Origin of the sequence: Pantoea sp. BJ2 (assembly GCF_040255075.1) — a bacterium.
In the GTDB taxonomy this organism is placed as follows: Bacteria; Pseudomonadota; Gammaproteobacteria; order Enterobacterales; family Enterobacteriaceae; genus Pantoea; species Pantoea leporis.
The window spans coordinates 1670786-1727178 of sequence record NZ_CP158292.1 but is presented as its reverse complement, the minus strand read 5'-3'; the positions used below and the strand labels follow the sequence as shown (position 1 = coordinate 1727178).

Genomic DNA, 56393 nt, shown 5'->3' with positions numbered 1-56393 from the left:
TGGGCAGACCTGGTCACACCGATGGTGCTGCTGATTGCGGCGTTCCTGCTGAGTACCGGCGCGGCCATGAGTTCTCCGCCCTTCCAGGCCATCGTGCCGGATTTGGTCAGTAAGGAGGAGCTCGGCCCGGCGATTGCGCTTAACTCGCTCGGCATTAACATCAGTCGCGCTATCGGCCCGGCGCTCGGCGGCCTGATTCTGTCGTTTGCCGGTCCGTGGATGGTGTTTCTGCTGAATGCGCTTTCGGTACTCGGCGTGTTTCTGGTGCTGTATGTGTGGCAAGCACAGCCCAGCGTGCAGCGTTTGCCGCCGGAGCACTTCTTCCCGGCGGTGCGTGCCGGCGTGCGCTATGTGCATGCTGCGCCGGTACTGCGCAATGTGCTGGTGCGCACCATCGCTTTCTTTGTGTTTGGCAGTGCCGGTTGGGCGCTGTTACCGCTGGTGGCTCGACGCGAACTGGGCCTTGGGCCCGGCGGCTACGGCATTATGCTGGGTTGCATCGGCATCGGCGCGATTTGCGGCGCGCTGCTGTTGCCGCGTATGCGCAAACGCTTTAATCCCGATCAGCTGATGGTGCTGGCGAGCCTGATGTTTGCCATCACTCTGCTGGCGCTGGCGTTTATTCGTCACCTCTGGTTGCTGAATGCGTTCGAGTTCTTTACCGGCTTTGCGTGGATTGCCGTGCTTTCCACCCTCAATCTTGGCGCGCAGCGCAGTGCCGCCAAATGGGTGAAAGCCCGGGCGCTGGCGGTCTATCTGACGGTGTTTTTTGGCTCCATGACGTTAGGCAGCGCCATTTGGGGACAGCTGGCATCGATATTCAGCATTCCATTGTCACTGACTGTCGCCACTGTCGGCATGCTGCTGGCGAGCCTGACGGTGCTGCGCTGGCGGCTGGATCAGGATCCGGATCTGAACCTCGACCTCAGCACGGTCAGCGATCCCTTGCCCGTGCTGGAGATTCGTCACGATCGCGGGCCGGTGATGGTCAGCTATCATTATCAGATCAACCGCAGTGATGCGCATGCCTTTGCGGTGTGCATGCAGGATATGCGTCGCGTCAGACGGCGTGGCGGCGCGCTAAACTGGTCTCTGTATGAGGACATGCTGCAACCCGACATGTTTGTCGAGACCTTTGTGGTTGGCTCATGGATGGAGCATCTGCGTCAGCGCGAGCGCTACACCATGAACGATCAAAAGATTCAGAACCGCGTGCTGGCATTCCATCAAGGCACGGAACTTCCGGAAATTCGTTATCTCGTGGCGCCTGAATAAGGCGTTCTCATTCATCGACATTAATAAGGCCGAAACATGAGCACATTTAAGACGCAGGATGGTACGCAGATTTATTTCAAAGATTGGGGTGCCGGCAAGCCGGTGCTATTCAGTCACGGCTGGCCGCTCGACGGGGATATGTGGGACAGCCAGCTGAATTTCCTGGCGGAGAAAGGCTACCGCGTTATCGCTTTTGACCGCCGCGGCTTTGGCCGTTCCGATCAACCGTGGGAAGGCTACAACTACGATACTTTTGCATCGGATATTAACGACCTGATTAGCCATCTGGATCTGCAAAACGTGACGCTGGTGGGCTTCTCAATGGGTGGCGGCGATGTGGCGCGCTACATCAACAATTACGGCACAGCGCGCGTGGATAGCTTAGTGCTGTTGGGCGCGGTAACACCGATCTTCGGCAAGGCCGATGATTATCCGGCAGGCGTCGATTTGTCGGTGTTTGAAGGCATTCGTCAGGGCTTACGTAAAGATCGCGCGCAGTTCATCAGTGATTTTGCCACACCGTTCTACGGCACCAACGCCGGTCAAACGGTTTCAGAAGGCGCGCTGACGCAGACGTTGAATATTGCGCTGCTGGCGTCACTAAAAGGGACGATTGATTGTGTTACCGCGTTTTCGGAAACCGACTTCCGTCCTGATATGGCAAAAATCGACGTGCCGACGCTGGTGATTCACGGCAGCAACGACCAGGTCGTGCCGTTCGAAACCACCGGGAAAGTCGCCGCCGAAATGATCGCTGGCGCGCAGCTGAAAGTGTATGACAACGCACCGCACGGCTTTGCGGTGACGCATACCGATCAGCTCAACGCCGATCTGCTGACGTTCCTGCAATCGCTTTAACGGGAATAACATTAATCGGCCGGTTTGGCCTAATACTTGTCAGTTATGAAAGAGTTTGGCTTAAGGGCTGCGTTAATCGTGCGGGCTCTGACACATCTGCTGCGTCACGCACTGAAGCGTCGAAGCGGGCCGGGGGCAATTTTGGGCCGGCAATTCGCAGCGCTGAACGAAGCGAGGAAGCCAGGAGAGCCCGCAGGACGCGGGCGAAAGGCGAAGCCGGGACAGGGAAGTCCCGTCTTCGCCGGTCCGTTAGGCTGACGAGCGAAGTGAAGGAACCGCGTTAGCGGCGCGAGGACAGCCGGCCCAAAAGTGCCACCGGCCTGCACACTCGTCGTTGGCCTGGCTGACATGAGCATTAGGCCATTTTGGCGGGCCTTTTGTGGCAGAGAACTATTGCGGCGTGGCGGCAGCAAATTTCTCTAATGCCGCCCCGTCGAGCCGATAACGCACCCACTCATTTAACGGCAGCGCATCAATACTGAGATAGAACTCTCTGGCCGACTGATCCCAATCTAACGCACTCCACTCAATGCGGTTGCACTGATGATTGACCGCGTGCTGCGCGACATACTGCAGCAGCGCTTTGCCTGCACCGAGGCCGCGAAAATTGGGCGAGAAGTACAAGTCTTCCATATAGAGTCCGCGCCGCCCCAGCCACGCCGAGTAGCTGCGGGTAATCACTGCGTACCCGGCGGTTATGCCATCAATCTCGCACATCAACGCTTCGCTATGGCTTTCGGGATTGAATAGCGTCGATCTGATCTCTTCCACGGTAGTTGGTGACTGCTGTAATCCATGTTCATAAACCGACAACTCAGCAATCATGTCGTAAATGGCGTCCGCGTCTTCAGGATTGGCTGGCCGAATAGTCATCTTCATGCATTATTTTCTTATTTAATCAGATTGATGCTGCCCAGCATAATGGGTATTGTTCGATGAAATAAGTGCAATAAAATCAATGATAGGTGAATTTCATGCATCATGTGCTGCGTCGACTGGACTTGAATCTCCTCCCCGTTTTCGACGCAGTTTTCAGACATCGTTCGGTCAGGCTGGCGGCGATTGAGCTCAGTTTGAGTACTTCCGCGTTAAGTCACGCGCTGTCCCGATTACGTGAGTTTTTTAAAGATCCGCTGTTCTACCGCGAAGGCCACAAAATGTGTCCCAGCGTTTATGCCTGCCAGCTGGCGCCCTATATTGCCGAAACGCTAACCGGATTAAATCGGCATCTCAGCCCGCTGCAGCCTTTTGATCCGCTGACCAGTGATGACTGTTTTAGAATTGCGGTAACGGATTACACCGCTTTTTGTGTCTTTCCGCGGCTGATGCATGCGCTGACTGATACGGCACCCAACCTGAGTTTTGAACTCTGCCATTTGCCGCATAATCCGGCGCTGATTGAATTACTGGCGGGTGAAATCGATATGGCGCTGAGTTTTAGCGAGCCGGATAGCATGCATCATCCCGATCTCGACGAGACCGATTTATTCAGTGATGAATTTATGGTGATTGCCAATGCGCGACGCAGCAGTCTGAATCTTGACGACTATCTTGCCGCCGGGCATCTGGTGGTTACGCCGTGGAATGAAAAGCAGGGATTACTGGATTCCCATCTTGCGCGCATGGGCCTTAAACGCCGCATCGCCATCAGAACGCCGTCAATGCTGAGTGCGCCCTTTATTATCGCGGAAAGTGAATTGCTGATGGCGATCCCGTCTTTCGTTGCCAGTAAAATCAAACAGGCCGCCGATGTGACCTCATTCAGGCTGCCGTTTCCCGCGCCAAGGTTCACCGTGAAAATCTATTCACACAAACGCAGCGGTAAACGGGAACCTACGGAATGGATTAAATCGATGATGGCTAAAACCATTTCGCAGCAAGCGTTCCGTTTCGAGGATTAACGGACGATTTTTACTGGTCTAAAAATCGTCCGTGATAATCGGATTTAATGGGGTAATGCTCGTTGTAGCGACCAAAAAGCCGATAGCGATTTAGCGCAATGCGGTCGTAACAATAATTGCTGATAACGTCAGGCATAAACCTCACGACAGACAAAACGCGCCACGGCCACGGCATATAGTGCATGATGCGGAAAATTGCCTGCGCACGGAGCCAATGATTTTGCCCATCAATCAAAACGATGGTGCGAATATCTTCATCTGGCAGACCGACAAAACGTAATAGCGCTTTCCCCTGCTCACTCTGAACCGCCGCAAAACGTACATGGCGTGGAATGCGGTGACGCAGGAGAAACATCACCCACGCGTTGCACAGTTTGCATACGCCGTCGTATAAAACGACCTGTTCTCCGGGATTTATCCCGGCTGGGTTTGTCATCATCGTCTCCTCAACCCTAGAGATGGTCGCAGCAGAAAAGCTGCGTTACGCCGCCTGCCACTCCGCCACCAGCGTGTTAATTAATTCTGCCGCCGGCATTTCCCGCGCCAGCGCGGCGCCCTGCCCGGCCCACTGCGCGCCAAAGCCGTGCGCGCCTTTAGCGGCGGCGGCGGCAGCGAGCGCTTTGCCCAGCGCGTAGGTGAGTGGATAAGGGGGAATGGCATCCTGCGCGAACTCGCGCGCCAGCTGGCAAAAATCGTTGGTGAGACATCTTGCCGATCGGCCAGAAATGGCGGCAATCATCTCGGTGCTGTTGGCCTGCGCGCTTTTCAGCGCCTGACGGTATGCCGCATTGGCGGCGGATTCCGGGCACAGAATAAACGCGGTACCCAGCTGTACACCCGCCGCGCCCAGCTTGAGCATGGCAGCCATGCCCACGCCATCCATCACGCCGCCGGCGGCAATCACCGGCAGCCGCGACGCCCGGCGAATCGCCTGCACCAGCGTAAAGGTGCTGAGCTGCTGATCGTCATTTTCTGGATGGAATATCCCGCGATGCCCGCCCGCCTCAATACCCTGCGCCACAATCAAATCGATGTCGGCGGCTTCGATGGCACCTGCTTCAGCAACGCTGGTAGCGCTCGCCAGCGTGATAATGCCGCGACTTTTCAAGCGCTGCACAACAGCGGCGGACGGCAAGCCAAAGTGGAAACTCACTGCGGCGGGCGCGGTGTCCAGCAGCACATCCAGCATCGCGTGATTATCCACAAACGTTTGATAAATTTCTGACAGCGCATCGGGCGGTGTCGCTTCATAGCGAGCAAACACCGGCTTGAAACGTGCGATCCACGCCTGTTCTAACTGAGGATTGCGCTGCACCGGCGCGTGGCAGAAGACGTTGACGTTGATGGGCGCGGCTGTCAGGGCGAGCGTTTTGCGGATCATGCTATCCGCCTGCTGCGGCGTTGAGGCGCCCACGCTGATCGAACCCAGCGCGCCGCTGGTGCTCACCGCCGCCGCCAGTTCCGGCGTCGAGACGCCCGCCATCGGCGCCTGAACGATCGGATAGCGAAGGTTAAGGGTCTGACACAGGATGTTGTTCATATTATTGGCCTGTTGGTAAGAGGTAGCCGATAAGATGCCGCGATTTTTCGGCTCGGTAAAGGCTGGCATCTACACTTAATGTGTCTGTACCTACAATAGGAGAATCCCGATGCATAAAATCGACTTTCCGGTAAGCAAAGCGCGGAAGTATCTGGAGCCGGGTCCGGTGGTGCTGCTGAGTTCCCAGTTTGAGGATCATCGCGACATCATGACGCTCGGCTGGCACACCATTCTGGAGTTCTCGCCGTCGCTGGTTGGCTGCATGATTGCCGGCGGCAATTACAGCCATGAACTGATTCGCCAGAGCGGCCAGTGCGTGATTAACGTGCCGTCGGCCAATCTGGTGGACAGCGTGGTGGCGATCGGTAACAGCCACGGCGATCGTCTCGATAAGTTTGATGCCTTCAATCTGACGCCCGAACCGGCAAGCGTGGTCAATGCGCCGTTAATCGGCGATTGCTTTGCCAGCTTTGAGTGCCAGCTGTATGACGATTCAATGGTAGATAACTACAACTTTTTTATCTTTGAGATTGTTAAAGCGCATGTAGCTGAAACGCCGGAGTTTCCGCCGACGCTGCACTACACCGGCGAAGGACGCTTCAGCGTGATGAGCAATTTGCGGCTCGACAAGCGCGGCGACTTTAAGCCTGAAATGTTAATTTAACTGCTTGAATTGATATGGGCTTGCCCCCACTTTGATTCTTTCGCCCTGACAGGAGTAGATATAATGGCAACCGAATATGCGGTGATCGCAGGTGGCTGTTTCTGGTGTACTGAAGCAGTGTTTAAAGATGTGATTGGCGTGGAGTCAGTCGAGAGTGGATATACCGGCGGCGCACGCCCGAATCCAACCTACGAGCAGGTGTGCAGCGGTGCGACCGGCCACGCAGAAGCGATTCGCATTGGTTTCGATCCAGAGCAGGTGAAGTACGGCGATCTGCTGGATATCAGCTTTGCCACCCACGATCCCACTACGCTGAACCGCCAGGGCAATGATGTTGGCACCCAATATCGCTCTGCGATTTTCCCGGCGAATGCTGAGCAGGAAGCCGAAGCGATTGCCGCGATTGCGCGCGCGCAGGAGAATCTGAGCGATCCGGTAGTGACCACCATCGAGCCGCTGAAAGAGTGGTATGCGGCAGAAGGTTATCATCAGGATTATTGGCAAGGCGCGGGTCAGCGCAACGGCTACTGCATGGCGGTAATCCCACCGAAACTGCAAAAGCTGCGTAAGAGCTTTGCGAATCGCGTTAAATCGAGTTAATTCAGTACCGCCAATGTCGAGGCCGCCACGAATGGCGGCCTTACATGGTGCGCGACCTTCTTCTGTTTATCCGTCATAATATGTGCCCTCTTCTCCTCCGAGAGCGATCATGTCTTCTTCACAGCAAGGAACCGCGGCGCGCAAGCAGCCGATGAAGCTCAATACGCTGGTCACCCTGATGCTCAGCGCAGTGATTGTGCTGGTGCTGCTCAGCGTGCATATGTTCTATTTCTTCCAGATTGGCGCAGCGACCCGCGCGCAGCTGGAAGATAAAGCCATGGCGGTGGCGCGCACGCTGGCCGACTCACCGGAAATCCAGCGTGCATTGGCGTTCCCGCCGGATGGCACGCGCATCCAGCCGATCGCCAAAGCGGTGGAAGAGACCAATAATTTGCTGTTCATTACTGTCACCAACATGGACGGCATCCGCTATTCGCATCGCAATCCTGAACTGATTGGCAAACACTTTATCGGTGACGATCTGGAGCCCGCGCTGCGCGGCCATGAAAACGTCTCGGTGAATAAAGGTTCGCTGGCGAAAGCGCTGCGCGTGTTTACGCCGGTGTACAACAATCAGCATCAGCAGATTGGCGTGGTGGCGATTGGCATCTCGCTGGATGCCGTTTCGGTGCAGATCAACGAGAGCCGCTGGAGCATCCTGTGGACCATCTTTATTGGCACGCTGGCCGGCGCCATCGGTACTTTTGTACTGGTTCGTGTGTTGAAGCGCATCCTGTTTGGCCTCGAACCCTACGAAATTTCTACCCTGTTTGAACAGCGTCAGGCGATTCTCAACTCGCTAAAAGAAGGCGTGGTGGCGATGGATGATCAGGCGCAGGTGACGCTGGTGAATCAGGCGGCGCGATCGCTGCTGAACGATTCGATGGGCACCATCAGCGGCGACCGCATCTACGATGCCTCAGTGATTGACGATCATCTGCGGGATGTGCTGCACAGCGGGCGGGCGCGGCGTGATGAAGAGTTGAATGTGAATGGCCGCGTGTTGCTAAGCAACACCGTACCGGTGCGCACGCAGGGACGGATTATCGGCGCGGTCTGCACCTTCAGGGACAAGACGGAAATCAGTCAACTGATGCAGCGTCTGACGGGCATGGTAAACTACGTCGATGCGCTGCGTGAGCGCTCGCACGAGTTTATGAACAAGCTGCATGTAATCCTCGGCCTGCTGCACATGAAAAACTACACGCAGGTGGAAAGCTACATTCTCAAAACCGCCAATAATTACCAGACGGAGATCGGTTTCCTGCTCGATAAGATTAAGTCGCCGGTGATTGCTGGTTTCTTGCTGAGCAAAATCAACCGCGCGTCGGATTGCGGCCATCGCCTGACCATCAGCGATGCCAGCTTCCTGCCCGACAGCGGCAATGAGCAGCAGATGGCGGCGCTGATTACGGTGATCGGCAATCTGATTGAGAATGCGCTGGATGCGATGAGCGAGCAGGTAGAAGGCGAGATTCACGTGATGCTGCACTACCAAAACGGTTGGCTGACCTGTGAAGTGAGTGATGATGGTCCGGGCATTGAAGCCGATCATCTCAGCACCATTTTCGAAAAAGGCTTCTCCACCAAAGGTGAAAACCGCGGTGTCGGGCTGTTTCTGCTGCAGCAGCAAACCGAAAATATCGGTGGCAGCGTGAGTGTGGAGTCAGAACCCGGCGTGTTTACCCAATTTTTAGTCCAACTTCCCTGGGATGGAGGAAACCAATCCGCATGATCAATGTGTTAGTGGTCGATGATGACGCCATGGTCGCCGAGCTTAATCGCGCGTATATCGGCCAAATTCAGGGCTTTCACTGTTGTGGCACCGCCTCAACCTTGAAGCAGGCGAAAGAGATCCTGTTCAATAGCGATACTGCGGTCGATCTGGTGCTGCTGGATATCTATATGCAGCAGGAGAATGGCCTCGATCTGTTGCCGGAGCTGCGCACGGCGCAGAGCGCGGTGGAAGTGATCATCATTTCGTCGGCGGCCGATGCGGAGAATATCAAAACCTCGCTGCACTACGGCGTGGTGGATTACCTGATCAAACCGTTCCAGTTCCCACGTTTTGAAGAGGCGCTGACCGGCTGGCGGCAGAAGAAATCGCTGATGGACAATCAGCATTATTATCAGCAAGCGGATGTGGATCTGCTGATTCACGGCAGCCCGGCGACGCAGCACGACAATAAGCGCCTGCCAAAAGGCTTAACGCCGCAAACGCTGCGCACGCTGTGTCAGTGGATTGATGCGCATCCGGGGCATGAATTTTCGACTGACGAACTGGCAGCTGAAGTGAACATCTCGCGCGTGTCGTGTCGTAAATACCTGATTTGGCTGGCGCAGATTAATATTCTGTTCACCAGCATTCACTATGGCGCGACCGGCCGTCCGGTGTACCGCTATCGCCTGCAGCCGGAATACCATTCGCTGCTGCAGCAATATTGTCAGTAACGTAGCTGCCAGTCGACATCGAGCTGCTGGAAGTGAAAGTGCTGCGGCGAGGAGCAGATGATCTGCCGATCGCGCGTGACAAACACCGCGTCGATGTCGGGCTGGTCCGCGAGATAAGCCAGCCCTTGCTCCACGCCCATGCCAAAGAGCAGCGTGGTGTAGATATCGCCATCAATCGAGCGATCGGAAATCACCGTCACGCTCAGCAGTTCGTTATCAAGCGGATAGCCGGTTTGCGGATCAAAAATATGATGCCAGCAGCGGCCGTCCAGTTCGAAGTAGCGCTCATAAATCCCCGACGTCACCACCGATTTGCCCTGCACCTGCAGTACGCCTAACAGCTCATCATCTCGACCAAACGGCTTTTTCAGGCCAATGCCCCAACCCTGCGGCTCGTGCGGCGGCGAACCCAGCGTTTGCACATTGCCGCCCAAGTTGATCAGCGCCTGCTGCACGCCCTGCTGGCGTAAAAACGCCTGCACGCGATCGGCGATGTAGCCTTTGGCGATGGCGCCAAGATCGATCTCCATGCCTGGCTGTTGCAAAAACACTGAGCGATCGGCGGGATTGAGCACCACCTGATGCGGATCGGTCAGCTTCAGCAGGGACGCGATTTCTGGCGCAGGCGGTACCGCACGCCCCTGAAAACCGATTTTCCAGCGCTTCACAATCGGCCCAATGGTGAAATTGAAGGCGCTGTCCGGCAGTAAACTCACGGCGTGTGCCACGCTAATTAACGCAAACACTGGCTCGCTGACGATCACCGGATGGTGGCCTGCGGCGTGGTTGATCGACATTACTTCGGATTCAGCGCGGTTGACGGTGAACAGGTTTTCCTGCTGTTTAATCAGTTGAAATACGTGGCGGGCAAGCGTGGGATTGTCATCAAACAATTTGAGCAGAATGGGCGAACCCATCAGAACGGCAGAGTAAGAAAAGACGCCAGCGGTCATTGCATGCCTCTAAAGAAAACGATGCCCGCACAAGGCGGGCATCTTTACAGCTTAGTGTCCTAACGCCAGTTTAGCCGCGTTGTGACCGGCTTTGATACCGAAGATGATGATATCGGCCACCGCATTGCCGCCGATGCGGTTGGCGCCGTGGATGCCGCCGACCACTTCACCGGCCGCCCATGCGCCTGGAATCACCTCTTTCTGCGCATCCAGCACCGCGGTATCGGTGTTAATGGTCACGCCGCCCATGGTGTGATGCACGCCCGGTGCGATACGAATCGCGAAGTACGGACCTTTATTCAGCGGGTGACGCAGCGCGGTTTTACGACCAAAGTCCTCATCATCCTGCTTCGCCACGAACTCGTTGTAACGACCGAGCGTGGTTTGCAGCGCTTCCTGATCCATGTTGAGTTTCACCGCCAGCTCGTGTGGCGTTGGCGCGCTGATGACAAAGCCTTTAGCGATGTATTCGTCAGCCGCTTTGTTGTTGGCGCGTACCTGCTCGTCAAACACAATCCACGCACTCTTCTCAGGCAGCGCGATGATCTCAGCGGACACTTTGTCACGGGTTTCCATTTCATTGTAGAAACGCTTGCCTGCCTGGCTCACCAGAATCGCCCCGCCGCCGCGCATTGCTTCGGAAATCAGGTACGACGTAGTTTGCTCAACCGTTGGGTGAATCTGGATTTCACCCATATCGACGGTATCCGCACCGATGTGTTGCAGCATGGCGATGCCGCTGCCGGTGGCGCCTTTATGGTTGGTGGTGACGAAACCGTCCAGCTCAGGGCGATATTTCACCACCATTTCGCGGTTGGCACTGAAGCCGCCGGTCGCCACAATCACGCTTTTGGCGTTAATAATGCGGCTGTCGTTATACTCATCCACCACTTTCACGCCGGTGACCGCACCGTTTTCCACTAAAATTTCGGCCACTGAGGTTTCCAGCAACACTTCGATATTGCGCAGATTAACGTTTTTTACCAGCCCGCTGATCAGGAAGCCGCCGACTGCCGAACGATCTTCCGGACGGTGAGTACGATCGATGCTCATGCCGCCGGTGATGGTGATGTCGCACAGCTCGATGTCTTTGGCGGCCAGCCACTCAATCGCTTCGGGCGCCTGCTCAACAAATTCGCGCAGCAGCACCGGATTGTTTTTGAATTTGCCGCCTTTCAGCGTCTCTTCATAGAACAGCTCTTTGCTGTCTTCGATGCCTTTCAACTTCTGATAACGGGTTTCCGCCGCGTTCATCCCGACCGAGGCTTTGATGGTGTTACCGCCGATGGTGGGCATCTTCTCGATGATCACCACGCGTGCGCCATCGTCATGCGCCTGAATCGCCGCCGCCAGACCGGCACCGCCGGTGCCCACTACCACCACATCGTAATTCACCGGTGCGTTCGGGTTACCGCCCTCTTCAATCACATACTCTTTGCTTGAGGTGGTCATGGCACGCGATACCGCTTTTTTCAGCGCTTCACTCTGCGTGGTGGCGCCAGTGATGGCGTCAACGTGCGGGCTGTTCGCCACCAGAATGCGTTCACGCAGACTTTCGAAGGTGCTGGTGAAGTCGACGTCGAGGCTCGGATCCGGCACCAGCGAGATGTCGGTAATACGGTCGGTGTCGAGGGTAACGTTGATTTTCAGCTTCAGCGCTTCGGCTTCGACTTTCGCCTGATAAACGCCCGCTTTGTATTTACGGCCGGTATCGCTGACGTCGCGGATCATCGCATCCACCAGTGAGAAGCGCCACAGCGGTTCCGGGATAGTCAACTCTTCGCGCTTGGTGCTGTCGATATACAGCTCCATGTGCTGATTCTTGATGACGCGATCGGTCCAGTCCGGATAGGCGATACAGGCTTTGCCCACCGCCACCAAGTCGAAACCGTGCTCCAGCGCATTCTCGGCATCTTCTTTATTGACGACGCCGCCGACGCCGATTACCGGCACTTTCGCCAGGTTAGGCGAGCGCTGTGCCAGATATTTGGTGATCAGTGGCGTTGGGTCCTGAGTATCAACAATCGATGGACGCAGCAGCTGACCAACCGAGAAGTGCACGTAATCGAGACCGCGTTCTGCCAGTTTCTCCAGCAGATAGAGCGTGTCATCCCAGCGGATGCCCGGCACTTCCAGTTCTTCCGGTGAGAAGCGATAGCCGATGATGAAGTCTGCCGCAGCGAAGCGGTCAGCCATTTTGTGGGTGATTTCCAGCACTTCCAGTGGGAAACGCGCGCGATTGTCGCGACTGCCGCCCCATTTGTCGTCGCGCTGGTTGGAGTTTGGCGAGTAGAACTGCTGGATAAGATAGGTGTTGGCGCCGTGAATCTCCACGCCGTCGAAGCCGGCTTTGATCGCGCGGTTCACCGCATCACCAAACTTGGTGATCATCACATCCACTTCTTCTGCAGTCAGCGCCTGAGGTTGAGTGGCACCGTCGCGCGGTGCGGCGATGGCGCTCGGTGCGACCGGGGTTTTACCGCCGATCAGCGCCGGTTCAACCATACGGCCGCCGTGATAAATCTGCAAAATCGCTTTGGAGCCTTGCGACTTGATGGCGTGGGCGATTTTCGCCAGGCCTGGGATTTTGTTGTCGCTGTCGATACCGAGCGCGCCTGGAAACGCAGGGCCACGGTTATCAATAAAGCAGCACTCGACAATCACAGTACCGATGCTGCCGGCGCGCACGCGATAATATTCGACAAGGTCACTGGTAACACCGCCATCGTAATAACCGGTACATGTGGTCATCGGTGCCATAACCAGTCGGTTTTTAAGCACCGCACCTTTCGGTAACGTAAGCGGATTAAGAATCGGGGTGAGCGTATTCATGATGAGCAACTCCAGAATTAAGAAACTTGGTATTCAATTCTTTGGCGGTTCGGAGAATTTTATAATTATTTGAGTGGTCCGATTTCATGGCGTAAATATAGCATTTTATTTACTTACATAACCTTATTCGTTAGTTATATAAGTTTTACGCATGAAAATAATATTTGAGGCTTATTGCTAAAAGCTGCGCTCCGCTAAGTTTTAACCAAGACTTGACAAAAATCAACTTTTTCCTTACATTTAAAACAAATCTAGTCTTATCATAAAGATAAATCGCCTCCTTTCTCTGTTTTTTGCTTGATTTGTGCCGTTTTATTCATCTCACACAGTTAATTTTCACCTAATGGTTCGTTAATTAAGGCGCACAGGTTTAAAGCAAAAAAATCACCAATAAATTTTATTGATCTAGATCAAAATAGATATTTTAATTAATCGCATCATAAGCGCATCCATTAGATAATTCGCGCATCGAATTTTGTAAATGGCGATTTATTAAGACTCAGTTTTAAATGTCACGACTAATCTGTTAAAAGGGTTTTGTAACTAAAAAAACCAGCTTGGTTCGGGGCGTATATCCGCATTCTCCATAACTTGCAGACAAAACTATGAACACACAAACAACCCAGAGTGAATCCCTCACCGCGCCTCCCGCGGCACCAGGGAAAAAAAAGAACCGCCTGATAATGTTGTGCCTGCCAATTATTGTGGCTGTGCTGTTGCTGCTGGTACCGACTCCTGCGGGATTGGAACCTTACGCCTGGCACTTCTTCGCCATTTTTGTCGGGGTTATTGTGGGACTGATTTTCGAGCCGCTGCCGGGTGCCGTTATCGGGTTAACCGGCGTGGTGGTGATTGCGCTGTTCAGCCAGTGGGTGCTGTTTAGCCCGGCAGAACTGGCGGATCCCAAGTTCAAAACCGCGGCGCAGTCGTTCAAATGGGCGGTGAGTGGCTTCGGCAACTCCACGGTCTGGCTGATCTTCGGTGCCTTCATGTTCGCCGCAGGCTACGATAAAACCCAGTTCGGTCGCCGCCTGGCGCTGATTCTGGTGAAATATCTGGGCCGTCGTAGCCTGACGCTGGGTTACGCCATTACCTTCGCTGACCTGTTGCTGGCGCCGTTTACGCCATCCAACACCGCGCGTAGCGGCGGTACCATCTATCCCATCATTGCTAACCTGCCACCGCTCTATGGTTCAAAGCCGAACGATCCTAGCGCACGTAAGATTGGTTCCTACCTGATGTGGGTGGCGATCACCGCCGCTTGTATCACCAGTTCAATGTTCCTTTCTGCGCTGGCACCAAACCTGCTGGCGCTGGCGCTGGTAAAAAGCGTGGTGGGCTTTGATATCTCATGGGGCATGTGGTTCCTCGCCTTCCTACCGCTGGGCGTGCTGCTGATTCTCACCATGCCGCTGCTGGCTTACTGGCTCTATCCGCCAGAAGTGAAAGTGAACGATGAAGTACCGCGCTGGGCCACCGCTGAGCTGGCTAAACTCGGTAAACTGAAACGTAACGAAATCCTGCTGCTGGGCTTCGTGGTTGCGGCGCTGATGATGTGGATCTTCGCCACCGCCTGGATTGAGCCCGCAATGGCCGCACTGTTAGTCATCGTGCTGATGCTGTGGACCGGCGTACTCAACTGGAATGACATCACCAGCAATAAAGCCGCCTGGAACACCTTCGCCTGGTTTGCCACGCTGGTCGCGCTGGCGGATGGTTTAGCGCGCGTTGGCTTCATCGCGTGGCTGGGTAAAGAAGGCGCAATGCTGTTGCAAGGCTATGACCCGCAGGTTTCTGCCGTCGTCCTTCTGGTCGCCTTCTACCTGCTGCATTACCTGTTCGCCAGTACCACCGCGCACACCACCGCGCTGCTGCCCGCGATGCTGACCATCGCCGCATCCATTCCGGGCATCAACATGCCGGTGTTCTGCCTGATGATGTGTGTTTCTCTGGGTGTGATGGGCATTATCACCCCGTACGGCACCGGCCCAAGCCCGATTTATTACGGTAGCGGCTATCTGCCAACTAAAGATTACTGGCGCCTGGGCACCATCTTCGGCGCGCTGTTCCTGGTTCTTCTGATGGTTGTCGCCTATCCATGGATGGTGATGATGTTCTGATGATGTTGCTTCGATGTTAAAAACGGAGCCGCGCATTACCGTGAAAATGTTATGATACTCGCCAGTCAGCCCCTGCGGAGGGCTGGCGAGAGAAAATCGAATAACAAACTGCCTAATTTGTCGCCCGTCATGCTGGCGGGCCACACGAAGCTAAGTGAGCCAACATGTCGAACAAACCCTTCTATTATCAGGATCCCTTTCCTCTCGCCAAAGATGATACCGAATACTATCTGCTGAGCCGCGATTACGTCTCGGTGGCCAACTTCGATGGCGAAGAAGTCCTGAAAGTCGATCCCAAAGCGCTGACGCTGCTGGCGAAGCAGGCATTCCACGATGCTTCCTTCATGCTGCGCGCCTCGCATCAGGCGCAGGTCGCGTCCATTCTTGCCGACGATGAAGCCAGCAAGAACGACAAATACGTCGCCCTGCAGTTCCTGCGCAACTCCGAAATTGCCGCCAAAGGCGTGCTGCCAACCTGTCAGGATACTGGCACCGCCATCATCATGGGCAAAAAAGGCCAGCGTGTCTGGACCGGTGGCGGCGATGAAGCCGCGCTGTCGCAAGGCGTTTACAACACCTTTATTGAAGATAACCTGCGCTATTCACAGAATGCCGCGCTGGATATGTATAAAGAGGTGAATACCGGCACCAACCTGCCGGCGCAGATCGACCTCTACAGCGTTGATGGCGACGAATACAAATTCCTGTGCATTGCCAAAGGTGGCGGTTCCGCCAACAAAACCTATCTGTATCAGGAAACCAAAGCGCTGATTACGCCCGCTAAATTGAAGAACTACCTGATCGATAAAATGATGTCGCTGGGTACCGCGGCCTGTCCGCCGTACCATATCGCGTTTGTGATTGGCGGGACTTCAGCCGAAGCCACGCTGAAAACCGTCAAGCTGGCCTCAACCCACTATTACGATTCGCTGCCGACTGAAGGCAACGAGCATGGTCAGGCGTTCCGCGACATTCAGCTGGAAGAAGAACTGCTGAAAGCCTCGCAGGAGCTGGGCCTCGGGGCGCAGTTCGGCGGTAAATATTTTGCGCATGATATCCGCGTGGTGCGTCTGCCGCGTCACGGCGCATCCTGCCCGGTGGGTATGGGCGTGTCATGTTCCGCAGACCGAAATATCAAGGCCAAGATCAACCGTGAAGGCATCTGGATTGAGAAGTTGGAAGACAATCCAGGCCGCTATATTCCGGAAGCGCTGCGTCAGCAGGGTGAAGGCGAAGTGGTGCATGTCGATCTCAACCAGCCGATGAGCGAAATTCTGGCGCTGCTGTCGGCTTATCCGGTCTCAACCCGCTTGTCGCTTAACGGCACCATTATCGTGGCGCGCGACATTGCGCACGCCAAGCTGAAAGAGCGCATCGATAACGGCGAAGGCCTGCCGCAGTATATCAAGGACCATCCGGTCTATTACGCGGGTCCAGCGAAGACGCCAGAAGGTTATGCCTCCGGTTCACTCGGCCCAACCACTGCAGGTCGTATGGATTCCTACGTTGATCTGCTGCAGGCCAATGGCGGCAGCATGGTGATGCTGGCGAAGGGCAACCGTAGCAAACAGGTTACCGATGCGTGTCAAAAACACGGCGGCTTCTACCTGGGCAGCATCGGCGGCCCGGCTGCGGTGCTGGCACAGCAGAGCATTAAGAGTCTGGAATGCGTGGAGTATGCCGAACTCGGCATGGAAGCGATCTGGAAGATTGAAGTGGAAAACTTCCCGGCATTCATTTTGGTGGATGACAAAGGAAACGACTTCTTCCAGCAGATTCACAATAACTGTGCCGCCTGCGTGAAGTAATCTGCGCATCGCACCACAAAAAAGCCGTTATCTTGTGATAGCGGCTTTTTTATTGCGATATTTCTGACGAATTGATCATCGAATGAGGCAAAACAGAAAGGTTAAAAACGGAATTGGCTCTCCAGTTGACGCAATGTTTCCATGCGTTGTGCCGTGGCGATTTCGCGCGCTTTTACTTCCAGCAGCAGGTCAGCATCGTTCTGACCAATCACATACACCGCCTGACGCCCAGGCAGGTTAACGGTAATAATATTTTGCTCCACACCGTCCAGCATCTCATCATGCTGTTCCAGGTAGTTATACAACGTGTTCATGAAATCTCCTTGAAAATAGGTGGGCTATTCTGCCCAATCGCCTCCTTTAAACACACAAGACCTGGCTTAAAGATGCCACCTTGATCAGAAAATTCTGGCGAAGTGGATATCCTGCAGCGGCAAGATGACGAAGAGATGAAAAGGCAGCGAGATTGCCCCGCCGCCGTATTCAATCAGAAGAAACCCAGCGGTTGCGTGCTGTAACTCACCAGTAGGTTTTTCGTTTGCTGATAATGATCGAGCATCATTTTGTGGGTTTCGCGACCAATACCCGATTTCTTATAGCCGCCAAACGCCGCGTGCGCCGGATAGAGGTGATAACAGTTAGTCCACACGCGACCGGCTTTGATGGCGCGTCCCATGCGATAGGCGCGATTGATGTCGCGCGTCCAGACGCCCGCGCCAAGTCCGTAAATCGAATCATTGGCGATTGCCAGCGCTTCCGCTTCATCTTTGAAGGTCAGCACACCAACCACCGGGCCAAATATCTCCTCCTGGAACACGCGCATGCTGTTATCGCCTTTCAACAGCGTCGGCTGAATGTAGTAGCCGCTGGCAAACTCTTCGCCCACTTTCTCTACGCCCCCGCCGTGCAGCACCTGCGCGCCCTCTTGCTGCGCAATTTCCAGATAAGAGAGAATTTTGTCGAACTGCTGCTGCGACGCCTGCGCGCCAATCATGGTTTCGGTATCCAGCGGATCGCCACGTTTAATGGTTTTGATGCGCTTCATCACCGCCGCCATAAACGGCTCAAAGATCGATTCCTGCACCAGCGCGCGCGACGGACAGGTACAAACTTCACCCTGATTAAGGAAGCCCAGCACCACGCCTTCTGCCGCTTTCTCAATGAAACTCTCTTCAGCATCCATGATGTCTTCGAAGAAGATGTTCGGCGACTTGCCGCCCAGTTCAACGGTGGACGGGATCAGGCTTTTCGCCGCTAGCTCCAGAATATGGCCGCCGGTGGCAGTGGATCCGGTGAAGGCAATTTTGGCGATGCCCGGATGGGATGCCAGCGCTTCGCCTGCCTCTTTACCGTAGCCGTGTACCACGTTGATAACACCCGGCGGCAGCAGATCTTTGATCACGTCCATAAACAGCGTAATCGACAGCGGTGTTTGCTCGGCCGGTTTCAACACCACGCAGTTACCTGCGCCGAGCGCAGGCGCCAGTTTCCATGCCGCCATCAGCAGCGGGAAGTTCCACGGAATGATTTGCCCGACCACGCCCAGCGGTTCGTGGAAGTGATAGGCGGCGGTGAACTCATCGATTTCAGCGGCGGTGCCTTCCTGCGCACGCACGCAGCCAGCGAAATAGCGGAAGTGATCGACCGCCAGCGGCAGATCCGCCGCCAGCGTTTCGCGTACCGGCTTACCGTTATCCCAGGTTTCGTTGACCGCGATATATTCCAGATTCTCTTCCAGCCGATCGGCAATTTTCAGCAGCACCAGCGAGCGTGCCTGCGGCGAGGTTTTGCCCCACGCATCGGCAGCGGCCTGGGCGGCAGCCACGGCGTTATCGATATCGGCGCGGTCTGAACGGGGAAATTCGCCAATGGTAGAAGCATTGATCGGTGAAGTGTTGACGAAGTAGTTACCGTTCACCGGCGCAACAAATTCGCCGTTGATAAAGTTGCCATAACGCGATTGCAGAGTAATGAGAGAACCTTGTTCTCCCGGAGCAGCGTAACGCATGGTGTTTCTCCTTGCGGGACAGAGTGGCGATTAACAACTATGAAACCTGTTATTAACATTGGGCGATCCACGCCAGCCTGTCAGATCGTAAAAGGGGAAACTGTGACCGCACCGAAGGAAATGTGGCGAGCGTAGGCCGCTACAGATAATTCCGAGTTTTCCCGCTTATGCCGCAAAAAGCGGAACATGGGCGAAATATGTGGTCAATATGAAGCAGGATACTAACTAGGAGAAACAGATGTTGGCTTCAGCCCTGACGTTAATGCGTGCCAAAGCGAACTTTGTTCAGCAATTTATCCGCAACCCGCGCAAAATGGGCAGCATCACGCCCTCTTCAGCCGCGCTCTGCCGCACCATGTGCGATGCGGTGAACTGGGATAACAGCCTGCGTATCGCCGAACTGGGCGCCGGTGATGGCGTGCTCACGCGCCACGTGCTGGCGCGCATGTCACCGCAAGCACAGCTTGATGTGTTCGAAATCTGCCCGGAACTGGTGAAAAGCCTGCGTGGATTGCCTGATGCGCGCATGCAGGTACGCGCCTGTTCGGCGGAATATCTCGCCGGGGAATATGATGTGATTTTTTCTGGCCTGCCGCTGCTGTCATTACCGCCCGCCACGCGCGATAACATCCTCAGTGCGGTGCATGATGCGCTGGGTCCACGCGGCGTATTCGTGCAGTTTCAATACACCTCGTTCACCCAGCCAAATTTGTCACGTTACTTCACCTGGGAACGCCAGCGGGTGCTGAAAAATATGCCACCCGCGTGGGTTTATCGCTGCACGCGCAACTACGCGCCCTGAGCCTGCGCGCGCGGCTGCGGCCGCGTTTGTAGCCAGAAACTGCGCAACAGTTCGCGCGACCAATCTTCGCCTGAAAGAACCGTGCCATCGTCACTGACGCCCGCCGGTAAACAGGCGCGCATAATCTCGCGGGTAAATTCCGGATGGAACTGCACCGACAGCGCCTGCGGCGAATAACGCAAAATCTGACAACCATCCTGCGCCGAGCTCGCCAGCACCTGCGCATGCTGCGGCGGCGTTAACACCGATTGCCGATGTGACAACCACGCCTGAAACTCGCCCGGTAGATCGGCCAGCCAGGGATCGTTGTGCGCCTGCGCATTGCGCGTCAGCGGTTTCAGTCCAAGCTCCCAGCCCTGCGGGTTATCGCCCACTTTGCCACCCAGCGCATACGCCATCAGTTGATGCCCGTAACAGACGCCCAGCAGCGGCAGCTCCGCCTCCAGCGCGCCACGAATCCAGGCGGCGGTGCGTTCGCTCCAGTCAGCGTGATCGGTGACCATCGCCCAGGAACCGCTGAGGATCGCGCCACTGACGCAGTCAAAGGCCGGTAAATCATCGCCCAGATGCGGACGCACAATCACATAGTCATCGGGCTGCAGTTGCAGCGCGTCGATAAACCAGCGGGGTTGTTCACCAATTTGCGCCACAACCTGCGGCGGCGGGACTTCGAGTTGAATCAGAGCAAGAGGTAAAGCGCGGGTGTGTGTCATGCCGAATACGGTCCTCGTTATGGTCGCCTTTCGGACATCCACTTTGACAGTAAATCAGCGACATGTCTTATTTTTTTCCTGCATAAGCTAATGCTTAAGCGAAAAAAATTTCGCCCGACATGCCCGAAGTGCGCGCCTTCATGCCATCATTAGCCGGTGATCATCTTTGTACAGCGTGAAGGAAGACCTCGTGGCAGTGCGGCATTTTTTTATGGTTCTGATGGTGGTTTCCATCTGGGCTTTCAACAACGTGGCGGTGAAGTGGGGATTACTGGAACTTCCGCCGCTGTTTCTCACCTGGATGCGCTTTGTGGTGGTAGCGATTGTGCTGGTGCCATTCTGCCGCATTACGCGCGCGCAACTGCCGTGGCTGCTGACGCTGGCGTTCACCTTCGGTTTTATGCACTTCTCGCTGCTGTTTGTCGGCATGCGCTACACCGATGCCGGCACCGGCGCCATCGTGGTTCAGCTCGGTACGCCGATTGCCATGCTGCTGGCGATGGTGATTCTCAAGGAGAAATTGCGGCTGGTGCAGCTGTTTGGTATCGCCATTTCGCTGAGCGGCGTGGCGGTGCTGTCGGGCAGTCCGACCATTCCGGCCTGGTGGGTGCTGTGTATTCTGTTGTGCAGCGCGTTTGGCTGGGCGATCAGCAATATGATTGTGAAAAAATCGCCGCCGATACAACCGCTGACGCTCACCGGCTGGATCTCCTTCCTTGCGGTGCCGATTGTCGGTGCTGCTTCGTGGCTGACCGAATCCCATCAGTTTTACGCGCTGAGCCACGCCGGCTGGCGCGGCTGGTTTGGCATTCTGTATAGCGCGCTCGCCTCGTCGATTGTCGCCTATACGCTGTGGTACGCGCTGCTGAAGAAATACAACGTCAACCTGATCATGCCCTATTCGCTGCTGACGCCGGTGCTGGCGGTGTTGATGGGCGTTTTCGTCTTGGGTGACAGCATGAACAGCTTCAAGATCCTCGGTGCGTCACTGGTGGTGCTGGGCACCGCGATTGCGGTGATCAACCTGCGTAACCTGCGGATGCATGCGCGTTTTCCGCGCTTACGCCGCCGTTAATCCGCTCTGCTATGCTTGAGTCTCGCGCGTTTTCCGGAGACTCAACATGGATTCTCAACGTGCTGCCGCACTGTGGCAGCAAATGTGGCAGGGATTGCGAGGCGCAGACCCGCTTCCCTCGCCGACTTTTCTCCAGCCCGACACTTTTTCCTCTGCCTTTGCCGTCAGCGAATTAGCGGCCACCAGCATCGGCCTCGCCAGCCAGGCGCTAAGCGATCTGCTCGGCCAATCCGCGCCGGTCAGCGTTAATGTCCGTCTCGCCTCGCGCTGGTTTCAGCACAGCCTGATCCCGCTCAATCGACCGCCTGCTGCGCTGTGGGATGAATTCGCCGGTGATTACGCCAGCGCCGACGGCTGGATCCGCCTGCACACCAACGCGGCACATCATCGTGCGGCGATGGAGCGCGTGCTCGGCCAGCATGCCGATCGTGCCGCGCTGGCCGATGCGGTGGCCCGCTGGCCCGCCGCCACGCTGGAACAGGCGGTGATTGATGCCGGCGGCTGCGCCGCGCAGATGCGCAGCGAAGCGCAATGGCTGCAGCATCCGCAAGGCAGCGCCGTGCAGCAGGAAGCGCTGATTGCCCAACAGGCCACCGACGCCGCCCCGCCGCCCGCCTGGTCACAGTCGCCCGCGCGGCCGCTGCTCGGCGTGCGCGTACTGGATCTCACACGCATCATTGCCGGACCGGTGGCGACACGTTTTCTCGCCAGCCTCGGCGCGCAGGTGCTGCGCATCGATCCGCCCGACTGGCACGAACCCACGCTGGAAGAGGAGATCACCTGCGGCAAACGTTGTGCGCGGCTTGATATCAAATCCCGCGCCGGGCGCGAGCAGCTGCGCCAGCTGTTGCAGCACAGCGATGTGCTGGTACACGGTTATCGTGCTGATGCGCTGGAAAAACTCGGGCTGGATGCCGATACGCGCCGCCGACTCGCGCCGGGCCTGGTGGATGTCAGCCTCAATGCGTGGGGCTGGAGCGGGCCGTGGCGCAACCGGCGCGGCTTTGACAGTCTGGTACAGATGGGCTGCGGCATCGCCGAACAAGGCATGCGCTGGAGCGGCAATAATCAACCGACGCCGCTGCCGGTGCAGGCGCTCGATCACGCCACCGGTTATCTGATGGCCGCGGCGGTGCTGGAAGGTTTGCGTCAGCGCTTGACCAACGGCGTTGGCTGGCAGGCGCGCTTATCGCTGGCACGCACCGCGCGGCTGTTGCAGCAGTTCGGTAACGCGCCGCAGAATGCGCAAAACGGTATACACGCGCAGCATGATGACGCGCTGAGCGCGATAGAGATCAATCAGTGGGGAATTGCAGAGAGATTGCGCGCCGCAGCGTATTTGCCCGGCACGCCAATGATCTGCGCAACGCCAGGCGTGAAGCTCGGCAGCAGCGCAGCAAGCTGGTAACGATTACGCCTCGTCGCCCTGCTCTTCGTTCAGTTCGTCGTACATCGCCTGCATAGCCTCACGGCTCAGCACCGCCAGCGTGCGGTAAAATGCCGTGGTGGCATGCGCTTCCACTTTGCCGAGGAACGCGCCGCACCACGGCAGCAGATACTCATCAAACAGCGCCAGCTGCGCGGCAGATTCATCCTCTGCCGACTGATCTTCCAGCCAGGATGCCGCCAGCAGCAGCACGCCAAAGTGATCGGCAGGCGCTTCGCTCAGCGGCATGCCGCGCGCGCTGAGAAACGCACGCACGTCTGCTTCAGCAACACCGTTTGGCCACTGTGATGCGTACGGCGGCACGCTGCACTCGCTGCCGACAAACAGCGCATTGTAGTCAGCGGCCAGCGCCTGCGGATCGCTATTCTGCTGCAGGCGCGTCAACAGTTCGTCCTGCTCCAGCGGCCACTGCTGTTGCAGTTTACCTTCACGCAGCAGAGTGAACAGCGGCACCAGCAGCGGATCCTGCGGCTGGCGATTAAACAGCGAGCCGATGACGCGGCAGAGTATGGAAAACTCATTCATGCAACAGAATTCCTTGAGGTAAAAAAGTTAAAAATCAGCAAATTCGGGAATCGTTTTGCCGGTGCGCAACGCGAGAAAGTCGAGCAGGCGACGCGGCGTGACATTTAACACGCGATCTTCGGGAAAATCCACTTCGCTGGTGATGCGCAGGCAGTGTTCGAAATTGCCCAGCGTAAACGCGGTATGCGAATCGGAGCCAAACGCCAGACGTCCACCAGCATCACGCACCGCTTCGGCAATGGCGCGACAGTTCGGTTCGCTGCCCGGACGCGAATGGGTAAAGGAGGAGTTGTTGATCTCCAGCGCCACATCGTAATGCGCGGCGGCTTCGGCAATTGCGCGAATATCTATCGGGAACTTCGGGTTGCCCGGATGCGAAATGATATGCACCAAACCGCCCGCCATCGCCGCAATCATCGCTTCAGTGTGATGTGCTTTATCACGCGGCGCATAAACCGGTTCGTGGAAGCCCGCGACAATCAGATCCAGCGCATCCAGCATCGGGCCGCTGCAATCGATCTCGCCCTGCTGATTTTTGATGTTGGCTTCGATACCGCGCAGCACGCCAACGCCATCAATCACGCGCGGCCAAATGCGCATGTTGACGAAGTGCCAATAGTGCGGCGCATCGGCCATATCCGGGCCGTGATCGGTAATCGCGAACAGCTTCAGGCCGTTCTGTTTCGCCTGCGCCACATAATCATGCAGCGTGCTATAAGCGTGCGTGCTGGCAACGGTGTGCATATGTAAATCAACGGGATACATCTTCATCTCCTGACCCAATGGGAATTAATAACCGCGCTGGCGATCGACCAAACCACCCGGCTGTTGACCTTGCTCCAGAGCAAGTATGGCATCCGCAATGTAATCCATCGCCTCGCCTGGCAAGGTAATCGCCGCAGTATGTGGCGTGATTGTGACATGCGGATGAGACCACAACGGATGATCCTGCGGCAGCGGCTCGCGCTGGAACACATCCAGCGCGGCGGCGGCCAGCTGACCGCTGTTGAGCGCCGCCAGCAGATCGGCTTCTACCACATGCGCACCGCGCGCAAGGTTGATGAAGCAGGCGCCGTGCGGCAATGCGTTAAGCAGCTGGCTATCAATCAGGTTGGTGGTTTCCTGCGTGGTCGGCAGCAGATCGATTAGCACCTGCGTGCCCGCCAGGAAAGCATTGAGCTGTTCGCGGCCATGGAAGCTTTGCACACCGTCGATCTGCTTCGGCGAACGGCTCCAGCTGCGTAACGGAAAGCCCCACTGACGCAAACTCTCCAGCACGCTACGGCCTAATACGCCCGCGCCGAGCACGCCAATGGTGAAGTTTTCGCGATCGAAACCGTCCAGCTCCTGCCAGCAAGCCTGCTGCTGCAGTTCACGATAGTCGGCGAAACGGCGGAACCAGCCCAGCACGCACCAGTTGGCGTACTCCTGCATCTGGCGCGCCATGCCGGTATCTTCCAGGCGGAATAACGGCACAGTGTCGGCCAGCATCTGTGGATTGTCACGCAGCTGTTTGAGGATTTCGTCGACGCCCGCGCCCATGGCAAATACGCCTTTCAGCTGACGCCCCGCCAGCATCTCGACCGGCGGAGAACGCACCACCGCATAATCGGCCGGCGCGTTGTCGCCCGGCTGCCAGTCACGCACGCGCGCCTCCGGTAAACGCTGACGCAAACCCTCCAGCCAGCCTTGCGGCGCCAGCGACGGGTGATACCAGATTATCTCCATACGACTCTCCTTTTTTTGCTTCAGCCTCAGGCAAATAGCCGTACAGGGCAAGCAAAAACCTTAGCCTTGAGGCAATTTCTCACGTGATTAATTCCGGGCGCTTCACATTTCCACCGCTGTGCGAGGCTAAGCGGCGCGATTACGACTAAAGTTGTTCGGGTGGTCAATGCGTTAGCACACCACCTTTTCGGACAAGGAGAAAAACCGATGATAAAAAATGCCGTATTCACGCCCGCGCGTCTGACCTTTTTACTTAGCGCCGCGTTGCTGGCCGGTGCCAGCGCCGCACACGCCGACGATCAAAACCGCATGCTCAGCAACCAACCGCAGCCACCGGATGTGCGCCTGGGACCGTTGTTCAATGCGGTACAGCAGGCTAAATTTTATCCGGATCAGAAAACCTTCGCCGATGCGGTGCCGAAATCCAATCCCTCGTCGATTCTGGCCGACTGGCAGATGCAAAAAAACCAGCGCAACTTCGATCTCAAGCATTTTGTCGACAGCAACTTCACGCTGCCAAAAGAGGGTGACAAATATGTGCCGCCCGCCGGGCAAAGCCTGCGTGAGCACATCAACGGTTTATGGCCGGTGCTGACGCGTACCGCGCAAAGTGCCAGTCAGTACGATTCGCTGCTGCCGCTGCCCAAACCTTACGTGGTGCCTGGCGGACGCTTCCGCGAAGTGTATTACTGGGACAGCTACTTCACCATGCTTGGCCTGGCGGAGAGCGGACACTGGGATCGCGTACAGGATATGGTGGATAACTTCGCCACCGAGCTGGACAAATATGGCCATATTCCCAACGGCAACCGCAGCTACTATCTCAGCCGCTCGCAGCCGCCGTTCTTCAGCTTGATGGTTGACCTGCTGGCAACGCACAAAGGCGACGACGTCTATCGCCAATACCTGCCGCAGCTGCAGAAAGAGTACGATTACTGGATGGCGGACAGCGACAAAGTGGCGGCCGGCCAGGCCAGCAAACGCGTGATCAAACTCAGCGACGGCACGTTGCTTAACCGTTACTGGGACGATCGCGATGCGCCGCGTACCGAATCCTGGCTGGATGACGTCAACACCGCGAATAAAGCGCCGGAGCGCAATAAGCAGCAGGTCTATCGCGACTTACGTGCGGGCGCGGCTTCGGGCTGGGATTTCAGTTCGCGCTGGTTCACCGATGCGCACAATCTGGCGTCCATCCGTACCACGCAGCTGGCACCGGTTGATCTTAACAGCCTGATTTTCCACCTCGAACAGACATTGTCTAAAGCCGCCAAACTGGATAAGCAGGATGACAAAGCCAAACAGTTCGCGGCGGATGCTGAGAAACGTCAGGCGGCGATCAATCGCTACCTGTGGGATGAGAAAAAAGGCTGGTACGCCGATTACGATTTCCAGAAGAAGCAGGTGCATTCACAGCTGACCGCTGCGACGCTATTCCCGCTCTATATGCAGCTCGCGAGCGATAAGCAAGCTGAACGCACCGCTTCCGCAGTTGAAAAACAGCTGCTGAAACCCGGCGGACTGGTGACCACCACGGTGAATAACGGCCAGCAATGGGATGCGCCAAACGGTTGGGCGCCGCTGCAATGGGTGGCGGTAGAAGGTCTGGAGCATTACAAGCAGCCGAAACTGGCGCAGCAGATTGGTCAGCGCTTCCTGCAGAACGTGCAGGCGACCTACGACAAGGAACATAAGCTGGTCGAGAAATACGTGGTTGAAGGCGCACAGCTGGGCGGCGGTGGCGGCGGTGAATATCCGCTGCAGGACGGCTTCGGCTGGACCAATGGCGTGACGCTGAAGCTGCTGGATAAGTACTGCCCGAAAGACAAAACCTGTAATAACGCTGGCGATATCCCGAATATGCCGGTTTTAAGTAGCGCGAAGTAATTACCTCTATTCTGCCGGGCGAATAAGCCCGGCAACCGCACATTACTGTAGCGGCGCAATTTATTGCGCGACCCGAACCTGGGTAAGGTTTCGCCAGTGCAATGCGCGATAAATCGCGCCGCTACGGCTCGTGCCTGTCATCTGTGCATTTTCCTCACATTCCTCTAGCAACAAACTCACATCTTGAAACATCCGCGACAAAAGATAATAATTCTCAATCTGATATCGATAGCTATTCCCATTAAAATAACAGGAACCTCTCATGACCTCGTTGTTTACCCTTAAACGTGGCCGCGTACTGTGCGCGCTTGCGCTGGCTTTACCCGCGGCAAGCTTCGCTGAAGAGTCGATTGTCGTGACAGCGCAACCGCAAGAGAGCGCCACCTCGCCGACGCAGGGCTATCTCGCCACGCGCAGCAGCGGTGCCAGCAAAAGCGATCAGCCGCTGATTACTACCCCGCAGTCGATCTCGGTAGTCACGCGTCAGCAGATGGAAGATCAGGGCGCGCAGGATCTCAATCAGGCGCTCGGTTACACGCCGGGCGTCTTCACCAACTTTGGCGGCGCGGCCACGCGTTATGACACCATCGCGCTGCGTGGTTTCCACGGCGGCGATGTCGATAACACCTTCCTCGATGGCCTGCGCGTGATGAGTGACGGCGGCAGCTTCAACATCCTGCAGGTGGATAACTGGTTCCTCGACCGCATCGATGTGATTAAAGGTCCCTCCTCCGCGCTCTACGGCCAAACGGTGCCGGGCGGATTGGTGAATATGGTGAGCAAGCGCCCGCAGTTTGCTGAAGAGGGCCACTTCCGCCTGGCGACCGGCACCAACGCCACCAATAACGCCGCCTTTGATTACACCAACGCCATCAACGATCAGTGGGCATTTCGCTTAACCGGCATTACGCGCAACAGCGATACCCAATACGATCACACCCGCGAAGAGAAATATGCGATTTCGCCACAGCTGATGTGGCAGCCAAGTGAAGATACCAACTTAGTGCTGCGCGCCTACCTGCAGAAAGATCCGTCCGGCGGCTATCACGGCTCGGTACCGGCGGAAGGCACGCTCTACAGCCATAATGGCCGCAAATTGAGTGACAGTTTCTATGAAGGTGACACTGCGCTCGATCAGTTCAAACGTCGCGAACAGATTTACAGCTATGACTTCTCGCATCGCTTCAACGATGTGTGGTCGGTGTACTCCACCGGCAGCTACAGCCACTCCAATACCGAGCTCGATCAGGTTTATCAGATTGGCTGGAACGCAACGAATCCAGACCTGCTGAACCGCTACTACTCCGGTGAGCGTTCATCGCTGAGCGCGTGGGCCAACGACAACCGCTTGCAGGCTGATTTCGCTACCGGCGCGGTTCAGCATCGCGTGACGCTGGGCGCGGAATACCATCGCTATAAAAACGACATCACCAAAGCCAGCGGTGCTGCCAGCGCGCTGAATGCGTGGAACGGCGAAGAAGTGGGCACCATGCCGGACTTCGACTGGACATCGCAGACGCGCCGCTACTATCAAACCGGTTTATATCTGCAGGATGAGTTGCAGCTCGATCGCTGGCATCTGGATTTGTCGGGACGCTACGATCGCATCGTGTCGGAAAACGGCACCAGCCGTCGTCAGGACGATCACATCAGCGGCCGCGCTGCGCTGTTATATGCCTTCGAGAACGGCATCTCGCCTTATGTCAGCTGGAGCCAGGCAATAACGCCGGCTTCGTTAACCGATCCTTTCGGCAATCAGCTAAAACCGACTACGTCAGAGCAGTATGAAGCGGGCGTGAAATATCAGCCGCTGGGCACGCGCGATATGTACTCAATCGCGGTGTACGATTTGACCCAGGACGATGTCGCCAACCGTAACGTGCTGGACGGCACTTACACGCCGTCGGGCAAAGTGCATTCACAGGGCATTGAACTTGAGGCGCGTAATCAGCTGACGTCGCGTTTTAGCACCATCGCCGGCTACACGCTGAATCACCTGCGCTTCAAAGATTCGGTGGACGGTAACGATGGCCATACGCCGTATGTGACGCCGAACAGCATGGCATCGTTGTGGGGACATTATCAGTTTGACTACGGCTTGAGCGCCGGTGCGGGTGTGCGCTATATCGGTAAACAGTGGGCGGATAACGAGAACACCACGCGTCTGCCATCGGTAACGCTGTTTGATGCGTCGGTTCGCGCCGATCTTGGCGCATGGAACTCACAGCTGAAAGGCGCCTGGCTGCAGGTGAATGCCAACAACCTGACCGATAAGACGTATCTGGCCGCCTGTTACGGCACCGGTTACTGCTATCGCGGTGCCGAGCGCACGGTCATGGCCACGGTGGGCTACGACTTTTAATCAGGCATAAAAAAATCCGCCACCCTTTGCGGGATGGCGGATTTCATCAAATACTGGCGCGATTAACTTCGCACTTTACGGTAGATCCACAGCACCACAATGGCACCAATCACTGCCACCACGAAGCTGCCAAAGTTGAAACCGTCAACTTTACCGAAACCAAACAGGGTACTGATCCAGCCACCGACAACCGCACCCACCACACCCAGAACCACGGTGATGATAAAGCCGCCGCCATCTTTACCCGGCATAATCCACTTAGCGATAATCCCGGCAATCAGACCAAAAATAATCCATGAAAGAATACCCATGTACTGCTCCTTACGTTATTAATCAATGTGTTCACCGCCTCTAGTATAGACGGGATTTTATGATCTGCATCCCAACTTGCCGCCGTAAATAGCCGTTAGCTGACTAAAGGTTAGCGCAGCGACGCCGATAACTGACGAACAGCATTGTCAGTCGTGAAAATAACAATCGGATAAGTGGAGCAGGACGTGGGAGAAGCCGATAAAGAACAATACCTCAAGCGAGGCACGTTAGCGGTTTTGGGCGTGATGAAGGACCTGTTGCGTTTTCAAACCCCGTTGATGGTGAATTTTTCGCGCGGTCAGTTTATCAGTCGCTTGCTGTCAGCCGATGAAGATCAGGTGATCTTTGACCTCGGCAGCAACGCGCTGGATAACGATTTAGCGCTGCAAGGTGGCGAAGTGAATATTGCCGCCGAAACGCACGGTGCCAAAGTTGAATTTGGCTTAACCGGTTTACAGCGGGTTGAATTCGAAGGCTTACCCGCTTTTGCTGCGTCGCTGCCGGAACTGGTGTGGCAGATTCAACGTCGTGAATTCTTTCGCGTCAATGCGCCGCTGGAACCGGTTTTTTATTGCCACAGCCAGTGGCCTGATGGGCGTACCGCGCGTTTCCGCCTGCAGGATCTGTCACTGGGCGGCGTCGGCGTGCTGCTGGACGAAGCGCTACCGGAAGGGCTCAATCGCGGCGATACCTTTAAAAACCTGCGCGTGGATTTAGCTGAGTATGGTCACTTTGAGGTGACTGCACAGCTGCTGCACATTGGTGAACGCACCGTAGTGACCAGCAAGAATGAAACCCGCGCCACACCGCGCCTCAGCTTCCGCTTTACCGCCATCGAACCGATTCAGGAACGCCAGCTACAGCAGGTGATTTTTGCGCTGGAACGTCTGGCGCGTGATAAAGCCAACCGTTTCCAGTAGCGCTGGACGTTTATCACCGTACAACATCGTAGCGGCGCAATTTATTGCGCTATGTGGCATGAGATACACGTCTAAAAAGCGCGATAAATCGCGCCGCTACGAAGCGTGCGCGATTTATATAACGATAATCAATGCGGCTGATAACGGCAACGCGCCACCGCATCCAGCCAGCCGTGATAATTCTCTTGCATGCTTTTCGCCTGATCCTCACGCGGCGTGATCACGCTACCGCCCTGTAACGCCTGCATCTCACTGCCCTGCTGCCACCAGCCTAAGGTGCGGCCCGCTAATAGCGCGGAGCCCAGCGCAGACACTTCTGCCGTCGGTACGCGTTTCAGTGGCCGCTGCAATACATCGGCCTGCATCTGCATCAACCAGCTATTTTCCGTGGCGCTGCCATCCACGCACAGCGCAGGAAGTTGCACGCCACTGGCCTGCTCCATGGCAAAAAACACATCGGCGATCTGGAAAGTGATCGACTCCAGCGCCACGCGCGCCAGCACCTCCGGCGTCGCCGCATCGGTCAAGCCACATACCATGCCGCGCGCTTTCAAATCCCACCAGGGCGCGCCAAGACCGGAAAGCGCCGGCACAAAATAGATGCCCTGATTGTGTTCGCTGCGCTGCGCCAGCGCAGTGAGTTCTCGCGGATCATGAATGCCAAGCATGCGGCCCAGCCACGCCGCGCCGGAACCGGTGTGGGTAATGTTGCCTTCAAAGGCATAGCGCAGCGTGCCGTCGTGCCACGCCACCGTGGTGCTGAGGCCATTTTCCGTCAGCAACGGCGTCGCCATCGACATCATCAGTGATGAACCGGTGCCGTAAGTGGCTTTCACCACCTCTTCGCTGCCGTTGCGCTGCGCTTGCAGCGCAGCGTGCGAATCGCCGATGCGTGACAAAATCGGCGTGCCGGGCGCTAAACCGGGAATATCGTTGCGTGTCACCACGCCTTGCGCGCTGGCCGAGGGCACAATCTGCGGCAGCGCCGCGCGGGGAATATGGAACAGCGCCAGCAATTCATCATCCCAGTCGCCGCTGTGCAGGTTGTAGAGTTGGGTGCGTGCCGCATTGGCATGATCGGTGACGAAGATTTTGCCGCCGCTCAGTTGCCAGTTCAGCCAGCTATCCACGGTGCCGATACAGAGTTCACCGGCCTGCGCGCGCGCGAATCCATTCGGCAACGCAGTAAGCATGCCGGTAAGTTTGCCGGCCGGAAACATCGGATCCACCGCCAACCCGGTGAGTCCGGTGATACGTGGTGCTTTACCCGCCACGCGGAGATCGCGGCAAAACGCCTCCGAGCGGCGATCCTGCCAGCTGACCAACGGCGTCAGCGGCTGACCGTTATGTCGCTGCCAGATCAGCACCGATTCGCGCTGGTTACTGATCGCCACCGCCGCAACCTGCGCCCCCGCACACTGCGCCAGACAAGCGCTCACCGCCTGTTTCACCGCCTGCCATATCGCCAGCGGATCCTGCTCCGCCAGACCCGGCTGCGGATGTTCCAGCGTCAGCGACTGACTGCCGCGTGCCACCACATTGCCGGCACGATCGACCGCAATCGCTTTCGCGTTGGTGGTGCCTTCATCAATTGCCAGTATCAACGAACCTGCCATCTTTACGCTCCTGCACAGATGCGCGCTGCACTCTTCACCACGCTGGCGGCATCAATGCCATGTCGGGCACGGGTGGAGGCGCGATCGCCAGCAATCGCGTATTCGCCGTCGGGGATGCCCAAACGCAGCAGCGGGATGCCACAGCCGCCTTCCGCCAGCACTTCCGCCACCAGGCTGCCGACGCCGCCGTTGACGTTGTGTTCTTCCACGGTAATGACCGCTGGATAGTGATTTAACAGCTCGCGCAGCTGTTGGGTATCACAAGGTCGAATCGATGGAATGCTGATCACACCTGCTGTAATGCCTTGCTCATGCAGTTGCTCGGCGGCGTGAACCACCTCGTGAACCGTCGAGCCCATCGCCACCAGCACAATGTCATGACCTTCACGTAACACGTCGATTTGGCCAGGACGGAATTGATAGTTTTCATCGTGCAGCTGCGGCAGATCCTTACCGTCCAGACGGATATACACCGGCCCGACATGCGCCAGCGCATACTCAATAATCTGGCGGCACTCCAGCGGGCAGGATGGCGCATAGATTTCGATGTTGCCGAAGCCGCGCATCACCGCAATGTCGTCGATGCTGTGATGGGTGCTGGCCAGCGGGCCGTAGCTGGCACCGGCATTCAGGCCAAACAGTTTAACGTTGGTGTTGTTGTAGCAGACGTCGACTTTAACCTGCTCATTGGCGCGGGAAACCAGGAACGGCGCGGCGTTGCAGGTCACGGCCACTTTGCCGCCAATTGCCAGACCGGCGGCGGTGCCCACCAGCGTTTGCTCCGCGATACCCACGTTGATCAGGCGATCGGGGAATGCTTTGATAAAGGGCGCAATTTTCGCGGTTGAGGTGGAATCGGCCACCACCGGCACTAAATCGACACCGCGATTAACCGCATCAATAAATGCCTCAACCATTACCGTCGCCAAATGTTTTGCATTACTCATCTTTTAATTCCTCCAGTGCCAACGCAATCTCTTCCCCTTTCGGCACACGGTGATGCCACTCCGGTTTGCCCTGAATAAAGGAGATGCCGAAGCCTTTTTCGGTATGCGCCACAATCACCTGTGGCTTGCCGCTGTTGCGCGGCAGGTTTTCGATGGCGTCCACCACCGCCGCCATGTCATTGCCGTTGCACTCGCTCACATCCAGACCAAAGGCGCGCCATTTTTCCGGCAGCGGATCGGTATTCATGATGTCGCGCGTATGCCCCGCCAGCTGCAGCTTGTTCTTGTCATTGATGATCACCAGGTTATCGAGGCCGTAATGCGCCGCCACCAGCGCCGCTTCCCAGTTGCTGCCTTCAGCCAGCTCACCGTCACCGGTGACGACAAAAATGCGTCGGTCGCTGTTATCTTTCTTCGCCGCCAGCGCAATGCCGACCGCCACCGGTAAACCGTGACCAAGCGCGCCGGTGTTCAGCTCAACGCCCGGCGTTTTTTGACGCACCGGATGGCCCGGCAGATGCGAATCGGAATGCTGATAAGTCGGCAGCCATTCGGTGGGGAAATAACCGGCTTCTGCCAGCACGCAGTAATAACCGCCCACCGCATGGCCTTTCGACTGGATATAGATGTCGCGCTGCGGATCGTTGGTGCGATCTGGCGCGCAGTTCAGGATGCGGAAATAGAGCGCGGTAAGGATCTCAACCTGTGAGAGATCGGCACCGGTGTGACCGCCCGCCGGGCTGCCCGCATTAAGCTGGATGATGCGGCGGCGCACGGCGCGCGCTTTCGCTGCCAGATCCGCTACCGTGTATTTGAAAGGATTCATAGACACCTCTGAATTTTAAAGCATGGATGAATATTTATTCGTGATAAAGAAAAAAAGGTGCAGACAATCAGCGCCTGCACCCAACCGATTAACTTTTTGCCGGGCTACCGCCCTCCTCAATCAGCGCTTTCTGCGCCACCACCGCCGCTTTCTGCTGCATGCGGCTCTGCATTTGGTCGATGATCACCGCCACGATAATCACGATGCCTTTGATCACCATTTGCCAGAACTCGCTCACACCCATCATGATCAAACCGTCGGCGAGGAAGCCGATCACAAAGGCACCAATCAGCGTGCCAAGAATGGTGCCGCGTCCACCCGCCAGCGAGGTACCGCCCAGCACCACTGCGGCAATCGCGTTCATTTCAAAGGAGGTTCCGTTCGCCGGATGGCTGGCCACCAGCTGCGACGAGACCACGATGCCAGCAATTGCCGCGCAAAAACCGGAGATGGCATAGACCCAGATTTTCACCGACTTCACTTTCACGCCCGAGAGTTCAGCGGCGCGTTCGTTATCGCCAATCGCGTAAACCTGACGGCCAAACGGCAGGCGGCGCGCCACGTAGGCAATCACCAGCGCCAGCAGCACCATCATCCAGATGGCCCACGGCAAACCAAGGAAATAGCCAGCGCCAATCTTGTCGAATCCGGTATTCCCCAGCATTTCATTGCCCTGCAAACCGGGGAAGGTTTCGCCGCCCGAGGTGAGCATCGCCGTGCCGCGCAGGATGTACATGGTGCCGAGCGTGCAGATGAACGGAGCCACGTTATAGCGGGTAATGATCCAGCCATTGACCGCACCAATCAGGCCGCCAATCAGCAATACAATCGGCACGATTAGCCACACGCTGGGAAAGATAGCGATGCCAAACATCGGCAACACAATGCCTTTGGTAATCAGCCAGCCGGCGATCATGCCGCACAGGCCGAGCGTGGCGCCGATGGAGAGATCGATGCCCGCCGTGATAATGACAAACGTGATGCCGAGCGCGAGGAAGGCGTTAATGGCGATGTGTTTCACCATGATCACCATGCTGCCCACCGCGAGGAAATCGGGCACCGTGATAGCGAAGAAGCCGACAATCAGAAACAGCGCAATAAAGGTGCGCAGTTTGAGCAGCAGCAAAATCAGGCTTTCGCGTGAGTTGAATGCTTTGACAGGCGATGCGAGCGCGAGCGCGCCATTGTTTTTCATATCAGAACCCTTGTGCGCTTGCTTTAACCAGCGCCGCCTCTTCCGCTTCAGCGCGCGGCAGGTCAGCAGTCAATTTGCCGCCGGACATCACAATGATGCGATCGGCTACGGCCATGATCTCTTTCAAATCCGAGGTGGAGAACACCACCGCAATGCCCTGCTCCGACAGCTTCACCATCATGCGGAACACTTCGCCTTTGGCACCGACGTCGATACCACGGCTCGGTTCATCCAGCAGCAGCAAGCGCGGATTGGTCAGCAGCGATCGGCCAATCACCACCTTTTGCTGATTGCCGCCGCTCAGTGCGCTAATGGCGACATCCGGCGAGGAGATTTTGATTGCCAGATTGCCGACGGTGCTGGTCACCACTTCGCGTTCCGCCTGCTCTGAAATCACGGTGCGATGCGACAGACGCCGCCACAGGCTGGCGATGGTGAGATTACTCGCCACCGATGAGATGGGAAAAATGCCCGAGCGTTTGCGATCCTCCGGCACCAGACTCATGCCCATACGAATGCGTTCAGCGGTCGGCAGACGCGTCGGCAGCGGTTTGCTGTCGAGCCACAGCTTGCCGAGATAGTTACGCTGCGTGCCAAGCAAACACTCAAACAGTTCGGTGCGCCCCGCGCCCATCAACCCGTAAATGCCGACGATCTCTCCGGAACGCACCTGAAAACTGACATCATCCACCAGCGTGTTGCCGTTCGGGCTGACGCAGGTGATGTGTTCGGCTTCCAGCACCGGCGCACCGAACTGGCGATCCGGCGGCAGGAAAGTGCCGACAGGTTCACTGCCCAGCATTTCGCGCACGATCCACGGCACGTCGATATCGCTGACCTGCGCTTCGGCCTGAAAACGCCCGTCGCGCAGAATGGTGATCACATCACCAATCGCCATCAGCTCCTCGAGCCGATGCGAGATATAGATGATGGAGACGCCCTGACGCGTCAGTTCGCGGATCACCCGAAACAGGATCTCCACTTCAGTTTTGCTCAGCGCCGAGGTCGGTTCGTCGAGGATCAGAATGTCGGCGTCCTCCGCCAGCGCTTTGGCGATCTCCACCAGTTGCTGCTGGCCAACCTTCAGGCTGCCAACCTTCTCATCCGGTGAAATTGGCTGATCGAGGCGCTGCATCAGCGCGGCGGTGCGGCGTTTCTGCTCGGCTTCATTGATGGGCCGAATGCCGCTTTGGATTTCCCGGCCAAGGAAAATGTTCTCCGCTACGCTGAGGTTCTCAAACAGGTTGAGCTCCTGATGCACCATGCCGATGCCGTGACGCGCGGCGTCTCGCGTGCTGTGAAACGCCACTTTGTTGCCATTGAGGAACATCTCACCGCTGGTTGGCTGCTGCACGCCGGCGAGAATCTTCATTAGCGTCGATTTGCCCGCGCCGTTTTCGCCGATGATGACGTTAACTTTGCCGCGCCACACGCGGTAATCCACGCGATCCAGCGCTAAGGTGCCAGGGAATAGCATCGACATCTGATTAGCTTGCAGAATGATCTCGTCGCTCATTATGGATTCCCCTGCTGCAGCTGCACCGCAACCACCTCATCCACTGTGCCCGCGCCCATGCTGACGGCCAGCAGCGCCTGCGCCGGTTTGCCCACCCAGCTGGCATCCACTGCGGGCAGCTGTTTCACCGCGTGGCGATTGAGTGCTTTGGTGAGCTGCGCGTATTGCACCTGATTAATAAACTCTTCAAAGCGGAAACCGGCTGCATCGCGAATCGCGTTGCCGCGCAGCACCGGACCAATCAACACTTTCACCGGCTTGCCGTTGATGGTCATGGTGAGGCTGCGTTCCCGCTCGTTGCTGTTATCAAACGCCGTTACCGTGCCTGCCGCGCGCACAAACACGCTTTCGCTGCCGCCCGCTTTGACGGTGTGGCTTTTGGTTTCCATATCCGCCCAGCTCAGCGCCTGCTTCTCAGCTGGCTGCTGCACGCGGCTGGCCCAGCTTGACTCCGCAATCTGCTGCGGCGTTTGATCGCTGTAGCCCGGTTTAGCGTTAGGATCTTTCGGCATGATGGGTTTGCCGTTGGCATCGAGATCCACCACGGTGCAGGCGGCTAACATCAGCGTCAGCAGCGCCACCAGCGTGCCGCTCAGCGCTTTCCCCTTCATGCCGGCCTCCATGTTATGGCGCCAGCTTGAAGGTTTTCAGCTTCGCGGCGTTGCTGTCGTCAATCAGCACGCAATCCATCAGCTGCTTCTCCTCTTTCTGCGCTTTGCCATTCTTCAGGTAGTAATCCACTTGCTCGACGGCCATCTGCGCCTGATCCCAGCCCGGCTGCAGCACCGTCGCTTTGATGTTGCCTTTATTGAGGATGGAGTCGCGGGTGTAATCGCTGCCGTCGAAGCCGACCACGATCACATTGGTTTTGCCCGCCGCTTTCAGCGCCGCTTCCGCACCGAGCGCCATGGTGTCGTTACCGGAGATCACGCCAACGATATTCGGGTTCTTCTGCAGGATGGTTTCCATGCGGCTGAAGGCTTCAGTCTGGCTCCAGTTGGCACTCTGCTGCGCCACCATCTTCAGATCGGGATAATCATCCAGCACATCGTGATATCCCTGCGAACGTACACCCGCATTGGTATCTGACTCTTTGCCCAGCAGCTCGACATAATCCCCTTTGCCGTTCAGCAGTTTGGCGAACTTCTCGGCGCCGAGCTGTGCGCCCTGATAGTTGTTGGAGACGATTTGCGCCACGGCGATGCCGGTTTTATTGATTTCGCGGTCAATCAGGAAGGTAGGAATGCCGGCATCTTTGGCTTTTTGCACCGGGCCAACGGTGGCATCTGCACCGGCGTTATCAAGAATGATGGCTTTGGCTTTGCGCGCGATGGCGGTTTCAATCAGCTGATTTTGCTTATTCACGTCATCATCGTGTGAGGCCACCAGCGTGGTGTAACCGAGCGCTTTGGCTTTCTCCTGCGCGCCGTCGGCTTCGGCTTTGAAGAACGGGTTGTCATGCGATGGCGTAATAATGGCCAGCAACCCCTTATCCGCCGCCAGCGACGCCGCCGAGATCATCATGATTGAAGCAAGTAGAGAGACTTTGAGGACAGAGGCTTTCATTTGTTATCTCCGATTGAATATATATTCAATTGCGATTTTATATGCATAATGACTATGCGCTGGCTTTCTGAGCACGTCCATTGCCCGATCCTCAAAAAGCGAAAACGATCACAAAATGTTCTGCGTTGTTATTTATGACAGGCTGATTAACAATACCAGGCAGGTTAAGAGAGAGAAAAAACCATGGCAAAACAGGATGAACAGCGGCTGATGGTGAAAATCGCCACGCTTTATTATGTGGAAGGCAGGAAGCAGTCCGACATTGCGCAGCTCTTGAAGCTGTCGCAATCTTTTGTGTCGCGCATCCTTAATCGCAGCGTGAAAGAAGGTGTGGTGAAGATCAGCGTGGTGCCGCCGGCCAATGTGTTCCCTGAGCTGGAAAAAGCCATTGAGCAGCTGTATCAACTGCCGCAGGTGATTGTGGTGGATGTGCCGGATCAGGCTTCTGCATTGCAGATCAAACAGGCGATCGGTTCCGCCGCCGCGCACTATCTGGAAACGCGGGTGCGTGCCGATGAGCTAATTGGCATTTCCTCCTGGAGCGGCACCATTCGCGCCATGGTCGATGCGCTGCATCCGCTCAGCGCGCCGTGCCAAGGCGTCATTCAGCTGCTGGGCGGCGTGGGCGCTAACGGCAATGTGCAGGCCACGATTCTGACGCAGAATCTCGCGGCGCTGCTGGGTTGTCCGGCGTGGCTGCTGCCGTCGCAATCAATCGAACACTCGGTAAAGGATCGCCAGCGTTTATCGGTTAATCCCGATGTCGCGGTGGTACTGGAAAAGTTTGATCAGGTGGACCTGGCGATTGTCGGCATCGGCGATCTCGAGCCGTCCGCCCTGCTGCGTAATTCCGGCAACTATTACGACGGTGAGATGCTGCAAACGCTGGCCGAACGCGGCGCGGTGGGCGATATCTGCCTGCACTATTTCGACGCCGACGGTCAACCGGTGCTGAGCGCAGAGGAAGATCCGGTAATTGGTATGGAGTTGGCGCAGGTAAAACGCTGTCCGCAGGTGGTGGCGTTAGCGGGCGGCAAAGAGAAAGCGCAGGCGATTCGCGGGGCGTTGCGCGGCGGTTATGTGCAGGTGTTGATTGTGGATTATCCGACGGCGCGATTGTTGGTGTAGCGGCGCAATTCATTGCGTCATAAATCGCGCCGCAACAGATAGGTGTACAGCATCAACCGATGGTGCGGTAGGCGGTGGTGACTTTCCATAAATAACGCGGGGCCTGCGCCGCCGGATGCTTATTCTGTACGTGCTGGTAAAACTCGTCCGGCGTCATGGAATTGATCATCGCAATAGCACGGTCGCGGTCACGTGAGAAAGTACGCAGCAAGGCACCAGCACCGTTGGCGTAGGAGACAATGGTGGCGTAACGCAGGGTCAGCGGATCGCGAATTCCGGCTAAGGCGGAATCCTGCAGAATTTTCAGGTAGGCCGCGCCAATATCGATGTTCTTGGCCGGATCGCGCAGCTCGGACGAGGATGGCTGACCATGACGGCCCTGGGTGCGATAGACTTCGCGGCCCGCGGTCGAGGCCTTAATTTGCATCAGACCAACCGCATTGGAACGGCTCACCACGGTGGGATTGCCTCCGGATTCGACACTAATAATGGCGCTGATTAACTTCTCATCAACGCCATAATGACTGGCGGCATCTTCGGTAAACATTGACCATGCATCATTCACTTTCGACGGCGGTGCCTGAGTTAACGGCGTATTCTTCTCGGGCAGTGCCGGTTTTTCCGGCTCGCTGGAACAGCCAGCAAGCAGCAGTGCAGAAAGCATAAGTAGGCGAATTTTCACTGATTTTTGGTTCCGCAATAGGGTTGGCGCAAGCTATCATACCTGGCGCAGCGCGATGCAAAATTACCGTTTATCCTAAATCGGTAAAAAACCTTATGCTACCGTGACTTCGATAACGCATTTCGTCATCATCAGCAGGCCACTCTACAGCAGGATGGAAGTTATGGTTACTCCCCGCACGCTACGTCTCATTGCCCCTTCCGGTTATTGCCACAATCAGGACGCCGCCCAGCGCGCGGTGAGTCGTTTACAGGCTGCTGGCCATCATCTTGACAATCTATCGGCGATCACCCGCCGCTTTCAACGCTTTGCCGGCGATGATGCGCAGCGGCTGAATGATATCAATGCGCTGGCCACGCTGGAGGCGCTGCCCGATATCGTGCTGGCGGTGCGTGGCGGCTACGGCGCTTCACGTTTGCTGGATAAGATCGATTACGTTGGTCTGCAACGTCGATTGCTCAATCAACCGGTGGCGCTGTGCGGCCACAGCGATTTCACCGCGCTGCAACTGGCGTTACTGGCACAAATCGGGCTGATCACCTTTAGCGGGCCGATGTTGGCCGGTAACTTCGGCGCCGAGGCATTATCTGATTTTACCGAATCGCACTTTTGGCAAACGCTGACATCACCTACAGTCAATCTAAGCTGGCACAGCACCAGCCCGGATCACGGCCGCTGGCAAGGCACTTTATGGGGCGGCAATTTAGCGATGATTTGCTCGCTGATTGGTACGCCGTGGATGCCGCAAATTGAAGGCGGCATTCTGGTGATCGAAGATGTGAACGAACATCCGTTCCGTATCGAGCGCATGCTGATTCAGCTGCAGCAGAGTGGCATTTTGTCGCGCCAGCAAGCGATTATTACCGGCAGCTTTACCAGCACATCGCTGTCGGCGTATGACAACGGTTTTGATTTTGCCACCGTGTGGCAGCGCATTCGTGACGAGTTTCAGATTCCAGTGATTAGCGATCTGGCTTTTGGACACGATGCCGATACCGTGACGCTGCCGCTGGGCGCTAGCGCCACGTTGCAGATTGAGAATGGAGAAGCACAGTTCGCCTTCACCGGCCACCCGACATTGCGCTAACGTGTTGCCGCAGGAGACCGACAATGAAGCCACTGTACGACGATTTGTGGATCTCCACGCCAGAATTCCCCGCCGAAGAGACGGCGAGTGACTTAATGATGCATGGCTTTATGCTGTGCCACCCACGCGGCAATTTATTGATTGGCCGCGTGGAGCATCCGCTCGACCATGAGTTCCTCAACGATGCCGGCGGCGTCATTCGCCACTATTTGACTCACTGGCACGAAGCCGCGCCGGGAGCGATCGCCATTCAGCAGCGCTTTAATAGCGCGCTCTATTGCCACAGTCGTTCGCTCGGGCCGGTCAGTTTGGTGATTGAGCCCGACGAAACCTTTACACAGCAAGAGACGCACTTCGGCGATTTTCACCTGCTGCCGACGCCCGGACACACGCCCGGCAGCAGCAGCTATCTCTACCACTCGCCGCTCGGCCACACTTATCTGTTTGTCGGCGATACGCTGACCCGCGATTACAACCGCTGGATCAGCGTGCTGATGCCTGAAAGCAATCCCACCGAACTGCAGCAGTCGCTGGAGTTGTATCGCTCGTTACGCCCGGATGTCGTGCTGATGAGCACCACGCGCGGACATCTTTCGTGGGCTAAGGTGAATTTGCAGAGCTGGCTGGCAGCCATTGATGAGGCGGAACAGTCGCCGCTGGATTTGCGCCAGCGGCAACTGATCAAACCGGGCTATTAACTCACGAGTTTGGACGCGCGCTGTCGTCGTAGCGTTCCAGCGACAGAATCTGCGCATCGCGCTTATCGGTGCGGCTGCAGGGCAACAACTTGTTGCTGTTGGCGTAGACGAAGAAAGTTTCATCGTTCTTTTTGTTCACGATTAACTGATCGCCATTACGAAAACGGGTGATGGCAACTTTGTCACCCCCTTTCAGGCTGGTGCGCTGCTGCCCGGCAGCAATCTGGAAGTGGCGCGTTGGCCACATTAACGTACTCAAACCATACTCGGCACGCGATACCGTCATAGTCGGACGGCCGGGACAGGTGATTTGGTATTCGGTTTCGCTCCAGGCGGGCGCTATCTGACAAGCCAGCACGCCAACGGCCATGACTAATGCCTTCATTGGGTTCTCCGCTGAGGTTAAATGATGATTTCGTGGAGGGATTGGCCTTGCTGCTGCATTCCATAAACTTCATCCAACAACAGCAAAGCCTGGTACATCAAGCGCAATGAGATTCTGCGGGAGCAGGCACTACTCAGCAGCCACTTGCGCCGCGACCAACATCAATGCCAGTCCGGCCTCTTCGGCTTCAAAACGCTGCATCACTTCCTGAATGGCCGCTACGCAGTTCATTACCTGCTTCTTTTTGTCGGCTTCTAATTTGTCGATCGCGTGCTGAAGAATCATTAAACTCGCTTCTTCTTCTTTCATTAATTTACCCTTGTTTTGCTTACCTGGTGCGCAACGCTGGCAAGAATACCGTTTCTCTGCTAGTAAAGTCACCCCTTTACATTCCTTCCGCTTAACGATTATACAAATGACAAATGGGAAGCAGCGTCAGACCTGCTATGATCCACTTATCAGTACGCATAGGCGTGCCATGGCAAACCAGGGAATGAAGCAGGTGCTCATGTGGCGAATCACGGTTGTACTCACCCTTTTAATGTTAGCTGGCTGCAGTTCCGCACCGAAAGGTGTCGACTGTCCGGGCGAAGTGTCGACGATTTATGGACAATCGATGGGCAACACGCAGGCGCGCATCTTTGATTTGGTGAGCGCCTTCGCCGTATCGCGCGATGGCGTGAAGGTGCAAAGCGGTACGCTGCACTCCACCGATCGCTTTCAGTACGTGCCATCGGCCATCACCGCGGAGGGCTTTTACGCGCAACGCCTGTCTGATAAACAGTTCCGCCTGATCAATCCTTATCAGAACACCATGATTACCTGGACGTGCCCATAAGCCGTGCGTCGCAGCGTGAGATGGTTTATTGTCTGCCCATCGCACGCGGCGGACCTGCATGATGGAAAAGAGTCTGGATAACAACGGCTATATCGATTTCCCCTTTCCAGCCAGCACCAATGCGGATGGCTCGGTGAACCCCTGTGGATTTGACCTCACGCTGGAAACCGATCGTATTGATGAGATCACCGCCGGTAAACACTCCGAAAATATGCGGCGCCTGCTGGAAGAAGTGAATCTGCAGGATGGCTTATTTATGACGCTGGCCTGCGACTGGCAGCAACGGGACGATGGCGTTTGCGGATTTATCGATGTGGCATTTCGTCCGACGGTGGCAGGCTTCAATACGGAAGAGACGCAAAGCCTCGATCAGGCGTTTGAAATCTACCTCAGCCGTCAGGAGAAGCAGCACAACATGCAGAGTGGCACGCTAATCAACTACGCGCGTGCGGTGCTTGATTGGAGCTGGTCTCCGCTGCAGCAGCGCCACATGCGCTACGAAAAAGTGACCTTGCGCTATTACTGCCAGCAGGCCGACGATGCCGAATGGTGTTTTGACCACCTGCGTCACTTTCTGGTGAGCTGGTATCCGGCTTATCGCGGTCAGCGCTAACTTCAGGTTTTCGCTTTCCCACTCCGCTGGCATGCGCAGAATTTTTGCGCACTGCAAACTGCTGTTACAACCTTTACCGCTGCGTCATTTGCTGCCTGCAGTTTCTCTGACTACGCTTTACAGGACATTCACCACGATCAGGGAGTCTTTATGAGCGACAAAGCGGAAGCAAAATTGAATGAAGCGGCGGGTGCCGTCCAGGAAAAATTTGGTCAATTCACCGGTTCACGCCGTCATGAAGCCAAAGGCGCGGCGCGTCGTTATCCGGCTCAGGCCAGCTATGCGGTTCAGGATGCAGCGGATTGTGTGGTGAAATCGGTACGCGATAACCCCGCGACCGGCCTGGCAGTTGCAGCCAGCATTGGTGTGATTGTCGGTTTTCTGCTCGGACGTAAGTAATCCGTTAAAACGGGGCCTCAAGGCCCCGATTTTAATGGGGCTGACCCACTTCATATATTCCTTCTTTGATATGTTCATCCGGCGTTTCAGCCACATCTGCGGTGCTGTTTTCCATCTTCAAATGACGATCGTGCTGCAGGCTTAACGTTATTAAGCTTGAAGGCTGTGCGCAAGCGACCACAGACAGCAGCAGAAAAAACCACGCAGCGACAACTTTCTTTACCATCGTTCTTTTTCCAGCAAGCTGAGATATGTCGGCTCAGATTGCCCGAGTAAATGAAAATGAGTGTCAATGTGCCGCAAAGCTATGTAGTCAGTTGTGTACAACTACACCTGCGCGCGCCGTGCTTTGTATCGCGCAACCATGGTCATCAGCGCCTGGTAAATTAATCCCGCATACAAGCTCATCACGATCACCATGCCGATCTCTTTGCCCTGCGCCTGCCACGAAACAAACCACATAAAGATGCCCCACAACAGCGAAAACAGCAGCCAGCCTTTAACGAACTTGATTACACCTTGCATACCACCTCCTGAATCGTAAGCGCTGAAGATAACGGTTTAGTCTTTAATGCACACTGCCATCAGCACGTAAATGTTAACTGTTTCAAAGTTCTGCGAAAGGGAATGTAAACCCACGATGGTGTAGACTAATGCGCACGCGTCGCATATCGCCATCGGCGCGATTATGTTTGAATTCCCGCCAACACTGTCCGGCATGTGGTTGAAATGAATTATTTAAGCAAGATACAAAGTTTTATTGAGGGTAACACGGTGCTGTCGGCCGCTTTCAGCCTGGTATTATTGATGTTTGCCGGCATGATCGCCCATCTGATCTGTAAATTCTTTATCGTTAAGGTGGTCAGAAAGGTGTTCTTCAGCACGCACAAAAATCAGGTGCCGCTGGATAAGGACGTCAGGCTGTCGGAGAAGCTCTCTAACTTTATCCCGGTGATCACGGTCTATTATCTGCTGCAGTTTATGCCAGATTTACCCGAGCATCTGTTGATCGCAATTAAGACCATCTGCGGCATTCTGTTCTTCGTCTATTTATCGCTGTTCTTTACCGAAGTGCTGGAGATCGTTAATAACTCCTATTCGAAAAAAGCCAAGCGCAAAAATCACTCGATCAAGGGTTATATTCAGGTCGGCAAGATTCTGGTGCACATTATTTCGGCGATTATGATTCTGGCGATTATGTCGAATAAATCGCCGGTGATTATTATCTCCAGTTTGGGTGCCGTAGCGGCGGTATTGATGTTGGTGTTCCAGCATACGCTGATGTCGCTGGTGGCCAATATTCAGGTGTCATCGAACGATGTGCTGCAACTCGGCGACTGGATTGAGATGCCGGATAACGGCATCAGCGGCGAAGTGATCGATATCGCGCTGCATACCATCACCATTCGCAACTGGGACAATACGCTGTCGCGTATCCCCACCAAAAACTTCCTCACCGAAACCTACACCAACTGGCAGGCGATGTTCTCCTCCGGCGCGCGCCGCATTATGCGCAGTTTCCATCTTGATCAGATGTCGATACGCTTTCTCGATCACGAGATGGTGCAGCAGATGAGCCAAATCCGCGGCGTCAGTGAGCAACTTTCAGCACTGATGGATGGCCGCGATAGCAATGCGGTGGGCGAACGCTGGTTTGCAGAAAACGGCATTACCAATCTAACGGTGTTTCGTAAATACCTGACGGCGTGGCTGTCGCAGCGCGACGATATCAAAAAGGATATGTATATCGTGGTACGCGCCATGAAGCCTTCGCCCGAGGGTTTGCCGGTGGAGGTTTATTGCTTCACCTCGTCAGTGCTGTGGGTGGATTACGAGGATTCGCAGTCGGCCATTTTTGAGTATATCTATGCGATCGTCGGTCACTTTTCACTGCGGATGTACCAGCAACCGGGTGGCAGCGATTTCTGGCGACTGTCGCAGGAGCGCGCTCAAATCGCCAAACCCAATGAGCAGCAAGTCGATTAATGCATTAAAAAAACGGAAGCGATTAGCTTCCGTTTTTTCTGACGATGAGTGAATAGCCTGCGCTTATGACATACCGGTGAGGACGCTGATTTTTCAACTTTATTTATCGTACCCCTCCATGTAAAATTCGCATCTATTTTGCAAATAATGATGTCGTCATGGCTAATATTTCACTATGTTGAAATTATTCTCACGTTTTTTATCAGTTGGCATCATTAACACCCTAATTCATTGGATGGTGTTTGCAGCCCTGTATTCTCTTAATACCCGCCAATGGCTGGCTAATCTGTTGGCTTTCATTGTCGCGGTAACATTTTCATTTTTTGCCAATGCACGCTGGACGTTTAAAGCCGAAGCGACAACTTTTCGCTATGTCATCTTCGTGGCCTTTATGGGCATAATGGCCGCCGGCATCGGCAGTTTCGCCGATCATACGCATATTAATCCGATTATCACGCTTATTTCATTTTCTATAATAAGCCTGGTATTCGGCTTCATCTATTCAAACTTTATTGTTTTTAAGGTGAAAAAGTGAAAATTTCTCTGGTCGTTCCCGTCTTCAATGAAGAAGATGCAATCCCGATATTCTATCGTAACGTCAAAGAAAAACTCTCTTCTTACCCTCTCGAAATTGTCTTCATTAATGATGGCAGTACCGATAGAACAGAGCAGATTATTAAGTCGCTGCGGGATGATGACGAATCTGTATTAGTCATTAATTTTATTCGTAACTTTGGTAAAGAAACCGCGCTGCTTGCCGGACTTGAACATGCTACCGGTGATGCAGTCATTCCGGTTGACGTTGATTTACAGGATCCCATCGAAGTGATTCCCTTGCTAATAAGCAAATGGCAAGAGGGATGGCCCATTGTGCTGGCAAAACGCAATGACCGCAGTAGCGATAGTCATTTCAAGCGTAAAACTGCTGCATGGTTTTATAAACTGCATAATAAGATCAGTTCACCAAAGCTAGAAGAAAATGTTGGAGACTTTCGTTTACTTTCTCGCGCGACTGTCGAAAACATTAAGCAATTGCAGGAACGCAATCTATTTATGAAAGGCATCCTGAGTTGGGTGGAGGGTGATGCTGCCATCGTGGAATATAGCCGTTCAGCGCGCGTTGCGGGAGAGGCAAAGTTTAACGGATGGCGACTTTGGAATTTAGCGCTTGAAGGGCTGACCAGTTTCTCAACCTTTCCGCTCAGAGTGTGGACCTATATTGGTTTTTTTGTCGCATTCCTGTCGTTCGTTTATGGCGCGTGGATGATCATTGATAAAATAATATGGGGTAACCCGGTTGCAGGTTATCCATCACTACTGGTATCAATACTGTTTTTGGGTGGAATTCAATTAATTGGAATAGGTGTGCTAGGTGAATATATTGGCAGGATATATATTGAAACCAAGCATAGACCTCGATATATTAAAAAGGAAGCAGATGACAAACATAGCTTGTAATAACTTTAAAGTTTATCTTTTTTTAGCTGCGGCATTATTGGTTTGCTATAGCCCTGTCTTTCTTTCAAGCTATGCCTTTTCGGATGATTGGTACTATCTGTTCAGCGCCCAAACTGATCCTGCCAGCATTTTCAAGTGGGACGTCCTTTCTGGAAGGCCGGCCTATGGCGCTTTGCGCTATGGTTTCTCTTTCCTGATATCCAGCGTGGACTCTTTGATACTGATAAGAGTGCTATCCGTTGTCTCTCTTATTTTACTAAGCTGTTACTTTTACAAATTTATCTCTGAGAGAGATATCCTTAAAAATCCACTGCAGAGAGTTATATTCTCTTTAGTGATCTGTTTACTGCCCTCTTTTCAGGTATTCAACGCCTGGTCAGTATGTTTTCCTTTTGTGACGTCTATTCTGCTTGCAGGATGGAGTTACTCAGCGTTAACCCGATTGCGCGGTATCAAGGGAGTCATCTTGTCAGCCTTGCTGATTACGCTCTCTTTCGCTATTTACCAGCCCACTGCCATGTGTTTTCTTTTTTTTGCGTTTATGGACACTTGCCTGACTTCACGTAAAGTCGATAAAAAGGAACTCATTCGTACATTCTTAATGATTTTCTTTGGCATGTTGATGGCATTAATATTAGCCAAAGCCATCCCGCTCCTGTTATTCGGCGAGACACTTTCAAGAAGTAATATCACCATCGATCTCATGGGAAAGATAAAATGGTTCTTTGTAGAGCCATTAAAAAATGCCATCTGTAACTTTGACACTGGCAGAAAAGCACTCTCGGTTATCATATCTCTGTTATTCATCTTTATTGGATTGAAAAACATTAATGAGAATGGCAAAGAGAAAGTGTTTTTATCTTTCCTGTTCGCTGTTGCAGCAGTGACACCAAACTTGCTGGTGACGGAGAGTTGGGCGGCTTACCGTACTATCAGTGCGCTCTCGCTGATTACCACTTCTTGCTTCCTTATCGGGCTATTCTTGGTTATCGATAAGACAAAATACTCACGATTCATATATATATTGCTGCCTGTCGCTGCCGGATGGCTTGCAGCCAGTAATATTAAAGAGGGTTTTTCTTCACCTCAGCAAAAAGAGTATGCACTTTTAAAAGCCGAAATAACTAAAATGGTCGCAAAAGATTTCGATGGCGCCCTTTACTACCGCTTAAATAGTGAGAATTTGCCAAAAATTGCAAAATCATCGAAATATGATGAGTTTGGTTCTTTATCTTTAGGCATGTCGTGGACGTTTGCCGGTATGGCATTCACCGTAAAAAAAGAAGCGGGTATGAATTACACTCTAACCAAATCGCCAGTGATCACCGGCAATGAGAGCTGCACAGGAAAATGCATGATTATCGATGCTCAGTCGGTGCTGGCAAGGCAATAAACCGAGATTATCCGCGAACTTTAGACAAAAAAAGGGAGCCATTGGCTCCCGTTATGCTTTCTGCCTGAGTGGCAAATTACATGTTGCTGATGATCGCGTCACCAAACTCTGAACATTTCAGCAGTTTAGCGCCTTCCATCAGACGTTCGAAATCGTAGGTCACGGTTTTGTTAGCGATTGCGCCTTCAACACCTTTAACGATTAAGTCAGCCGCTTCGAACCACTCCAGATGACGCAGCATCATTTCAGCTGACAGGATCACTGAACCTGGGTTCACTTTATCCTGACCTGCATACTTCGGTGCTGTACCGTGCGTCGCTTCGAACAGGGCACATTCGTCACCGATGTTGGCGCCTGGTGCAATACCGATACCGCCAACCTGTGCCGCCAGGGCATCAGAGATGTAGTCACCGTTCAGGTTCATACAGGCGATCACGTCGTATTCCGCCGGACGCAGCAGGATCTGCTGCAGGAAGGCGTCGGCGATCACGTCTTTAACGATGATCTCTTTACCGGTGTTCGGGTTCTTGAACTTCATCCACGGGCCGCCATCGATCAGCTCGCCGCCGAACTCTTCTTTCACTAACTGGTAACCCCAGTCTTTGAAAGAACCTTCGGTGAACTTCATGATGTTGCCTTTGTGAACCAGGGTCAGAGAATCACGGTCGTTGGTGATGGTGTATTCAACCGCTGCGCGCACCAGACGTTTAGTGCCCTCTTCCGAGCATGGCTTAACGCCGATACCACACTGCTCAGGGAAGCGAATTTTCTTCACGCCCAACTCTTCGCGCAGGAACTTGATCACTTTATCCGCTTCTGGCGTGCCCGCTTTCCACTCGATACCGGCATAGATATCTTCTGAGTTTTCACGGAAGATCACCATGTCGGTCTCTTCTGGACGCTTAACCGGGCTTGGCGTGCCTTTGTAGTAGCGAACCGGACGCAGACAAACGTACAGATCCAGCTCCTGACGCAGCGCAACGTTCAGAGAACGAATACCGCCACCAACTGGGGTAGTCAGCGGGCCTTTGATGGCAACGCGATATTCTTTGATTAAATCGAGGGTTTCCTGCGGCAGCCAGACGTCCTGGCCGTAGAGTTCTACTGATTTTTCGCCGGTATAAATTTCCATCCAGGAAATTTTTCGCTCGCCGTTGTAGGCTTTCTTCACAGCGGCATCAACCACTTTCAACATTACCGGGGAAACATCAACGCCGATACCGTCACCTTCAATGTAAGGAATAATCGGGTTATTCGGAACATTCAGTTTTCCCTGATCCAGGGTGATTTTTTGACCTTCCGCCGGAACAACTACTTTGCTTTCCATCAACCTCTCCTTCGAGCGATTTTTTGTTAATGATTTGTAAGATGCGGGTCAATACTACTTGATAATTTCCGCTACGCCAATCACCGTAGTTTCGCGCTATAATGCGCCGAATGATTCCGACTGCAAAGCCCATGCGAAAAACTTCTCAACGAATTCACCAGGATAAGCGCGCAAGCGCCCCGGCACGTAAGCCCGTGCGCCGCGATACCCGTCCGAAAGGCCCAAGACGCGTCATACTCTTTAACAAACCATTCGATGTTTTGCCGCAATTCAGTGACGAAGCCGGACGCCGCACGCTGAAGGATTTTGTGCCGGTGAGCGACGTCTACGCCGCTGGCAGACTCGATCGCGACAGCGAAGGATTGATGATTTTGACCAACGATGGCGCGCTGCAGGCCGCGCTGACGCAGCCCGGCAAGCGCACCGGAAAGGTCTATTTTGTGCAGGTGGAAGGTGCGCCGCAGGAATCAGATTTATCCCTGTTACGCAGCGGCGTGACGCTGAACGATGGCCCCACTTTGCCGGCAGGCATTGAGTTAGTGGACGAGCCAGAGTGGCTATGGCCGCGCCAGCCGCCGATTCGTGAACGCAAAGCGATTCCCACCAGCTGGCTGAAAATCACCTTATTTGAGGGACGAAATCGCCAGGTGCGCCGCATGACGGCACACATCGGCTTTCCGACATTGCGCCTGATTCGCTTTGCGATGGGCGAACATCAGTTAGGCGATTTGCCCCCGGGTGAATGGCGCGATATCAGTGCAGCCATTTAATAACTTTTAGTTAACAATTTCGGAGGAAGGATGTTTAAACCTCATGTAACGGTCGCCTGTATTGTGCAGGCACAGGGACATTTGCTGGTGGTTGAAGAGCGCGTGCACGGTCGTATTACCTGGAACCAGCCCGCCGGGCATCTTGAGGCCAATGAAACTCTTCTCGAAGCCGCCCAGCGTGAACTGTTTGAAGAGACCGGCATTGAAGCCAAACCTGAATATTTCCTCGGCGTGCAGCAGTGGATTGCGCCGGACGATACACCTTTTGTGCGTTTCCTGTTTGGCCTCGATCTGGCCGAAAAAGTCGATACCTCGCCGCACGATCGCGACATCGACTGCTGCTGGTGGCTGCCGCCAGAGCAGATTCTGACGGCCAATCGCCTGCGTTCGCCGTTAGTGGCAGAGAGCGTGCGACTGTGGCAACAAGGCGAGCGTTATCCGCTGCATCTGGTCGCGCCGTTCCAGTGGCCGTTTCATGAGGGTGCGCGCCCCGCTTCTGCATGATAGAATGCGCCGCCTGTTTTTATCGTAATTTAAGAGTGCGTCATGTCTGACAACAGCCAGAAAAAAGTGATCGTCGGAATGTCCGGCGGCGTCGATTCTTCCGTTTCCGCCTGGTTACTGCAGCAGCAGGGCTACCAGGTTGAAGGCCTGTTCATGAAGAACTGGGAGGAAGACGATGGCGAGGAGTATTGCACCGCCGCCGATGATCTGGCTGACGCACAAGCCGTGTGTGACAAACTCGGCATCAAACTGCACAAAATCAACTTCGCCGCTGAGTACTGGGATAACGTGTTCGAGCACTTCCTGGAAGAGTACAAAGCCGGCCGCACGCCGAATCCTGACATCCTGTGCAACAAAGAGATCAAGTTCAAAGCCTTCCTCGAATTCGCGGCGGATGATCTCGGCGCAGACTTCATCGCCACCGGCCACTACGTGCGCCGTCAGGATGTGGATGGTCAAAGCCGCCTGCTGCGCGGCCTCGACGGCAACAAAGATCAGAGCTATTTCCTCTACACGCTCAGCCACCAGCAGATCGCGCAAAGCCTGTTCCCGGTTGGCGAACTGGATAAGCCGGAAGTGCGCCGCATCGCTGAGCAGCTGGATCTGATCACCGCGAAGAAGAAAGATTCCACCGGCATTTGCTTTATCGGTGAGCGCAAGTTCCGCGACTTCCTTGGTCGTTATCTGCCTGCGCAGCCGGGCGAAATCGAAACCGTTGACGGCGAAATCGTCGGTGAACATCAGGGCTTGATGTACCACACGCTCGGCCAGCGTAAAGGTCTGGGCATCGGCGGCCGTAAAGAGAGCAACGACGATCCCTGGTATGTGGTCGACAAAGATGTGGCGCGCAATCGCCTGATCGTGGCGCAAGGCGGCGAGCATCCGCGCCTGATGTCCGTGGGGTTGATTGCCCATCAGCTGCACTGGGTTGATCGCCAGCCAATGACCGCGCCGCTGCGCTGCACGGTGAAAACCCGCTATCGCCAGACCGACATTCCGTGTGAAATTATTCCGCACGGCGATGACCGTATTGAAGTCCGTTTTGACGAGCCGGTTGCGGCCGTCACGCCAGGCCAATCCGCCGTGTTCTATCTCGGTGAAGTGTGCCTCGGCGGCGGCATTATCGAACAACGCCTGCCTCTGGCAGAAGCCTAAGGTCGGCGCTGCCCGACGCGATGACAGGAGTTAAGCGTGGCTAAGAACTATTATGAGATTACGCTGGCGCTGGCGGGCGTATGCCAGGCCGCCCATGTGGTGCAACAGCTCGCGCAGCAGGGAAATTGCAATAACGCGGCACTGAATGTGTCGCTGCGCAGCCTGATCGATCTCAATCCCGGTTCGACGCTGGCAGTGTTTGGCAACGACGAAGCCAATTTAAAGGTTGGATTAGAGACCTTGATGGCGGTGCTCAACAGCAGCAATCGTCAGGGTGCCAGCGCTGAACTGACCCGTTATACCTTAAGCATGATGGTGCTGGAGCGTAAGCTGCATGGCAACAAAGCCGCGATGAACACGCTGGCACAACGCATCGGCCAGCTTGACCGCCAGCTGGCGCATTACGAGCTGGAATCGGACACCATCATCAGCGCAATGGCCGGCATTTATGTGGATGTGATTAGCCCGCTGGGCCCGCGCATTCAGGTGACAGGTTCACCGCAGGTGCTACAGAATTCACAAGTGCAGAGTAAAGTGCGCGCCGCCCTGCTGGCCGGTATTCGCTCTGCGGTGTTATGGCAGCAGGTTGGCGGTGGCCGTCTGCAGCTGATGTTCTCGCGCCAGCGCTTGCTGAGTGAAGCCAAAACCATTTTATCCCGCCTGGGCCCGGCGTATTAAGCGCCGCCCCGGCATAATTGTTAAACGATTCAGGAGTTGCACTGATGGAATTATCCTCTCTGACCGCCGTTTCACCTGTCGATGGTCGTTACGGCGATAAAGTCAGCCCACTGCGCGCCATTTTCAGCGAGTTCGGTTTGCTGAAATTCCGCGTTGAGGTTGAGGTTCGCTGGTTACAAAAATTGGCCACGACTGTCGAGATCAAGGAAGTTCCTGCATTTGATGCCGACGCAAACGCTTTCCTTGATGCCATTGTCGCCAATTTCAGCGAAGAAGACGCGGCACGCATCAAAACCATCGAGCGCACCACCAACCACGACGTCAAAGCCGTGGAGTATTTCCTGAAAGAGAAAGTGGCCGATGTACCCGCGCTGCATGCGGTGTCTGAATTCATCCACTTCGCCTGTACCTCCGAAGATATCAACAACCTGTCGCATGCGCTGATGCTGGAAACCGCTCGTCGTGATGTGATCGTGCCGTTCTGGAACCAACTGATCGATGCTGTTAAAGGTCTGGCACACGAATACCGTGACATTCCGCTGCTGTCGCGCACCCACGGCCAGCCGGCAACGCCGTCAACCATGGGTAAAGAGATGGCGAACGTGGCGTACCGTCTCGAGCGCCAGTTGCGTCAGCTGAGCAAAATTGACGTGCTGGGTAAAATCAACGGTGCGGTCGGTAACTATAACGCCCACATCTCCGCCTACCCGGAAGTGGATTGGCACCAGCTGAGCGAGCAGTTTGTTACCTCCTTAGGTCTCACCTGGAACCCGTACACCACGCAGATTGAGCCGCACGATTACATCGCTGAACTGTTTGATTGCATCGCGCGCTTCAACACCATTCTGATCGACTTTGATCGTGATATCTGGGGCTACGTGGCGCTCAATCACTTCAAACAGAAAACCATCGCCGGTGAAATCGGTTCGTCCACCATGCCGCACAAAGTGAACCCGATTGACTTCGAAAACTCCGAAGGCAACCTCGGTCTGGCTAACGCCATGATGCAGCATCTGGCCAGCAAACTGCCGGTGTCACGCTGGCAGCGCGACCTGACCGACTCCACCGTGCTGCGTAACCTTGGCGTGGGCATCGGTTATGCGTTAATCGCTTATCAAGCCACACTGAAAGGCATCTCTAAACTGGAAGTGAACCGCGATCGTCTGCTGGACGAGCTGGATCACAACTGGGAAGTACTGGCTGAGCCGATCCAAACCGTGATGCGTCGTTACGGTATCGAAAAACCGTACGAGAAGCTGAAAGAGCTGACGCGCGGTAAACGCGTTGATGCTGCCGGTATGCAAACCTTTATCGATAACCTCGAACTGCCGGAAGAGGAAAAAGTGCGTCTGAAGCAGATGACGCCAGCCAACTACCTCGGCCGTGCGATTCAGATGGTTGATGATTTGAAGTAATGCGGTGGCCAGGCGCGTTTCGCGCGCCTGGTTGTTCTCTGGTTTAGCTGGCTTTGCGTATACTCTCCTCATCATCACTACGTTCGAAGCTAAGGAAATACTATGCGTGTTCTGGTTGTGGAAGATAATGCGCTGCTACGCCATCACCTCGCCGTGCAATTGCGTGAAATGGGCCATCAGGTCGACGCCGCAGAAGATGCCAAAGAAGCGGATTATTTCCTGCAAGAACATGTCCCCGACATCGCGCTGGTCGATCTCGGTTTGCCCGATGAAGATGGCATGTCGCTGATTCGCCGCTGGCGCACCGATGCGGTACGTCAACCGATTCTGGTCTTAACCGCGCGCGAAGGCTGGCAGGCCAAGGTGGAAGCGCTGGAAGCGGGTGCCGACGACTATGTCACCAAGCCGTTCCACATTGAAGAAGTGGCTGCACGCTTGCAGGCGTTGATGCGTCGCAACAGCGGACACGCGTCGCAAATTATCTCTATGCCGCCGTTCCAGGTCGATCTCTCTCGCCGCGAACTGACGGTGCAAGATGAACCGGTAAAATTGACCGCTTTCGAATACACCATCGTCGAAACCCTGATTCGCAACGCGGGTAAAGTGGTGAGCAAAGATTCGCTGATGCTGCAGCTCTATCCGGATGCCGAACTGCGCGAAAGTCACACCATCGACGTGTTGATGGGCCGTCTGCGTAAAAAAATTCTCTCACTCTATCCAACCGAAGTGATCAACACCGTACGCGGCCAGGGCTATCGCTTTGATCTCTGATTTATGACGTGGTTCCGGCGTTTACGCCCCTTCTCTCTCCGCGCTCGTTTTCTGCTGGCGACCGCGGCGATCGTGTTGTTTTTGTCACTCTCCTACGGCATGGTCGCGGTGGTTGGCTATGTCGTCAGTTTCGATAAAAATACCTATCGCGTGATGCGCGGCGAGAGCAATCTGTTCTTTACGCTGGCGCAGTGGCACGACAATCAGCTCACCATCGGCCAGCCGGAGCGCATGACGCTCAATTTCCCCACGCTGGTCTTTATCTACGATGAACGCGGCAAACTGCTGTGGCAGCAGCGCGATGTGCCCGAAATCCGCAAAAAGATCCATCGTGAATGGCTGCTCAAGCCCGATTTCTACGAAATCGATACCAGCAATCGCACCAGCATGGCGGCGATGGGCAACAACCCGCAGGCGAAAGAGCGGCTGCACGCGCTGGATAGCGACAGCAGTGACACCTTCACCCACTCTGTCGCGGTCAATCGCTACGATGCCACCACCAACTTACCGGCGCTGACCATTGTGGTGGTCGACTCAATTCCGCAAGAGTTGCAGCATTCCGATGTGGTGTGGTCGTGGTTTAGCTATGTGCTGGCGGCCAATCTGCTGCTGGTGATCCCGCTGCTGTGGCTGGCGGCGCACTGGAGTTTGCGGCCGAT

General features: G+C 55.3%; 57 protein-coding genes (2 of these 57 running past the window's edge). 32 read left to right on the top strand and 25 right to left on the bottom strand.

The genetic code is table 11. The features are described from left to right. On the top strand, positions 1-1275 hold the 3' portion of the coding sequence (locus AAF463_RS07945) for an MFS transporter (RefSeq protein WP_350261824.1). Its footprint begins 351 nt before the window's first position; only the last 1275 of its 1626 coding nucleotides appear in the window; its start codon lies off the left edge, out of view; it ends in the stop codon at positions 1273-1275. A 36-nt stretch (positions 1276-1311) separates the two neighbouring features. Beyond that, entirely contained in the window at positions 1312-2133 is an 822-nt protein-coding gene (locus tag AAF463_RS07940; protein ID WP_350261823.1) for an alpha/beta hydrolase, read from the top strand. Between the two features lie 390 nt (positions 2134-2523). Here AAF463_RS07940 and AAF463_RS07935 read toward each other — a convergent pair whose 3' ends face one another. Next, a complete protein-coding gene (locus AAF463_RS07935; protein WP_137385627.1) occupies positions 2524-3012 on the bottom strand; it encodes a GNAT family N-acetyltransferase in 489 nt (162 codons plus the stop codon). Between the two features lie 95 nt (positions 3013-3107). On the opposite strand from AAF463_RS07935, the gene AAF463_RS07930 reads away from it, so the two are divergent. Beyond that, on the top strand, positions 3108-4034 hold the full coding sequence (locus AAF463_RS07930) for a LysR family transcriptional regulator (RefSeq protein WP_350261822.1): 927 nt from the start codon (positions 3108-3110) through the stop codon (positions 4032-4034). A 10-nt stretch (positions 4035-4044) separates the two neighbouring features. Here AAF463_RS07930 and AAF463_RS07925 read toward each other — a convergent pair whose 3' ends face one another. Both AAF463_RS07925 and AAF463_RS07920 read right to left on the bottom strand, forming a co-directional pair. After that, on the bottom strand, positions 4045-4470 hold the full coding sequence (locus AAF463_RS07925) for a DCC1-like thiol-disulfide oxidoreductase family protein (protein WP_110865972.1): 426 nt from the start codon (positions 4468-4470) through the stop codon (positions 4045-4047). Positions 4471-4515: 45 nt separating this feature from the next. After that, positions 4516-5574, bottom strand: coding sequence for a nitronate monooxygenase (locus tag AAF463_RS07920; RefSeq protein ID WP_350261982.1), 1059 nt, complete (start codon positions 5572-5574; stop codon positions 4516-4518). Between the two features lie 109 nt (positions 5575-5683). Here AAF463_RS07920 and AAF463_RS07915 point away from each other — a divergent pair, with 109 nt between their 5' ends. The 4 genes from AAF463_RS07915 to dcuR all read left to right on the top strand — a co-directional run bounded on the left by AAF463_RS07915 (position 5684) and on the right by dcuR (position 9289). Further along, positions 5684-6238: a flavin reductase family protein gene (locus AAF463_RS07915; protein WP_101760766.1), complete on the top strand. Its 555-nt coding sequence runs from the start codon at positions 5684-5686 to the stop codon at positions 6236-6238. A gap of 63 nt (positions 6239-6301) precedes the next feature. Beyond that, the gene (gene msrA, locus AAF463_RS07910) at positions 6302-6838 is read left to right on the top strand and encodes a peptide-methionine (S)-S-oxide reductase MsrA (protein WP_101760767.1); all 537 of its coding nucleotides are present in this window, start codon (positions 6302-6304) and stop codon (positions 6836-6838) included. Between the two features lie 109 nt (positions 6839-6947). Continuing rightward, entirely contained in the window at positions 6948-8573 is a 1626-nt protein-coding gene (locus AAF463_RS07905) for a sensor histidine kinase (protein WP_222233286.1), read from the top strand. Then, positions 8570-9289 carry a two-component system response regulator DcuR gene (gene dcuR / locus AAF463_RS07900; RefSeq protein ID WP_008102769.1) on the top strand — a complete coding sequence of 240 codons (720 nt, stop codon included), beginning with the start codon at positions 8570-8572 and terminating at the stop codon, positions 9287-9289. Before AAF463_RS07905 ends, dcuR begins: the two co-directional genes overlap by 4 nt. Here dcuR and AAF463_RS07895 read toward each other — a convergent pair. Together AAF463_RS07895 and AAF463_RS07890 are read right to left on the bottom strand one after the other, a co-directional pair. Beyond that, a complete protein-coding gene (locus AAF463_RS07895) occupies positions 9283-10242 on the bottom strand; it encodes an FAD:protein FMN transferase (RefSeq protein WP_350261821.1) in 960 nt (319 codons plus the stop codon). The two genes, dcuR and AAF463_RS07895, sit on opposite strands and share 7 nt — an antisense overlap. A 51-nt stretch (positions 10243-10293) precedes the next feature. Further along, on the bottom strand, positions 10294-13074 hold the full coding sequence (locus AAF463_RS07890) for a flavocytochrome c (protein WP_137385597.1): 2781 nt from the start codon (positions 13072-13074) through the stop codon (positions 10294-10296). 605 nt (positions 13075-13679) lie between these two features. Here AAF463_RS07890 and AAF463_RS07885 point away from each other — a divergent pair. Beyond that, a complete protein-coding gene (locus AAF463_RS07885; RefSeq protein WP_137385596.1) occupies positions 13680-15194 on the top strand; it encodes an anion permease in 1515 nt (504 codons plus the stop codon). Positions 15195-15358: 164 nt separating this feature from the next. Next, a complete protein-coding gene (fumA, locus tag AAF463_RS07880) occupies positions 15359-17002 on the top strand; it encodes a class I fumarate hydratase FumA (protein ID WP_137385595.1) in 1644 nt (547 codons plus the stop codon). A 101-nt stretch (positions 17003-17103) separates the two neighbouring features. On the opposite strand, the gene AAF463_RS07875 is transcribed toward fumA, so the two are convergent. Together AAF463_RS07875 and AAF463_RS07870 are read right to left on the bottom strand one after the other, a co-directional pair. Then, a complete protein-coding gene (locus tag AAF463_RS07875; RefSeq protein WP_110865967.1) occupies positions 17104-17316 on the bottom strand; it encodes a hypothetical protein in 213 nt (70 codons plus the stop codon). 173 nt (positions 17317-17489) lie between these two features. Next, on the bottom strand, positions 17490-19010 hold the full coding sequence (locus tag AAF463_RS07870; protein ID WP_110865966.1) for an aldehyde dehydrogenase family protein: 1521 nt from the start codon (positions 19008-19010) through the stop codon (positions 17490-17492). A 238-nt stretch (positions 19011-19248) separates the two neighbouring features. Here AAF463_RS07870 and AAF463_RS07865 point away from each other — a divergent pair, with 238 nt between their 5' ends. Next, complete coding sequence (locus tag AAF463_RS07865; protein ID WP_137385593.1) at positions 19249-19812, top strand: rRNA adenine N-6-methyltransferase family protein; 564 nt, start codon at positions 19249-19251, stop codon at positions 19810-19812. Here the strand turns inward: AAF463_RS07865 and AAF463_RS07860 are convergent. Beyond that, positions 19800-20525, bottom strand: a complete 726-nt coding sequence (locus tag AAF463_RS07860) for a glutamine amidotransferase (RefSeq protein ID WP_350261820.1) — start codon at positions 20523-20525, stop codon at positions 19800-19802. The genes AAF463_RS07865 and AAF463_RS07860 overlap by 13 nt on opposite strands. A gap of 190 nt (positions 20526-20715) precedes the next feature. Here AAF463_RS07860 and AAF463_RS07855 point away from each other — a divergent pair, with 190 nt between their 5' ends. After that, the gene (locus tag AAF463_RS07855; RefSeq protein WP_217546898.1) at positions 20716-21600 is read left to right on the top strand and encodes an EamA family transporter; all 885 of its coding nucleotides are present in this window, start codon (positions 20716-20718) and stop codon (positions 21598-21600) included. Positions 21601-21646: 46 nt separating this feature from the next. Beyond that, entirely contained in the window at positions 21647-23008 is a 1362-nt protein-coding gene (locus AAF463_RS07850) for a CoA transferase (protein WP_350261819.1), read from the top strand. A gap of 3 nt (positions 23009-23011) precedes the next feature. Here AAF463_RS07850 and AAF463_RS07845 read toward each other — a convergent pair whose 3' ends face one another. The 3 genes from AAF463_RS07845 to ghrA are packed head-to-tail and all read right to left on the bottom strand — an operon-like array spanning position 23012 to position 25300. Beyond that, entirely contained in the window at positions 23012-23572 is a 561-nt protein-coding gene (locus tag AAF463_RS07845) for a molecular chaperone (protein WP_192234231.1), read from the bottom strand. Positions 23573-23599: 27 nt separating this feature from the next. After that, on the bottom strand, positions 23600-24337 hold the full coding sequence (locus AAF463_RS07840; protein WP_350261818.1) for a phosphatase: 738 nt from the start codon (positions 24335-24337) through the stop codon (positions 23600-23602). A gap of 24 nt (positions 24338-24361) precedes the next feature. Then, positions 24362-25300, bottom strand: a complete 939-nt coding sequence (ghrA, locus tag AAF463_RS07835; RefSeq protein WP_271459899.1) for a glyoxylate/hydroxypyruvate reductase GhrA — start codon at positions 25298-25300, stop codon at positions 24362-24364. Positions 25301-25507: 207 nt separating this feature from the next. Here ghrA and treA point away from each other — a divergent pair, with 207 nt between their 5' ends. Then, positions 25508-27187 (top strand): alpha,alpha-trehalase TreA, encoded by a 1680-nt coding sequence (gene treA / locus AAF463_RS07830; RefSeq protein WP_350261817.1) that lies wholly within the window; start codon positions 25508-25510, stop codon positions 27185-27187. A 262-nt stretch (positions 27188-27449) separates the two neighbouring features. Continuing rightward, on the top strand, positions 27450-29549 hold the full coding sequence (locus AAF463_RS07825; protein WP_350261816.1) for a TonB-dependent siderophore receptor: 2100 nt from the start codon (positions 27450-27452) through the stop codon (positions 29547-29549). Positions 29550-29611: 62 nt separating this feature from the next. Here the strand turns inward: AAF463_RS07825 and AAF463_RS07820 are convergent, their stop codons facing one another. Beyond that, the gene (locus AAF463_RS07820) at positions 29612-29860 is read right to left on the bottom strand and encodes a GlsB/YeaQ/YmgE family stress response membrane protein (RefSeq protein WP_008102737.1); all 249 of its coding nucleotides are present in this window, start codon (positions 29858-29860) and stop codon (positions 29612-29614) included. Between the two features lie 186 nt (positions 29861-30046). Here AAF463_RS07820 and AAF463_RS07815 point away from each other — a divergent pair, with 186 nt between their 5' ends. Then, positions 30047-30781, top strand: a complete 735-nt coding sequence (locus AAF463_RS07815) for a flagellar brake protein (protein ID WP_101760783.1) — start codon at positions 30047-30049, stop codon at positions 30779-30781. A gap of 128 nt (positions 30782-30909) precedes the next feature. Here AAF463_RS07815 and AAF463_RS07810 read toward each other — a convergent pair whose 3' ends face one another. The 7 genes from AAF463_RS07810 to AAF463_RS07780 all read right to left on the bottom strand — a co-directional run bounded on the left by AAF463_RS07810 (position 30910) and on the right by AAF463_RS07780 (position 38447). Continuing rightward, complete coding sequence (locus tag AAF463_RS07810; RefSeq protein ID WP_350261815.1) at positions 30910-32397, bottom strand: FGGY-family carbohydrate kinase; 1488 nt, start codon at positions 32395-32397, stop codon at positions 30910-30912. Between the two features lie 2 nt (positions 32398-32399). Further along, positions 32400-33344 carry a transketolase C-terminal domain-containing protein gene (locus tag AAF463_RS07805; protein WP_101760785.1) on the bottom strand — a complete coding sequence of 315 codons (945 nt, stop codon included), beginning with the start codon at positions 33342-33344 and terminating at the stop codon, positions 32400-32402. Next, a complete protein-coding gene (locus AAF463_RS07800; protein ID WP_101760786.1) occupies positions 33337-34170 on the bottom strand; it encodes a transketolase in 834 nt (277 codons plus the stop codon). The genes AAF463_RS07805 and AAF463_RS07800 overlap by 8 nt, the downstream gene beginning before the upstream one ends. An 88-nt stretch (positions 34171-34258) precedes the next feature. After that, complete coding sequence (locus tag AAF463_RS07795) at positions 34259-35365, bottom strand: ABC transporter permease (protein ID WP_101760787.1); 1107 nt, start codon at positions 35363-35365, stop codon at positions 34259-34261. A gap of 1 nt (position 35366) precedes the next feature. After that, positions 35367-36881: a sugar ABC transporter ATP-binding protein gene (locus AAF463_RS07790; RefSeq protein WP_110865954.1), complete on the bottom strand. Its 1515-nt coding sequence runs from the start codon at positions 36879-36881 to the stop codon at positions 35367-35369. After that, positions 36881-37492: a DUF2291 family protein gene (locus AAF463_RS07785; RefSeq protein WP_350261814.1), complete on the bottom strand. Its 612-nt coding sequence runs from the start codon at positions 37490-37492 to the stop codon at positions 36881-36883. Before AAF463_RS07785 ends, AAF463_RS07790 begins: the two co-directional genes overlap by 1 nt. 13 nt (positions 37493-37505) lie before the next feature. Beyond that, positions 37506-38447 carry a D-ribose ABC transporter substrate-binding protein gene (locus tag AAF463_RS07780; RefSeq protein WP_101760789.1) on the bottom strand — a complete coding sequence of 314 codons (942 nt, stop codon included), beginning with the start codon at positions 38445-38447 and terminating at the stop codon, positions 37506-37508. Between the two features lie 183 nt (positions 38448-38630). Here AAF463_RS07780 and AAF463_RS07775 point away from each other — a divergent pair, with 183 nt between their 5' ends. Then, positions 38631-39575 (top strand): sugar-binding transcriptional regulator, encoded by a 945-nt coding sequence (locus AAF463_RS07775; protein WP_137385584.1) that lies wholly within the window; start codon positions 38631-38633, stop codon positions 39573-39575. A gap of 52 nt (positions 39576-39627) precedes the next feature. Here AAF463_RS07775 and emtA read toward each other — a convergent pair whose 3' ends face one another. After that, positions 39628-40257: a membrane-bound lytic murein transglycosylase EmtA gene (gene emtA, locus AAF463_RS07770; RefSeq protein ID WP_072093393.1), complete on the bottom strand. Its 630-nt coding sequence runs from the start codon at positions 40255-40257 to the stop codon at positions 39628-39630. A 163-nt stretch (positions 40258-40420) separates the two neighbouring features. On the opposite strand from emtA, the gene ldcA reads away from it, so the two are divergent. Together ldcA and AAF463_RS07760 are read left to right on the top strand one after the other, a co-directional pair. Further along, positions 40421-41344, top strand: coding sequence for a muramoyltetrapeptide carboxypeptidase (ldcA, locus tag AAF463_RS07765; RefSeq protein WP_110865951.1), 924 nt, complete (start codon positions 40421-40423; stop codon positions 41342-41344). 23 nt (positions 41345-41367) lie between these two features. Further along, positions 41368-42042 (top strand): MBL fold metallo-hydrolase, encoded by a 675-nt coding sequence (locus AAF463_RS07760; protein ID WP_101760794.1) that lies wholly within the window; start codon positions 41368-41370, stop codon positions 42040-42042. Position 42043: 1 nt separating this feature from the next. Here the strand turns inward: AAF463_RS07760 and AAF463_RS07755 are convergent, their stop codons facing one another. Then, positions 42044-42427, bottom strand: coding sequence for a hypothetical protein (locus AAF463_RS07755; RefSeq protein WP_101760796.1), 384 nt, complete (start codon positions 42425-42427; stop codon positions 42044-42046). Positions 42428-42556: 129 nt separating this feature from the next. Beyond that, positions 42557-42736 carry a hypothetical protein gene (locus AAF463_RS07750; protein WP_008108187.1) on the bottom strand — a complete coding sequence of 60 codons (180 nt, stop codon included), beginning with the start codon at positions 42734-42736 and terminating at the stop codon, positions 42557-42559. Between the two features lie 199 nt (positions 42737-42935). Between AAF463_RS07750 and AAF463_RS07745 the strand changes: the two genes are divergently transcribed. From AAF463_RS07745 to AAF463_RS07735, 3 genes are all read left to right on the top strand, one after another. Next, the gene (locus AAF463_RS07745; protein ID WP_101761034.1) at positions 42936-43265 is read left to right on the top strand and encodes a hypothetical protein; all 330 of its coding nucleotides are present in this window, start codon (positions 42936-42938) and stop codon (positions 43263-43265) included. 61 nt (positions 43266-43326) lie between these two features. Beyond that, a complete protein-coding gene (locus AAF463_RS07740; RefSeq protein ID WP_101761035.1) occupies positions 43327-43878 on the top strand; it encodes a hypothetical protein in 552 nt (183 codons plus the stop codon). Between the two features lie 150 nt (positions 43879-44028). Next, positions 44029-44277 carry a DUF883 family protein gene (locus tag AAF463_RS07735; protein ID WP_101760797.1) on the top strand — a complete coding sequence of 83 codons (249 nt, stop codon included), beginning with the start codon at positions 44029-44031 and terminating at the stop codon, positions 44275-44277. 31 nt (positions 44278-44308) lie between these two features. Here the strand turns inward: AAF463_RS07735 and AAF463_RS07730 are convergent, their stop codons facing one another. Further along, complete coding sequence (locus AAF463_RS07730; RefSeq protein ID WP_350261813.1) at positions 44309-44503, bottom strand: hypothetical protein; 195 nt, start codon at positions 44501-44503, stop codon at positions 44309-44311. Between the two features lie 101 nt (positions 44504-44604). Continuing rightward, complete coding sequence (locus tag AAF463_RS07725; RefSeq protein ID WP_007891509.1) at positions 44605-44802, bottom strand: DUF6404 family protein; 198 nt, start codon at positions 44800-44802, stop codon at positions 44605-44607. 204 nt (positions 44803-45006) lie between these two features. Here AAF463_RS07725 and AAF463_RS07720 point away from each other — a divergent pair, with 204 nt between their 5' ends. The 4 genes from AAF463_RS07720 (at position 45007) to AAF463_RS07705 (ending at position 49114) form a co-directional block, all read left to right on the top strand. Beyond that, positions 45007-46263, top strand: coding sequence for a mechanosensitive ion channel domain-containing protein (locus AAF463_RS07720; RefSeq protein ID WP_277974754.1), 1257 nt, complete (start codon positions 45007-45009; stop codon positions 46261-46263). Positions 46264-46438: 175 nt separating this feature from the next. Beyond that, positions 46439-46798 carry a GtrA family protein gene (locus AAF463_RS07715; protein ID WP_280172708.1) on the top strand — a complete coding sequence of 120 codons (360 nt, stop codon included), beginning with the start codon at positions 46439-46441 and terminating at the stop codon, positions 46796-46798. After that, positions 46795-47721: a glycosyltransferase family 2 protein gene (locus AAF463_RS07710; RefSeq protein WP_350261812.1), complete on the top strand. Its 927-nt coding sequence runs from the start codon at positions 46795-46797 to the stop codon at positions 47719-47721. The genes AAF463_RS07715 and AAF463_RS07710 overlap by 4 nt, the downstream gene beginning before the upstream one ends. After that, entirely contained in the window at positions 47702-49114 is a 1413-nt protein-coding gene (locus tag AAF463_RS07705) for a glucosyltransferase domain-containing protein (protein ID WP_350261811.1), read from the top strand. Before AAF463_RS07710 ends, AAF463_RS07705 begins: the two co-directional genes overlap by 20 nt. 76 nt (positions 49115-49190) lie before the next feature. Here the strand turns inward: AAF463_RS07705 and icd are convergent, their stop codons facing one another. Further along, positions 49191-50441 carry an NADP-dependent isocitrate dehydrogenase gene (icd, locus tag AAF463_RS07700; RefSeq protein WP_350261810.1) on the bottom strand — a complete coding sequence of 417 codons (1251 nt, stop codon included), beginning with the start codon at positions 50439-50441 and terminating at the stop codon, positions 49191-49193. 110 nt (positions 50442-50551) lie between these two features. On the opposite strand from icd, the gene rluE reads away from it, so the two are divergent. The 7 genes from rluE to phoQ form a co-directional block, all read left to right on the top strand. After that, the gene (rluE, locus tag AAF463_RS07695; protein ID WP_350261809.1) at positions 50552-51211 is read left to right on the top strand and encodes a 23S rRNA pseudouridine(2457) synthase RluE; all 660 of its coding nucleotides are present in this window, start codon (positions 50552-50554) and stop codon (positions 51209-51211) included. Positions 51212-51241: 30 nt separating this feature from the next. Then, the gene (locus AAF463_RS07690; RefSeq protein WP_101760804.1) at positions 51242-51715 is read left to right on the top strand and encodes an NUDIX hydrolase; all 474 of its coding nucleotides are present in this window, start codon (positions 51242-51244) and stop codon (positions 51713-51715) included. A 42-nt stretch (positions 51716-51757) separates the two neighbouring features. Further along, positions 51758-52870 (top strand): tRNA 2-thiouridine(34) synthase MnmA, encoded by a 1113-nt coding sequence (gene mnmA / locus AAF463_RS07685; RefSeq protein ID WP_350261808.1) that lies wholly within the window; start codon positions 51758-51760, stop codon positions 52868-52870. A 36-nt stretch (positions 52871-52906) separates the two neighbouring features. Then, positions 52907-53548, top strand: coding sequence for a high frequency lysogenization protein HflD (gene hflD, locus AAF463_RS07680; RefSeq protein ID WP_350261807.1), 642 nt, complete (start codon positions 52907-52909; stop codon positions 53546-53548). Positions 53549-53592: 44 nt separating this feature from the next. Beyond that, positions 53593-54963, top strand: a complete 1371-nt coding sequence (gene purB, locus AAF463_RS07675) for an adenylosuccinate lyase (protein WP_350261806.1) — start codon at positions 53593-53595, stop codon at positions 54961-54963. A gap of 102 nt (positions 54964-55065) precedes the next feature. After that, on the top strand, positions 55066-55734 hold the full coding sequence (gene phoP / locus AAF463_RS07670; RefSeq protein WP_101760808.1) for a two-component system response regulator PhoP: 669 nt from the start codon (positions 55066-55068) through the stop codon (positions 55732-55734). Positions 55735-55737: 3 nt separating this feature from the next. Next, positions 55738-56393: the 5' end (the start) of a two-component system sensor histidine kinase PhoQ gene (phoQ, locus tag AAF463_RS07665; protein WP_101760810.1), read on the top strand. 805 nt of this gene lie beyond the right edge of the window; 656 of the gene's 1461 nt are visible here — the first part of the coding sequence; the start codon lies at positions 55738-55740; its stop codon lies beyond the right edge, outside the window.

Excerpts from the sequence above, each read along its gene's own strand:
- AAF463_RS07915 (WP_101760766.1), top strand. The coding sequence starts at position 5,684 with ATGCATAAAATCGACTTTCCGGTAAGCAAAGCGCGGAAGTATCTGGAG.
- AAF463_RS07705 (WP_350261811.1), top strand. The coding sequence starts at position 47,702 with ATGACAAACATAGCTTGTAATAACTTTAAAGTTTATCTTTTTTTAGCT.
- ghrA (WP_271459899.1), bottom strand. The coding sequence starts at position 25,300 with ATGGAGATAATCTGGTATCACCCGTCGCTGGCGCCGCAAGGCTGGCTG.
- AAF463_RS07780 (WP_101760789.1), bottom strand. The coding sequence starts at position 38,447 with ATGAAAGCCTCTGTCCTCAAAGTCTCTCTACTTGCTTCAATCATGATG.
- icd (WP_350261810.1), bottom strand. The coding sequence starts at position 50,441 with ATGGAAAGCAAAGTAGTTGTTCCGGCGGAAGGTCAAAAAATCACCCTG.
- phoP (WP_101760808.1), top strand. The coding sequence starts at position 55,066 with ATGCGTGTTCTGGTTGTGGAAGATAATGCGCTGCTACGCCATCACCTC.
- AAF463_RS07925 (WP_110865972.1), bottom strand. The coding sequence starts at position 4,470 with ATGACAAACCCAGCCGGGATAAATCCCGGAGAACAGGTCGTTTTATAC.
- AAF463_RS07790 (WP_110865954.1), bottom strand. The coding sequence starts at position 36,881 with ATGAGCGACGAGATCATTCTGCAAGCTAATCAGATGTCGATGCTATTC.
- AAF463_RS07725 (WP_007891509.1), bottom strand. The coding sequence starts at position 44,802 with ATGCAAGGTGTAATCAAGTTCGTTAAAGGCTGGCTGCTGTTTTCGCTG.
- rluE (WP_350261809.1), top strand. The coding sequence starts at position 50,552 with ATGATTCCGACTGCAAAGCCCATGCGAAAAACTTCTCAACGAATTCAC.
- AAF463_RS07805 (WP_101760785.1), bottom strand. The coding sequence starts at position 33,344 with ATGAGTAATGCAAAACATTTGGCGACGGTAATGGTTGAGGCATTTATT.
- ldcA (WP_110865951.1), top strand. The coding sequence starts at position 40,421 with ATGGTTACTCCCCGCACGCTACGTCTCATTGCCCCTTCCGGTTATTGC.
- AAF463_RS07760 (WP_101760794.1), top strand. The coding sequence starts at position 41,368 with ATGAAGCCACTGTACGACGATTTGTGGATCTCCACGCCAGAATTCCCC.
- AAF463_RS07840 (WP_350261818.1), bottom strand. The coding sequence starts at position 24,337 with ATGTATCCCGTTGATTTACATATGCACACCGTTGCCAGCACGCACGCT.
- AAF463_RS07885 (WP_137385596.1), top strand. The coding sequence starts at position 13,680 with ATGAACACACAAACAACCCAGAGTGAATCCCTCACCGCGCCTCCCGCG.
- dcuR (WP_008102769.1), top strand. The coding sequence starts at position 8,570 with ATGATCAATGTGTTAGTGGTCGATGATGACGCCATGGTCGCCGAGCTT.
- AAF463_RS07735 (WP_101760797.1), top strand. The coding sequence starts at position 44,029 with ATGAGCGACAAAGCGGAAGCAAAATTGAATGAAGCGGCGGGTGCCGTC.
- AAF463_RS07755 (WP_101760796.1), bottom strand. The coding sequence starts at position 42,427 with ATGAAGGCATTAGTCATGGCCGTTGGCGTGCTGGCTTGTCAGATAGCG.
- AAF463_RS07870 (WP_110865966.1), bottom strand. The coding sequence starts at position 19,010 with ATGCGTTACGCTGCTCCGGGAGAACAAGGTTCTCTCATTACTCTGCAA.
- AAF463_RS07775 (WP_137385584.1), top strand. The coding sequence starts at position 38,631 with ATGGCAAAACAGGATGAACAGCGGCTGATGGTGAAAATCGCCACGCTT.
- AAF463_RS07845 (WP_192234231.1), bottom strand. The coding sequence starts at position 23,572 with ATGAATGAGTTTTCCATACTCTGCCGCGTCATCGGCTCGCTGTTTAAT.
- AAF463_RS07740 (WP_101761035.1), top strand. The coding sequence starts at position 43,327 with ATGGAAAAGAGTCTGGATAACAACGGCTATATCGATTTCCCCTTTCCA.
- AAF463_RS07930 (WP_350261822.1), top strand. The coding sequence starts at position 3,108 with ATGCATCATGTGCTGCGTCGACTGGACTTGAATCTCCTCCCCGTTTTC.
- AAF463_RS07690 (WP_101760804.1), top strand. The coding sequence starts at position 51,242 with ATGTTTAAACCTCATGTAACGGTCGCCTGTATTGTGCAGGCACAGGGA.
- AAF463_RS07825 (WP_350261816.1), top strand. The coding sequence starts at position 27,450 with ATGACCTCGTTGTTTACCCTTAAACGTGGCCGCGTACTGTGCGCGCTT.
- AAF463_RS07750 (WP_008108187.1), bottom strand. The coding sequence starts at position 42,736 with ATGAAAGAAGAAGAAGCGAGTTTAATGATTCTTCAGCACGCGATCGAC.
- AAF463_RS07795 (WP_101760787.1), bottom strand. The coding sequence starts at position 35,365 with ATGAAAAACAATGGCGCGCTCGCGCTCGCATCGCCTGTCAAAGCATTC.
- AAF463_RS07875 (WP_110865967.1), bottom strand. The coding sequence starts at position 17,316 with ATGAACACGTTGTATAACTACCTGGAACAGCATGATGAGATGCTGGAC.
- AAF463_RS07940 (WP_350261823.1), top strand. The coding sequence starts at position 1,312 with ATGAGCACATTTAAGACGCAGGATGGTACGCAGATTTATTTCAAAGAT.
- AAF463_RS07905 (WP_222233286.1), top strand. The coding sequence starts at position 6,948 with ATGTCTTCTTCACAGCAAGGAACCGCGGCGCGCAAGCAGCCGATGAAG.
- AAF463_RS07785 (WP_350261814.1), bottom strand. The coding sequence starts at position 37,492 with ATGAAGGGGAAAGCGCTGAGCGGCACGCTGGTGGCGCTGCTGACGCTG.
- AAF463_RS07730 (WP_350261813.1), bottom strand. The coding sequence starts at position 44,503 with ATGGTAAAGAAAGTTGTCGCTGCGTGGTTTTTTCTGCTGCTGTCTGTG.
- AAF463_RS07890 (WP_137385597.1), bottom strand. The coding sequence starts at position 13,074 with ATGAATACGCTCACCCCGATTCTTAATCCGCTTACGTTACCGAAAGGT.
- AAF463_RS07720 (WP_277974754.1), top strand. The coding sequence starts at position 45,007 with ATGAATTATTTAAGCAAGATACAAAGTTTTATTGAGGGTAACACGGTG.
- mnmA (WP_350261808.1), top strand. The coding sequence starts at position 51,758 with ATGTCTGACAACAGCCAGAAAAAAGTGATCGTCGGAATGTCCGGCGGC.
- treA (WP_350261817.1), top strand. The coding sequence starts at position 25,508 with ATGATAAAAAATGCCGTATTCACGCCCGCGCGTCTGACCTTTTTACTT.
- AAF463_RS07715 (WP_280172708.1), top strand. The coding sequence starts at position 46,439 with ATGTTGAAATTATTCTCACGTTTTTTATCAGTTGGCATCATTAACACC.
- AAF463_RS07745 (WP_101761034.1), top strand. The coding sequence starts at position 42,936 with ATGTGGCGAATCACGGTTGTACTCACCCTTTTAATGTTAGCTGGCTGC.
- AAF463_RS07800 (WP_101760786.1), bottom strand. The coding sequence starts at position 34,170 with ATGAATCCTTTCAAATACACGGTAGCGGATCTGGCAGCGAAAGCGCGC.
- AAF463_RS07860 (WP_350261820.1), bottom strand. The coding sequence starts at position 20,525 with ATGACACACACCCGCGCTTTACCTCTTGCTCTGATTCAACTCGAAGTC.
- AAF463_RS07865 (WP_137385593.1), top strand. The coding sequence starts at position 19,249 with ATGTTGGCTTCAGCCCTGACGTTAATGCGTGCCAAAGCGAACTTTGTT.
- msrA (WP_101760767.1), top strand. The coding sequence starts at position 6,302 with ATGGCAACCGAATATGCGGTGATCGCAGGTGGCTGTTTCTGGTGTACT.
- AAF463_RS07895 (WP_350261821.1), bottom strand. The coding sequence starts at position 10,242 with ATGACCGCTGGCGTCTTTTCTTACTCTGCCGTTCTGATGGGTTCGCCC.
- AAF463_RS07810 (WP_350261815.1), bottom strand. The coding sequence starts at position 32,397 with ATGGCAGGTTCGTTGATACTGGCAATTGATGAAGGCACCACCAACGCG.
- fumA (WP_137385595.1), top strand. The coding sequence starts at position 15,359 with ATGTCGAACAAACCCTTCTATTATCAGGATCCCTTTCCTCTCGCCAAA.
- purB (WP_350261806.1), top strand. The coding sequence starts at position 53,593 with ATGGAATTATCCTCTCTGACCGCCGTTTCACCTGTCGATGGTCGTTAC.
- AAF463_RS07935 (WP_137385627.1), bottom strand. The coding sequence starts at position 3,012 with ATGAAGATGACTATTCGGCCAGCCAATCCTGAAGACGCGGACGCCATT.
- AAF463_RS07850 (WP_350261819.1), top strand. The coding sequence starts at position 21,647 with ATGGATTCTCAACGTGCTGCCGCACTGTGGCAGCAAATGTGGCAGGGA.
- AAF463_RS07920 (WP_350261982.1), bottom strand. The coding sequence starts at position 5,574 with ATGAACAACATCCTGTGTCAGACCCTTAACCTTCGCTATCCGATCGTT.
- AAF463_RS07820 (WP_008102737.1), bottom strand. The coding sequence starts at position 29,860 with ATGGGTATTCTTTCATGGATTATTTTTGGTCTGATTGCCGGGATTATC.